The organism is Sphingobium agrisoli (assembly GCF_041877245.1).
Lineage (GTDB): Bacteria > Pseudomonadota > Alphaproteobacteria > Sphingomonadales > Sphingomonadaceae > Sphingobium.
Map to the genome: position 1 here is coordinate 225,953 of NZ_JBHDJI010000002.1, position 53,877 is coordinate 279,829.

59 protein-coding genes and 1 tRNA gene (2 of these 60 only partly in view) are annotated in these 53,877 nt (G+C 66.9%); 20 read left to right on the plus strand and 40 right to left on the minus strand.

Features of this window, described 5'->3' with window-relative positions:
• The 4 genes from ACETPF_RS05365 to ACETPF_RS05380 form a co-directional block, all read right to left on the minus strand.
• On the minus strand, window positions 1–1,590 hold the 5' portion of the coding sequence (locus tag ACETPF_RS05365; protein ID WP_373933282.1) for a putative bifunctional diguanylate cyclase/phosphodiesterase. It extends 96 nt beyond the left edge of the window; 1,590 of the gene's 1,686 nt are visible here — the first part of the coding sequence; its start codon is at window positions 1,588–1,590; its stop codon lies off the left edge, out of view.
• A 104-nt stretch (window positions 1,591–1,694) separates the two neighbouring features.
• Entirely contained in the window at window positions 1,695–2,246 is a 552-nt protein-coding gene (locus ACETPF_RS05370; RefSeq protein WP_373933283.1) for a Smr/MutS family protein, read from the minus strand.
• 3 nt (window positions 2,247–2,249) lie between these two features.
• Window positions 2,250–3,512, minus strand: a complete 1,263-nt coding sequence (mltA, locus tag ACETPF_RS05375; protein ID WP_373933284.1) for a murein transglycosylase A — start codon at window positions 3,510–3,512, stop codon at window positions 2,250–2,252.
• Window positions 3,513–3,516: 4 nt separating this feature from the next.
• Window positions 3,517–4,170 carry a Tim44/TimA family putative adaptor protein gene (locus ACETPF_RS05380; protein WP_373933285.1) on the minus strand — a complete coding sequence of 218 codons (654 nt, stop codon included), beginning with the start codon at window positions 4,168–4,170 and terminating at the stop codon, window positions 3,517–3,519.
• Between the two features lie 183 nt (window positions 4,171–4,353).
• On the opposite strand from ACETPF_RS05380, the gene secB reads away from it, so the two are divergent.
• The 4 genes from secB (at window position 4,354) to ACETPF_RS05400 (ending at window position 8,430) form a co-directional block, all read left to right on the plus strand.
• The gene (secB, locus tag ACETPF_RS05385) at window positions 4,354–4,854 is read left to right on the plus strand and encodes a protein-export chaperone SecB (protein WP_373933286.1); all 501 of its coding nucleotides are present in this window, start codon (window positions 4,354–4,356) and stop codon (window positions 4,852–4,854) included.
• 143 nt (window positions 4,855–4,997) lie between these two features.
• Complete coding sequence (murJ, locus tag ACETPF_RS05390; RefSeq protein WP_373933288.1) at window positions 4,998–6,575, plus strand: murein biosynthesis integral membrane protein MurJ; 1,578 nt, start codon at window positions 4,998–5,000, stop codon at window positions 6,573–6,575.
• A 15-nt stretch (window positions 6,576–6,590) separates the two neighbouring features.
• Window positions 6,591–7,595 carry a tryptophan--tRNA ligase gene (trpS, locus tag ACETPF_RS05395; protein WP_373933290.1) on the plus strand — a complete coding sequence of 335 codons (1,005 nt, stop codon included), beginning with the start codon at window positions 6,591–6,593 and terminating at the stop codon, window positions 7,593–7,595.
• A 160-nt stretch (window positions 7,596–7,755) separates the two neighbouring features.
• The gene (locus ACETPF_RS05400) at window positions 7,756–8,430 is read left to right on the plus strand and encodes a DUF4136 domain-containing protein (protein WP_373933291.1); all 675 of its coding nucleotides are present in this window, start codon (window positions 7,756–7,758) and stop codon (window positions 8,428–8,430) included.
• A 35-nt stretch (window positions 8,431–8,465) separates the two neighbouring features.
• Here ACETPF_RS05400 and ACETPF_RS05405 read toward each other — a convergent pair whose 3' ends face one another.
• From ACETPF_RS05405 to ACETPF_RS05430, 6 genes are all read right to left on the minus strand, one after another.
• On the minus strand, window positions 8,466–9,530 hold the full coding sequence (locus tag ACETPF_RS05405; RefSeq protein WP_373933292.1) for a class I SAM-dependent methyltransferase: 1,065 nt from the start codon (window positions 9,528–9,530) through the stop codon (window positions 8,466–8,468).
• Window positions 9,520–10,386 (minus strand): prolipoprotein diacylglyceryl transferase, encoded by an 867-nt coding sequence (gene lgt, locus ACETPF_RS05410; protein ID WP_373933293.1) that lies wholly within the window; start codon window positions 10,384–10,386, stop codon window positions 9,520–9,522. Before lgt ends, ACETPF_RS05405 begins: the two co-directional genes overlap by 11 nt.
• 79 nt (window positions 10,387–10,465) lie before the next feature.
• On the minus strand, window positions 10,466–10,993 hold the full coding sequence (locus tag ACETPF_RS05415; RefSeq protein WP_373933294.1) for a sterol desaturase family protein: 528 nt from the start codon (window positions 10,991–10,993) through the stop codon (window positions 10,466–10,468).
• 16 nt (window positions 10,994–11,009) lie between these two features.
• On the minus strand, window positions 11,010–12,245 hold the full coding sequence (metC, locus tag ACETPF_RS05420) for a cystathionine beta-lyase (protein WP_373933295.1): 1,236 nt from the start codon (window positions 12,243–12,245) through the stop codon (window positions 11,010–11,012).
• A complete protein-coding gene (locus ACETPF_RS05425; protein ID WP_373933296.1) occupies window positions 12,242–13,087 on the minus strand; it encodes a sulfurtransferase in 846 nt (281 codons plus the stop codon). Before ACETPF_RS05425 ends, metC begins: the two co-directional genes overlap by 4 nt.
• A gap of 71 nt (window positions 13,088–13,158) precedes the next feature.
• Window positions 13,159–14,430: a hypothetical protein gene (locus tag ACETPF_RS05430; protein ID WP_373933298.1), complete on the minus strand. Its 1,272-nt coding sequence runs from the start codon at window positions 14,428–14,430 to the stop codon at window positions 13,159–13,161.
• Between the two features lie 99 nt (window positions 14,431–14,529).
• Between ACETPF_RS05430 and queF the strand changes: the two genes are divergently transcribed.
• The gene (gene queF, locus ACETPF_RS05435; protein WP_373933300.1) at window positions 14,530–14,991 is read left to right on the plus strand and encodes a preQ(1) synthase; all 462 of its coding nucleotides are present in this window, start codon (window positions 14,530–14,532) and stop codon (window positions 14,989–14,991) included.
• A gap of 9 nt (window positions 14,992–15,000) precedes the next feature.
• Here the strand turns inward: queF and ACETPF_RS05440 are convergent, their stop codons facing one another.
• Window positions 15,001–15,741, minus strand: coding sequence for a hypothetical protein (locus ACETPF_RS05440; RefSeq protein WP_373933302.1), 741 nt, complete (start codon window positions 15,739–15,741; stop codon window positions 15,001–15,003).
• Window positions 15,742–15,898: 157 nt separating this feature from the next.
• On the opposite strand from ACETPF_RS05440, the gene ACETPF_RS05445 reads away from it, so the two are divergent.
• Both ACETPF_RS05445 and rarD read left to right on the plus strand, forming a co-directional pair.
• On the plus strand, window positions 15,899–16,120 hold the full coding sequence (locus ACETPF_RS05445) for a hypothetical protein (RefSeq protein ID WP_373933519.1): 222 nt from the start codon (window positions 15,899–15,901) through the stop codon (window positions 16,118–16,120).
• On the plus strand, window positions 16,117–17,019 hold the full coding sequence (gene rarD / locus ACETPF_RS05450) for an EamA family transporter RarD (protein ID WP_373933520.1): 903 nt from the start codon (window positions 16,117–16,119) through the stop codon (window positions 17,017–17,019). Before ACETPF_RS05445 ends, rarD begins: the two co-directional genes overlap by 4 nt.
• Here the strand turns inward: rarD and ACETPF_RS05455 are convergent.
• Window positions 17,016–18,347, minus strand: a complete 1,332-nt coding sequence (locus tag ACETPF_RS05455; protein WP_373933303.1) for a dihydroorotase — start codon at window positions 18,345–18,347, stop codon at window positions 17,016–17,018. The genes rarD and ACETPF_RS05455 overlap by 4 nt on opposite strands.
• 135 nt (window positions 18,348–18,482) lie before the next feature.
• On the opposite strand from ACETPF_RS05455, the gene ygfZ reads away from it, so the two are divergent.
• Both ygfZ and ACETPF_RS05465 read left to right on the plus strand, forming a co-directional pair.
• The gene (gene ygfZ / locus ACETPF_RS05460; RefSeq protein ID WP_373933305.1) at window positions 18,483–19,217 is read left to right on the plus strand and encodes a CAF17-like 4Fe-4S cluster assembly/insertion protein YgfZ; all 735 of its coding nucleotides are present in this window, start codon (window positions 18,483–18,485) and stop codon (window positions 19,215–19,217) included.
• Window positions 19,218–19,297: 80 nt separating this feature from the next.
• On the plus strand, window positions 19,298–20,038 hold the full coding sequence (locus ACETPF_RS05465) for a glutaminyl-peptide cyclotransferase (protein ID WP_373933306.1): 741 nt from the start codon (window positions 19,298–19,300) through the stop codon (window positions 20,036–20,038).
• Between the two features lie 156 nt (window positions 20,039–20,194).
• On the opposite strand, the gene ACETPF_RS05470 is transcribed toward ACETPF_RS05465, so the two are convergent.
• Both ACETPF_RS05470 and ACETPF_RS05475 read right to left on the minus strand, forming a co-directional pair.
• The gene (locus ACETPF_RS05470) at window positions 20,195–20,896 is read right to left on the minus strand and encodes a hypothetical protein (protein WP_373933308.1); all 702 of its coding nucleotides are present in this window, start codon (window positions 20,894–20,896) and stop codon (window positions 20,195–20,197) included.
• 151 nt (window positions 20,897–21,047) lie between these two features.
• A complete protein-coding gene (locus ACETPF_RS05475; protein WP_373933309.1) occupies window positions 21,048–21,434 on the minus strand; it encodes a PH domain-containing protein in 387 nt (128 codons plus the stop codon).
• A gap of 129 nt (window positions 21,435–21,563) precedes the next feature.
• On the opposite strand from ACETPF_RS05475, the gene ACETPF_RS05480 reads away from it, so the two are divergent.
• Together ACETPF_RS05480 and ACETPF_RS05485 are read left to right on the plus strand one after the other, a co-directional pair.
• The gene (locus ACETPF_RS05480) at window positions 21,564–22,106 is read left to right on the plus strand and encodes a nuclease (protein WP_373933310.1); all 543 of its coding nucleotides are present in this window, start codon (window positions 21,564–21,566) and stop codon (window positions 22,104–22,106) included.
• Between the two features lie 78 nt (window positions 22,107–22,184).
• Window positions 22,185–23,114 (plus strand): LysR family transcriptional regulator, encoded by a 930-nt coding sequence (locus tag ACETPF_RS05485; RefSeq protein ID WP_373933311.1) that lies wholly within the window; start codon window positions 22,185–22,187, stop codon window positions 23,112–23,114.
• Window positions 23,115–23,159: 45 nt separating this feature from the next.
• Here ACETPF_RS05485 and ACETPF_RS05490 read toward each other — a convergent pair whose 3' ends face one another.
• The 9 genes from ACETPF_RS05490 to ACETPF_RS05530 form a co-directional block, all read right to left on the minus strand.
• A complete protein-coding gene (locus tag ACETPF_RS05490; protein ID WP_373933312.1) occupies window positions 23,160–23,855 on the minus strand; it encodes a YoaK family protein in 696 nt (231 codons plus the stop codon).
• 105 nt (window positions 23,856–23,960) lie between these two features.
• On the minus strand, window positions 23,961–25,322 hold the full coding sequence (locus ACETPF_RS05495) for an alginate export family protein (protein WP_373933313.1): 1,362 nt from the start codon (window positions 25,320–25,322) through the stop codon (window positions 23,961–23,963).
• Window positions 25,315–25,743, minus strand: a complete 429-nt coding sequence (locus tag ACETPF_RS05500; protein WP_373933314.1) for a DoxX family protein — start codon at window positions 25,741–25,743, stop codon at window positions 25,315–25,317. Before ACETPF_RS05500 ends, ACETPF_RS05495 begins: the two co-directional genes overlap by 8 nt.
• Complete coding sequence (locus ACETPF_RS05505) at window positions 25,740–26,645, minus strand: glyoxalase (protein ID WP_373933315.1); 906 nt, start codon at window positions 26,643–26,645, stop codon at window positions 25,740–25,742. Before ACETPF_RS05505 ends, ACETPF_RS05500 begins: the two co-directional genes overlap by 4 nt.
• 160 nt (window positions 26,646–26,805) lie before the next feature.
• Window positions 26,806–28,734 carry an amidohydrolase gene (locus ACETPF_RS05510; RefSeq protein WP_373933316.1) on the minus strand — a complete coding sequence of 643 codons (1,929 nt, stop codon included), beginning with the start codon at window positions 28,732–28,734 and terminating at the stop codon, window positions 26,806–26,808.
• A complete protein-coding gene (locus tag ACETPF_RS05515) occupies window positions 28,731–28,979 on the minus strand; it encodes a XapX domain-containing protein (protein ID WP_373933317.1) in 249 nt (82 codons plus the stop codon). The genes ACETPF_RS05510 and ACETPF_RS05515 overlap by 4 nt, the downstream gene beginning before the upstream one ends.
• 22 nt (window positions 28,980–29,001) lie before the next feature.
• The gene (locus tag ACETPF_RS05520; RefSeq protein ID WP_373933319.1) at window positions 29,002–29,823 is read right to left on the minus strand and encodes an alpha/beta fold hydrolase; all 822 of its coding nucleotides are present in this window, start codon (window positions 29,821–29,823) and stop codon (window positions 29,002–29,004) included.
• A gap of 42 nt (window positions 29,824–29,865) precedes the next feature.
• Window positions 29,866–30,522, minus strand: coding sequence for an isochorismatase family protein (locus ACETPF_RS05525; RefSeq protein WP_373933320.1), 657 nt, complete (start codon window positions 30,520–30,522; stop codon window positions 29,866–29,868).
• 258 nt (window positions 30,523–30,780) lie between these two features.
• Window positions 30,781–30,854, minus strand: a tRNA-Gly gene (locus ACETPF_RS05530).
• 111 nt (window positions 30,855–30,965) lie between these two features.
• On the opposite strand from ACETPF_RS05530, the gene ACETPF_RS05535 reads away from it, so the two are divergent.
• On the plus strand, window positions 30,966–31,874 hold the full coding sequence (locus tag ACETPF_RS05535; protein WP_373933321.1) for a LysR substrate-binding domain-containing protein: 909 nt from the start codon (window positions 30,966–30,968) through the stop codon (window positions 31,872–31,874).
• 112 nt (window positions 31,875–31,986) lie between these two features.
• On the plus strand, window positions 31,987–34,098 hold the full coding sequence (locus ACETPF_RS05540) for a TonB-dependent receptor (RefSeq protein WP_373933322.1): 2,112 nt from the start codon (window positions 31,987–31,989) through the stop codon (window positions 34,096–34,098).
• Between the two features lie 41 nt (window positions 34,099–34,139).
• Here the strand turns inward: ACETPF_RS05540 and ACETPF_RS05545 are convergent, their stop codons facing one another.
• Window positions 34,140–34,313 (minus strand): hypothetical protein, encoded by a 174-nt coding sequence (locus tag ACETPF_RS05545; RefSeq protein ID WP_373933323.1) that lies wholly within the window; start codon window positions 34,311–34,313, stop codon window positions 34,140–34,142.
• Window positions 34,314–34,453: 140 nt separating this feature from the next.
• Between ACETPF_RS05545 and ACETPF_RS05550 the strand changes: the two genes are divergently transcribed.
• Window positions 34,454–35,860: a helix-turn-helix domain-containing protein gene (locus tag ACETPF_RS05550; protein ID WP_373933324.1), complete on the plus strand. Its 1,407-nt coding sequence runs from the start codon at window positions 34,454–34,456 to the stop codon at window positions 35,858–35,860.
• Here the strand turns inward: ACETPF_RS05550 and ACETPF_RS05555 are convergent, their stop codons facing one another.
• The 9 genes from ACETPF_RS05555 to ACETPF_RS05595 form a co-directional block, all read right to left on the minus strand.
• Window positions 35,861–36,289 carry a protein tyrosine phosphatase family protein gene (locus tag ACETPF_RS05555; RefSeq protein ID WP_373933325.1) on the minus strand — a complete coding sequence of 143 codons (429 nt, stop codon included), beginning with the start codon at window positions 36,287–36,289 and terminating at the stop codon, window positions 35,861–35,863.
• A 194-nt stretch (window positions 36,290–36,483) separates the two neighbouring features.
• Window positions 36,484–37,488, minus strand: a complete 1,005-nt coding sequence (epsC, locus tag ACETPF_RS05560; protein WP_373933326.1) for a serine O-acetyltransferase EpsC — start codon at window positions 37,486–37,488, stop codon at window positions 36,484–36,486.
• A gap of 94 nt (window positions 37,489–37,582) precedes the next feature.
• Window positions 37,583–38,911 (minus strand): ATP-binding protein, encoded by a 1,329-nt coding sequence (locus tag ACETPF_RS05565; protein WP_373933327.1) that lies wholly within the window; start codon window positions 38,909–38,911, stop codon window positions 37,583–37,585.
• Window positions 38,908–39,618 (minus strand): response regulator, encoded by a 711-nt coding sequence (locus ACETPF_RS05570; protein ID WP_373933328.1) that lies wholly within the window; start codon window positions 39,616–39,618, stop codon window positions 38,908–38,910. Before ACETPF_RS05570 ends, ACETPF_RS05565 begins: the two co-directional genes overlap by 4 nt.
• Window positions 39,619–39,753: 135 nt before the next feature.
• A complete protein-coding gene (locus tag ACETPF_RS05575) occupies window positions 39,754–40,587 on the minus strand; it encodes a TorF family putative porin (RefSeq protein ID WP_373933329.1) in 834 nt (277 codons plus the stop codon).
• Window positions 40,588–40,829: 242 nt separating this feature from the next.
• Complete coding sequence (locus tag ACETPF_RS05580; protein ID WP_373933330.1) at window positions 40,830–42,326, minus strand: SulP family inorganic anion transporter; 1,497 nt, start codon at window positions 42,324–42,326, stop codon at window positions 40,830–40,832.
• Between the two features lie 3 nt (window positions 42,327–42,329).
• On the minus strand, window positions 42,330–43,028 hold the full coding sequence (locus ACETPF_RS05585; RefSeq protein WP_373933331.1) for a carbonic anhydrase: 699 nt from the start codon (window positions 43,026–43,028) through the stop codon (window positions 42,330–42,332).
• A gap of 125 nt (window positions 43,029–43,153) precedes the next feature.
• Window positions 43,154–43,861 (minus strand): response regulator, encoded by a 708-nt coding sequence (locus tag ACETPF_RS05590; RefSeq protein ID WP_373933333.1) that lies wholly within the window; start codon window positions 43,859–43,861, stop codon window positions 43,154–43,156.
• A gap of 175 nt (window positions 43,862–44,036) precedes the next feature.
• The gene (locus ACETPF_RS05595; protein WP_373933521.1) at window positions 44,037–44,555 is read right to left on the minus strand and encodes a hypothetical protein; all 519 of its coding nucleotides are present in this window, start codon (window positions 44,553–44,555) and stop codon (window positions 44,037–44,039) included.
• A 202-nt stretch (window positions 44,556–44,757) separates the two neighbouring features.
• Between ACETPF_RS05595 and ACETPF_RS05600 the strand changes: the two genes are divergently transcribed.
• Genes ACETPF_RS05600 through ACETPF_RS05610 form a run of 3 tightly spaced genes read left to right on the plus strand, consistent with a single transcriptional unit; the run spans window position 44,758 to window position 46,179 of the window.
• Complete coding sequence (locus tag ACETPF_RS05600) at window positions 44,758–45,726, plus strand: magnesium and cobalt transport protein CorA (protein WP_373933334.1); 969 nt, start codon at window positions 44,758–44,760, stop codon at window positions 45,724–45,726.
• Window positions 45,727–45,770: 44 nt separating this feature from the next.
• The gene (locus ACETPF_RS05605; protein ID WP_373933335.1) at window positions 45,771–46,025 is read left to right on the plus strand and encodes a type II toxin-antitoxin system ParD family antitoxin; all 255 of its coding nucleotides are present in this window, start codon (window positions 45,771–45,773) and stop codon (window positions 46,023–46,025) included.
• Window positions 45,976–46,179, plus strand: coding sequence for a type II toxin-antitoxin system RelE/ParE family toxin (locus tag ACETPF_RS05610; protein ID WP_373933336.1), 204 nt, complete (start codon window positions 45,976–45,978; stop codon window positions 46,177–46,179). Before ACETPF_RS05605 ends, ACETPF_RS05610 begins: the two co-directional genes overlap by 50 nt.
• Here the strand turns inward: ACETPF_RS05610 and ACETPF_RS05615 are convergent.
• The 4 genes from ACETPF_RS05615 to sdhC all read right to left on the minus strand — a co-directional run bounded on the left by ACETPF_RS05615 (window position 46,113) and on the right by sdhC (window position 48,954).
• On the minus strand, window positions 46,113–46,277 hold the full coding sequence (locus tag ACETPF_RS05615) for a hypothetical protein (RefSeq protein WP_373933536.1): 165 nt from the start codon (window positions 46,275–46,277) through the stop codon (window positions 46,113–46,115). The genes ACETPF_RS05610 and ACETPF_RS05615 overlap by 67 nt on opposite strands.
• Before the next feature lie 90 nt (window positions 46,278–46,367).
• A complete protein-coding gene (gene sdhA, locus ACETPF_RS05620) occupies window positions 46,368–48,170 on the minus strand; it encodes a succinate dehydrogenase flavoprotein subunit (RefSeq protein WP_373933337.1) in 1,803 nt (600 codons plus the stop codon).
• Window positions 48,170–48,559, minus strand: a complete 390-nt coding sequence (sdhD, locus tag ACETPF_RS05625; protein ID WP_373933338.1) for a succinate dehydrogenase, hydrophobic membrane anchor protein — start codon at window positions 48,557–48,559, stop codon at window positions 48,170–48,172. The genes sdhA and sdhD overlap by 1 nt, the downstream gene beginning before the upstream one ends.
• Window positions 48,559–48,954, minus strand: a complete 396-nt coding sequence (sdhC, locus tag ACETPF_RS05630) for a succinate dehydrogenase, cytochrome b556 subunit (RefSeq protein WP_373933339.1) — start codon at window positions 48,952–48,954, stop codon at window positions 48,559–48,561. The genes sdhD and sdhC overlap by 1 nt, the downstream gene beginning before the upstream one ends.
• Before the next feature lie 194 nt (window positions 48,955–49,148).
• Between sdhC and ACETPF_RS05635 the strand changes: the two genes are divergently transcribed.
• From ACETPF_RS05635 to ACETPF_RS05645, 3 genes are all read left to right on the plus strand, one after another.
• Window positions 49,149–50,480, plus strand: a complete 1,332-nt coding sequence (locus ACETPF_RS05635) for a methyl-accepting chemotaxis protein (protein WP_373933341.1) — start codon at window positions 49,149–49,151, stop codon at window positions 50,478–50,480.
• Between the two features lie 164 nt (window positions 50,481–50,644).
• On the plus strand, window positions 50,645–51,640 hold the full coding sequence (locus ACETPF_RS05640) for a 50S ribosomal protein L11 methyltransferase (protein ID WP_373933342.1): 996 nt from the start codon (window positions 50,645–50,647) through the stop codon (window positions 51,638–51,640).
• Between the two features lie 17 nt (window positions 51,641–51,657).
• Window positions 51,658–52,374: a dienelactone hydrolase family protein gene (locus tag ACETPF_RS05645; protein ID WP_373933344.1), complete on the plus strand. Its 717-nt coding sequence runs from the start codon at window positions 51,658–51,660 to the stop codon at window positions 52,372–52,374.
• Window positions 52,375–52,513: 139 nt separating this feature from the next.
• On the opposite strand, the gene ruvC is transcribed toward ACETPF_RS05645, so the two are convergent.
• The 3 genes in view from ruvC to ACETPF_RS05660 are tightly spaced (at most 47 nt apart) and all read right to left on the minus strand, a layout consistent with a single transcriptional unit that may run on beyond the window.
• Window positions 52,514–53,005, minus strand: coding sequence for a crossover junction endodeoxyribonuclease RuvC (gene ruvC / locus ACETPF_RS05650; RefSeq protein ID WP_373933345.1), 492 nt, complete (start codon window positions 53,003–53,005; stop codon window positions 52,514–52,516).
• Window positions 53,002–53,403 carry an endonuclease domain-containing protein gene (locus ACETPF_RS05655; RefSeq protein WP_373933347.1) on the minus strand — a complete coding sequence of 134 codons (402 nt, stop codon included), beginning with the start codon at window positions 53,401–53,403 and terminating at the stop codon, window positions 53,002–53,004. The genes ruvC and ACETPF_RS05655 overlap by 4 nt, the downstream gene beginning before the upstream one ends.
• 47 nt (window positions 53,404–53,450) lie before the next feature.
• Window positions 53,451–53,877, minus strand: partial view of a YebC/PmpR family DNA-binding transcriptional regulator gene (locus ACETPF_RS05660; protein WP_373933348.1) — the 3' portion only. Its footprint extends 317 nt past the window's final position; only the last 427 of its 744 coding nucleotides appear in the window; its start codon lies off the right edge, out of view; the stop codon is at window positions 53,451–53,453.

The following is a 53,877-nucleotide window of genomic DNA, read 5'->3' on the forward strand; positions in this document are numbered from 1 at the left end:
CAGGGTGCAGCCGATCACGCGCAGCACGTCCATCTGCGCCTGGGTTTCGACCCCCTCGACCACCACTTCCATGCCGAGCCCCTGGATCAGGCCGACGACGGCAGAACAGATGGTCCGCGCTTCGGCGGAGGCAGCGATGTCGCGCACCAGGCTGCGGTCGATCTTCACCCGGTCGACCGGCAATTCCTTCAACCGCGACAGGTTGGAATAGCCAGTGCCGAAATCGTCGATGGCCACGCGCACCCCGTCCTGCCGCAGCGCCGCCAGTTGTTGGAGGACGCGCGGGTCTATTTCCATCGCCAGCGACTCGGTGATTTCCAGCTCCAGCATCGTCGCCGGCGCGCCATGACTGGCGATGGCGTGGCGCAGGCGCAGGAAGAAATCGGGCTGGCTCAGTTCGCGCGTGGAAATGTTGATCGCGATGCGCTGATCGACCCCCGCCGCCGCCCAACGCGCCGCCGTCTCGCACACCTGGCTCATTACCCAGTCGCCCAGCGCGACGATCGCCCCGCTTTCCTCCGCCAATGGCACGAACGCGCCGGGCATGACGAGGTCGCGCTCGGGATGCGCCCAGCGGACCAGCGCCTCGGCCGCGACGACGCGGCCCCGGCCGACATCGATCTGCGGCTGGAACTCCAGCAGGAACTCGTCGCGTTGCAGGCCGGTCAGCAGATCGCGCTCCAGCTCGGCCCGGTCCTGAGCCTCCAGCGCGAGGGCATCGGTGTAGATTTCCGCGCGCCCCCGCCCTTCATGCTTGGCATGATACATGGCGATGTCGGCGGCGCGCAGCAACCCGGTGAGCGTGTCCCCATGATCAGGGTAGCAGGCGATGCCGATGGAGGCGCCCAGCTCGACATGCTGGCTGCCAAGGTCGAACCGTTCCCCGAGCGCGAACTGGATCGCGCGCGCGATCCGCTGCGCCGCGGCCGGGCCGGTCAGATGGGGGAAGAAGAGGGTGAACTCGTCGCCCGCCAGCCGGCCGATGACGGCGTCGCCGCCGCCGGTGCTGACCTGCGCCATCACCACTTCGCGCAGCCGCCCCGCGACCCGGCCGAGCAGCTGGTCGCCCGCCGCATGGCCCAGCGTGTCGTTGACGCCCTTGAACCCGTCGAGATCGATGAAGAAGAGGGTCGGCTGGCCATTGTCGTCATGTTCGGCCAGCAGCCGTTCGACCTGACGACAGAAGCTCGTGCGGTTGGCAAGGCCAGTGATCTGGTCGAACAGGGCCAGCGCCTGCACATGGTCAAGATTGGTGCGGACCTGGCTGAACAGGCTTTCCAGAGCGACCGAAAGGTCAGGCAGCTCTTGCCCGATTTCGGGCGCGACGGGCGACTGTAGATCGCCGAGGGCGGCAGCGAGAAGCCGCTCGGTCGCCGCGTCGATGGCGCTCGCGGTGGTCGCCGTCGATCGCGCGGCCGAGGCCCAGCTCATCGTGCCGCACAGGATCGCGATGATGAGCGAGCGGCCAATCGCGACCGCGTCGTCCTGCTCCCCGGCGGTATAGGCAAGCACGAGCGACAGGGTGAACACCAGCGCCCCCGCGGCGCAGGCGAAGGCAGCAGCGCGGCTTTTCAACGTCACGCCCTGCATGTGCCTCCTTGCCCCGATGCTCCTGCCCCGCCCATGGAGCGCTCAATCCGGCCGGTATGAAGGAGACTGGTTAAGAAAGGATCAGCGAGAGCCGCCGGAATGCGTCATTTCTTGCGGCGCAAGATCAGGTAGAGGGCGCCGTCGCCCCCATGGCGCGGATGGGCGACGCGAACGCTGGCGATGCGGTCGGCATGGCGGCTGGTTTCGAGCCAGTGGCCGATTTCCCCCCGGATCGCGCCGCGTCGTGACGACCCTGCAACCATCGCGCTTTTGGGCGGCTTGCCGGTCACCACCAGCAGCACCCGCGCGTCGCGCGCGAGCGCGGCGGCGATCGCCTGGTCGAGCCGGGCATGGGCTGCCGCTAGCGTATGGCCGTGCAGGTCGATGCTCATGTCCGGGCTGATCGTGCCGCCCCGGATGCGGCGTTCCCAGCTGCTGTCCAGCACCGGCGCAGGGGTCCGCGCGGGCGGCGCAACAAAGGTCGGCTGTGGCGCAATAGTTAACCTATGTGGCAGATCGGCGATCGGCTCGCCCTGCGCGGCCGGTGACGCCTCCGCGATCTTCGACAGGCGCGCGCCGGGGCGGAGCGGCCGCACACTGCGCGTGAGCGCGGTCCAGAGCGCCTCCTCCTCCGCCGACAGCCGCCGCCGGGCCATGGATCAGGGCTGGGTCAGGCGCGCGAGCGAGCCGATCGGCAGCAGCAGCAGCGCGCTGCCCCGCGCCGACATGCCCCCGGCAATCCCCCGCGCCCGCGCGCCCGCGCCCCAGAAGCTGTCGAACCGGTTGGCGCCCTTGATCGCGCCGCCCGTATCCTGCGCGATCCAGACGCCGTTGGGTTCGGCGCGATCGAGGCTGAGCAGCACGGGCGCGCCCAGAGGCACGAATTTGGGATCGGCGGCCACGGTAGCCTCGGGCGTTACCGCGACGCCCAGCGCGCCGAGCGGCCCGGCGCCGGTCAGTTCGCGGAAGAAGACGAAGCTCTTATTCTCGTTCATGATCGCCGCGCCCTCCACCGGGTTGGCGCGCAGATAAGCCATGATGTCCTGCATGGAGCCGGCCTGGATCAGCCCGCGATCCTTCATCAGCTTGCCGATGCCGGTATAGTCGCGGCCGTTCTGCCCGTCATAGCCGATCCGCATGACGCCGCCGTCGGGCAGCAGCAGCCGGCCCGATCCCTGCACCTGGAGGAAGAAGAACTCCACAGGGTCGGCCGCCCAGGCCAGTTCCAGCCCACGCCCGGCAAGCGACCCGCCGACGATCTGGCTGCGCTCGTCATAGGGGACGAACTTGGTGCCATTCACCTTGCCCCGGATGATGCGGCCTTTCAGGCTGTCGCTGAACTGGCCGAGATCGACGTCGATCAAGTCCGTCGGGCGGCGGTAGATCGGCACCGCATATCCGGGCTGGCGAGTGCGCGATCCGGCAATCTCCGGCTCGTAATAGCCAGTGACGAAGGCCGCGCCGTCGCCCACCTGAACCGCCTCGAAATAGCGGGCGAAAAATTCGCTGGCGGATGTTTCGGGCCAGCTAGAGGCGGCGGCGCAGGCATTGTTCCAGTCGGCCCCGCGGGTCAGGCCGCTCTGGTCGGCGCGGCGCATCAGCGTGGGGCAGGACAGGCGGAAGGCGGCGAGCGCGAGCCGCGAGCGTTCGCCCGAGGGAATGAGAGTGGCGATGTCAGGTCCGCGCGTGACGCCAAGGCCGGCGGCGCTGCTCTTGTCGAGCGCGGGCTCGGCGGGCAGATCGACCGGCAGGGTGGGGCGCGGCGTGGCGGGAATGGGGCGGGTCGCCTGCCCCCCGGTCGAGGGCGGTGAAGGAGCGGGGCGCGTCGGCGCACCGCCCGCCGATGGCGGGATCATACCGCCCGCGCAGGCGGACAGAGCCAGTGCCACGAGCAGCGCGCCCGCCGACTTGAAGCCGATCATGCGATCAGCCTTCGTCGGTTTCGCTGAGCTTCCAGTTGGGGTCCGCGCTGCGAATGTCGCGGGTGAAGGTCCACACGTCGCGGGTGCCGACGGCGTCGGTCATCGAGCCGGCCACGACATGGCCGTCCTTGTCCCGGGTGACGGCGGCGATATCCGCCTCGAACCGCAGGGCGACTTCGGCGACGCGATCCTTGACCGACGCCTCGATGATCTGCGCCTTTTCGATGCGGACCAACCGATTGTCGAGCACATGCCCTTCCGCCTCGCGCGCGGCGATGGCGGCTTCGAACGAGGCGAGCACGTCCGCATCGCACAGCCAGGCGAGTTCGTCGCGATCGCCGCGCCAGAAAGCTTCGAGCACCATCTTGTAGGCGCTCTTCGCCCCGTCCACGAATTGCGGCACGTCGAAGCCACGGTCGGCGGCAATCAAGGCGCGCACGCCGTTTTCCGCGCCAGGCGCGATCAGCCCTTCGGCCAGCCGCACCGAATCGCCCATATTCTGCGGCACCGGGCCCGGTTGAAGCACCGTCACCTTCGCGCGGTCCTCGGCCGGGCGAAGCGCGGGCTCCTGCTCATGGCCCGTGCGCTTGCCGAGCACGGAATAGAGCCGCAGCGCCAGAAAGCCGGCGATCATGGCGAGGATGACGATCACATACACGGGGGCTAATACCCTTTGCTCGAAATCAGGTTCCAACGCGCAACATAGGCATGTTTGCACGAGACTTCAAATAGCGCTTGGCCGCGCGCCATTGCTCCTGTCTGCGCCCCCTGCTAAGCGCGCGGGTCATCGTCATCGGGGGCCGCCGCGCCGCCAGTATAACAGGGAAAGCCAGGACCACTTATGGCCGACGAAACGGACCACATCACCAGCAGCATCGGCAACGGCATCGACACCGCGCCGCAGATCGCGCTCATCAGCCAGTATGTGAAGGATCTGTCGTTCGAGAACCCGAACGCGCCCGCCGTCTATCAGTGGCAGGACCAGCCGCAGATCGACGTGCAGTTCAACATCGGCGCGGACAAGGTCGGCGAGGAAGTGGTCGAAGTGTCGCTGAAGGTCGAGGTAAAGGCCACCGCGCCGCAGGGCACGGCCTTCGCGGTCGAGCTGCTCTATGCCGGGCTGTTCGGGATGCGGAATGTGCCCGAGGATCAGGCCCAGCCCTTCCTGCTCGCGGAAGCCCCGCGCCTGCTCTTCCCCTTCGCCCGCCGCGTGCTGGCCGACGCGATCCGCGACGGGGGCTTCCCGCCGCTGCTCCTGGAGCCGATCGATTTCGGCGGCCTGTATCTCCAGCAGGCGCAGCAGATGGAAGCGACCGCGGGCGAACCGGCCGGCCACGCCTAATTTCGAATGATGGCCTTGCGCGTCTTTAAGCCTCTCCCCTTCAGGCGAGGGGTTGGGGGTGGGGTCCATCCTTTAGGCGGAGCGCGTGGGGCGATACCCCACCCCAACCCCTCCCCTGAAGGGGAGGGGCTTTTGAGCGCAGCATGAAACTGGCGCGCGCCCTCGGTTCGGTCGGCGGGCTGACGCTCGCCAGCCGTATCCTGGCGCTGGTGCGCGATTCGCTCGCCGCGCGCTATGTCGGCGCGGGGTTCGCGTCGGACGCGTTCAATGGCGTCGCCTTCCGCCTGCCCAACATGTTTCGCGCGCTGTTCGCGGAAGGCGCCTTTTCCGCCGCCTTCATCCCGCTGTTCAACCGGAAGGCGGCGGGCGACGGCGGATTGCCCGCCGGCTATGATTTCGCGCAGCGGGCGCTTGCCGTGCTGCTGCCGGTGCTGATCGCCTTCACGGGCGTCCTGATCGCCGCTGCCTGGCCGATTACCTGGGCGCTGTCGGGCGGGTTTTCGCGCCAGAATCCGACGCCTGAGCAGTTCGCCTTCGCGGTCATGCTCTCGCGCATCACGCTGCCTTATCTGGCGCTCATCAGCCTTGCCTCCTTGTTGGGCGGCATCCTCAATTCGCTGGACAAATTCTGGGTCAATGCCGCAGCCCCCATCCTGCTGAACCTCAGCATGATCGCCGGGCTGTGGCTGTTCCACGGGGCCGACGAATATGAGACGGCGCGGGTGCAGGCGATTTCGGTCACGGTGGGCGGCGCGCTCCAACTGCTGTGGCTGATGTGGGCGTGCCGCCGCGCGGGCGTGTCGCTGAAGCTGCGGCGGCCGAGGTTCGACGCGGACGTGAAGGAACTGCTGCGCCTGATCGTCCCCGCCGCCGCAGGCGCTGGCGCGTCGCAGATCAACCTGCTCGTCTCCACCGCCCTGTCCGGCTGGCTGCTCGCATCGGGGTCGATCACCTATATCTATTATGCCGACCGGCTGAACCAGTTGCCGCTGGGCCTCATCGGCATCGGCCTTGGCACCATCCTCCTCCCCACCGTCTCGCGGATGCTGTCCAAAGGGCAGGAAGCGGAGGCGATGGAGACCCAGAACCGGGGGATCGAACTCGCCCTGTTCCTGACGCTGCCCGCGACCGTCGCGTTCCTGACCGTTGCTGAACCGATCGTGCGCGGGCTGTTCCAATATGGCCGCTTCACCGCCGAGGATGCGATGCGGTGCGGATGGGCGCTGTCGGCCTTCTCGATCGGCCTGCCCTCCTATGTGCTGGTGAAGGTGCTGACGCCCGGTTATTATGCGCGCGGCGACACGAAAACCCCGGTGCGCTACGCCATGCTCTCGATCCTCATCAACATCGCGGGCAATATGGCGATGATCCCGACGCTTGGGCATATCGGCCCGCCGCTCGCTACCGCGTTGTCCTCGACCGTCAATGTCGCGATGCTGTATCACACGCTGGTCAAGCGCGGCCATTTTCATGCCGACGCTGGGCTGCGGCGACGGCTGCCACGGCTGGCGCTCGCGGCGATCCTCATGGGCGCGGCCTTGCTGGCGGGGGAGCATCTGCTCGATCCCTGGCTGACCGGGGCGATGCTCCAGCGCTATGTCGCCCTGTCCCTGCTTGTCGGCGCGGGCGTTGCGCTATACGGGGCTGCGAGCGTGGCGGTGGGCGCCTACCGCCTGTCCGACATCCGGGCGCTGCTGCGCCGCAAGTCCGCAACCCAATAAGCAACGGATCACATCATGCGCGTCCTTTCCGGCATCCAGCCGACCGGCAATCTGCACCTGGGCAATTATCTCGGCGCGATCCGCAACTGGGTGCGGATGCAGGACGAGATGGATGCGCAGTCGCAGTGCTTCTTCTTCCTGGCCGACATGCATTCGATCACCGTGCATGAGGGGCGCGAGGCGCGCATCCGCAACGTGCGCGACATGGCCGCCGCGCTGGTCGCCGCCGGGATCGACCCGGACCGGTCCGTGCTGTTCAACCAGGCGCGGGTGCCGGCCCATGCCGAGCTGTGCTGGCTGCTCAACGGCACCGCGCGGATCGGCTGGCTCAATCGCATGACCCAGTTCAAGGACAAGGCGGGCAAGGACCGCGAGGGCGCGTCGGTGGGGCTGTTCGTCTATCCGGTGCTCCAGGCCGCCGACATCCTCGCCTACCAGGCGACCCATGTGCCGGTGGGCGAGGACCAGAAGCAGCATCTGGAACTGGCGCGCGACATCGCCGCCAAGTTCAACACCGATTTCGGCGTGGACCTCTTCACCCTGCCCGACCCGATCATTCCGAAGGAGTCGGCGCGGATCATGTCCTTCCGCGACGGCACCGCCAAGATGTCGAAGTCCGACCCCAGCGACATGAGCCGGATCAACCTGACCGACGACGATGACGCGATCATGACGAAGGTCCGCAAGGCCAAGACCGATCCCGAGCCGCTGCCCGAAACCGCCGAGGGGCTGGCGGGGCGGCCGGAGGCGGGCAATCTGGTCGGCATCTTCGCCACTTTGTCGGGTGCGACGACCGACGCCGTGTGCGCGGATTTCGCCGGCAAGGGCTTCGGCGCGTTCAAGCCGGCGCTGGGCGAATTGCTGGTCGAAACGCTGCGCCCGATCCGCGAACGCTTCCTGGAGTTGCGGACCGACGACGCGGCGCTCGACGCGATCCTCGACAAGGGCGCGGCCAAGGCGGCGGCGGCGGCGGAGCCGACCTTGCGGGCTGCGTATGACGCGATGGGGCTGATGCGCTGACAGGATACGGCTTTGCCCGTCGCATGCCGTCTCTTGCCTGACGGAACATGGTTTGCGCCCATTCGGTCGGTTCGCGCGTTCAATCGATGTTCAGTTGCGTTTTGCTATGGCCAAGCGCAGAAGATCAGCAGGCATCTGGCCTGATACAGGACATGAGAAAATGAGCCGTTTCAAGAAAATCGGTCTGGTCGCGGCGCCCGCTCTGGCGCTGATGGCGCTGTCGGGCTGCGCCACCGGATTCAAGGCCGACGTTGCCCGTTTCCAGCAGCTTCCCGCCCCCGCCGGGCAGACCTACATTGTCGTGGCAGACGATCCGCGCCTTGCCGGCGGACTGGAGTTCGCCCATTACGCCGACCTGGTGGGGCAGCGCCTCAGCCAGACCGGCTATGTCGCGGCGAGCGACCCGGCCCGCGCGGACCTCATCGTGCGCGTCGCCTATGATGTCGACAATGGCCGCGAGAAGGTGCGTTCGACCGGCTTTGGTGGTCCTTATGGCGGTTTTGGCGGTGGCTTCGGTCCCGGCTGGGGCGGTCGGTTCGGTTATGGCGGCTATTGGGGCCGGCCATGGGGCTATGGCTTCTACGATCCGTGGCTGTTCGGCGGCCCCGGTTATAACGACGTGTCGAGCTACACCGTCTATACCAGCGACCTGAGCCTCAAGATCGACCGCGCGGCCGACAATCGCCGCCTGTTCGAGGGCAAGGCGCAGGCCCAGTCGCTCTCGAACAAGCTGACCTATCTGGTGCCGAACCTGATCGACGCGATGTTCGTGAACTTCCCCGGCCAGAATGGCGAAAGCGTGAAGATCACCCTGCCGCCCGAAAAGCGCGGCTGAGCCGGCCGCCCGTCCCGCGAGGGGCGGGCGAGGCCTTACCCGTCGAACCGCGCCGGGTCGGCCCAGTCTGGGTGGGTCCAGGCCATCACCTTGAACAGGGTGCCCATCGCCGCGTCATCGGTCAGCCGGGCGCGGGCGGCGTCGACCTCGGCTGCGCGGGCGGGCGCGGTCTGGACGAGTTGCGCGGCGCGCGCGTCAATGCCCAGATGGCGGAGATAGTCGCCCTGCCCCACAGGGCCATGGACGCGCAAGCCGGCCTGCCGCGCCATGTTGCCCAGCACCGCGAAATCGACATGGGTGGTCAGGTCCACTTCGCCCGGATCGGCGAAGGGGTCGGCGAATGTGTGCGCCTTCACCGCCTGAAGCGTGTCGCCGAAGGCCGGCCCTTCATAGCCATAGTCGATCAGGATCGCCGCCCCGCCCTGCCGCGCGATCCGCTGCGCGAGCGCATAGGCGATGCCGGCGCCGACGATCGGCACTTCCAGGATCGCGCCGTCCTCGCCCTGGGCAGCGATCGGCGGCAGGCCCGATTCGATGCGGCGATAGCCGGGAACGGCGAGGAAGCGCCCCTCGGCCTCGCGCCGGATCACCACCCGCTCGCGCCATTCTTCGCCGACGCGGATGCACTGGCGCACCGGCAGGGCGTCGAAAAATTCGTTGGCGACGACCAGCAATGGTCCCTTGTCGGGAAGCCCGTCGACGCTGTCATGATGGATGACATGGGGCAGCAGCGCCTTCTGCCGGTCGCGCAGCGTGGGGCTGGTTTCCACAAGATGCAGCTTGGGGGCGAGCGCGGCGCGTTCCATCGCGCGCAGGGCGTCGGCGGCGAGCGTGCCGCGCCCCGGCCCGAGTTCGACATAGGCGGGATCGGGGCGACGGCCCGATCGCAGCCAGACGTCAGCCAGAGCGAGACCGATCAGTTCGCCGAACATCTGGCTGATTTCGGGTGCGGTGGTGAAGTCCCCGTTGGCCCCCAAGGGATCGCGGGTGGCGTAATAATGCTGGTTCGCCTCGCCGATATAATGGGCGACCGAGATCGGCCCGCCCGAGGCGATCTGCCGCGCCAGCCTTTCGGCCAACGGCAGCGTCTCAGGCGACACTCTGGCCCCCGGCAACCGGCTCGACGCGCAGGCGGCGGCGCTTGGCGGTGGCGATCAGGTAGAGACCGCCGACGATCATGGGCACGCAGAGCCATTGGCCCATGTGGAGGCCGGTGCGCGCGGCGAATTCCATGAGCTGGGCGTCGGCCTCGCGAAAATACTCCACGCCGAAGCGGAAGACGCCGTAGCCGAGCAGGAAGAGACCGACCAGCTTGCCCGGTTCGTAGCGCGCTTTCGTCCGCCAGAAGGCGTAAGCGAGGATCAGGAACAGCAGGACACCCTCCAGCACGGCTTCGTAGAGCTGGCTCGGGTGGCGCGGAAACGGCCCGCCGGTGGGGAAGATGATGGCCCAGGGGACGTCGGTCTCCTTGCCCCAAAGCTCCCCGTTCACGAAGTTGGCGAGCCGGCCGAAGAACAGGCCGAAGGGCACGACACAGGCGACATAGTCGTGGATGCGCAGCCAGCTGAGCTTTTCCTTCCACGCCATGTAGAGGATGCCGAGCGATACGCCGATCGCCCCGCCATGGAAGGACATGCCGCCTTCCCACAGCTTGAAGATGTCGAGCGGGTGAAGGAGGATGTCGGGCTTGTAGAAGATCACATAGGCGAGCCGGCCACCCAGGATGATGCCCAGCGTCGCGTAGAAGATCATGTCGTCGGCATGGCGGCGCGCCATCGGCGATCCGGGCTGCGCCACCAGTTTCAGCAGATACCAGTAGCCGATGAGGATGCCGGCAAGATAGGCGAGGCTGTACCATTTGAGCGTGAAGAAGCCGAGGTTCAGGGCAACGGGATCGAGCCCCAGGTCTTCAAAGCGGATGGCGCCCGAAGCGGCGGCGGCAATGTCCAGGATCAAATCGGCGTCCCTCCGGCGAATGGGATTGCCCCATAGATCATGCGCGGCCCGATATGAAGGGCGTTTCGGGCGGCGGCGTTCAGTGCGCTTCCGCGCTGTTCTGCGCGGTCGGCGCGCGCACGCCCTGGCGACCGCGATTGGCGAGTTCCTGCTTGAGCGACGCGGGGCTGGGGGCGACGAGGAAGCCGAAGCTGACCGTGCCGTCCTTCGTTTCGACCGCATGGTGGAGGCGATGGGCCTGGACGATGCGCTTCATGTAGCGCGAGCGGGCGACATAGCGGTTCTTCACCCGCTGGTGCACGATGATGTCGTGGAACCCCAGATAGATGGCGCCATAGGCGGCGATGCCCGCCCCCATCGCGGTCGCCCAGCCGCCCCAGCCCCATTGCACCCCGCCGAGCAGGAGCAGGATGGAGGGCAGCGCGAAGATGACGAAATAAAGGTCGTTCGCTTCCCAGTTGCCGGTGCGCGGACGGTGATGGCTGGCGTGCAGGAACCAGCCCGGCCCGTGCATCACCCAGCGGTGCATGACATAGGCGAAAGCCTCCATCGCGGCGACGGTGGCGACGAAGATCAGCAGGAGCGAGACCGGTGGCATGGCATCCATATAGTCGCCTCCGCGCTCAGGCGCGACCCCCATCGCGCACGGCGCGGAAGCGGGCGAGGCCGGCGGCGAGATCGGCGATCAGGTCGGCGGGGTCTTCGAGGCCAATATGGAGGCGGACGGCCGGACCTTCGGCTTGCCAGACCGTCGCGCTGCGGTAGCGGGCGGGATCGACCGGCAAGGCGAGGCTTTCGAAACCGCCCCAGCTGTAGCCGATGCCGAAATGGGCGAGCCCGTCGATCAGCGCGGCGCGGGCGGCTTCGTCGCCGCCATCAAGCACGAAGGAGAAGAGGCCGGTCGAGCCGCTGAAATCGCGCGCCCAATATTCGTGGCCGGGGCAATCGGGGAGCGCCGGGTGGAGGACGCGGGCGACCTCCGGCTGGTCCTTAAGCCAGCGGGCGACGGCCAGCGCCCCATGCTGATGCTGGGCAAGGCGGATGCCGAGGGTGCGGAGACCGCGCGAGGCGAGCCAGGCGTCGTCCGGGCTGACCATCTGGCCGAAGAGATAGGCGGTCTGGCGGATTTTCGCGAACCAGTCGGCATTGGCGGTGACGCTGCCCATCATCACGTCGCTGTGGCCGACGATATATTTGGTGCAGGCAAGGATCGAGATGTCGACGCCGTGGGACAGGGCCGGGAAATAGAGCGGGGTCGCCCAGGTATTGTCCATGAGGGTGACGATGTTGTTCGCCCGCGCCCAGGCGGTGAGCGCCGGCACATCCTGCACCTCGAAGGTCAGGCTGCCGGGGCTTTCGAGGAACAGGGCGCGGATCGGGCGGTCGGCAAGTTGTACAGCGAGTTGTACACCCGTGGGCGCATAGAATATCGTTTCGATACCGAAACTATCCAGGATTTGCTGGCAGAAGGCGCGGGTCGGATCATAGGCGCTGTCCGGCATCAAAAGCGTGTCGCCAGGCTTCAAAACCGCCATCAGCGCGCAGGCGATCGCCGCCACGCCCGAGGGGAAGAGCATCGTCCCTTCCGCCCCCGGCTCCATTTCCGTGAGGGCGTCGGCGAGGGACCAGGCGGTCGGCGTGCCCTTTCGCCCGTAGAAGAGCCGTTCATGGGTGCTGCTGGCGGCGGCCTTCCGCAGATGCGCGACATCGTCGTAGAGGATGGTGGAGGCGCGCCAGACCGGGGGGCTGACGATCGCGCCGGGCTGGCCGGGCATTCCGGTCCATTCGGGCTTGCGCCCCGCCTGGGCGAGGCGGGTCAGCGGCTTGCGACCGTCCTTGTCCGGAGCCTTGTCGCTCATGCGTCGCCCGTCGCCTTGGGCGTGGCGGGGTCGATGCCCCATTCCGACCAGCTGCCGTCATAGAGGGCGACGTCAGTCTTGCCGAGCGATTGAAGGCCGGCGAGCAGGATGGCGGCGGTAACGCCGCTGCCGCAGGTGGTGACGACCGGACGGTCGAGGTCGATGCCGGCCGACTCGTAGAGCGCGCGCAGCTCCGCGCCCTGCTTCACGCTGTTGTCGGGGGCGAAGAGCGCGGCATAGGGCAGGTTGCGCGATCCGGGGATGTGGCCCGAGGCCATGCCGGGGCGCGGCTCGGCCTCCGCGCCGGTAAAACGCCCTGCCCCGCGCGCGTCGAGCAGTTGCGCCGCGCCGCTGCCCAGATTGGCGAGGATGTCGGCCTTGGACCGGACCTGCGCGCGGTCGAGCCGCGCGATGGCGGTGCCGGGGGCGGGCCGCGCCGCGCCGCCCTTCGTCGGGCGGCCCTCCGCCAGCCATTTGGGCATGCCGCCGTCGAGGATCGCGGCCGATGCGCCCAGGCCATAGGCGCGCATCATCCACCAGGCGCGCGCGGCGCTGCGGATCGGGCTGTTGTCGTAGAGGATGATGCGGCTGTCGGGATCGATGCCCACCGCCTGCGCGCGCTCCGTCATCATGGCGTCGGGCGGCAGCATGTGGGGGGCGGGATCGTCCGGGTCGGCGAGCGTGTCGAGATCGAGAAAGGCCGCGCCGGGAATGTGGGCGGCTTCAAATTCGGCGCGGGCGTCGCGCGGGGTGCCGGGCAGGAACAGGGTCGCGTCGAGGATGACGAGGCCAGGGCTGCCCAGTTGCCCCGCCAGTTCGTCCGTGGAAATGAAGATGGTCATGCCTGTCCCGATCTGCTGACGATGGCCTGTCTTAGGCGCAAGGCGCAGGGCGGGACAAGCCGCAGCGGATTTCAGGCCGGCGTCAGCTCGACGGCGGCGCGGGCGGCGGGGCGGCGATATTGGCGCGGCCCCTGGTCGAGGCGGAGCGGCGCGAGCCGGTCGGTCGGCGGTTCCTGTTCCTGCCCGACGATGAAGGCGCGGGCGGTGCGGCCCTGCCCTGCTGGATAATGGCCTGCGGGATCATCCCCCTCCCCGCCCCAGCGATAGGCGACGTCGAAGGCGGCGATGGGGATGAGCAGGCTGCGCTGGCCCATCTGGACGGGCTGGATCGCGTCGGCGGCAAGGCGCAGTTCGCCGGTGAGCGTGCGCGTCTCGCCGGGTTCGATGGCGACGCTGTGATGCAGCGGCATGCCATCGTCGCCCCCGAAAAAGCCCTGGAGCAGCGCCTGCTGCTGCGCGCCGGCATTGCCGATAAGGCCGCGCACGAGGACGTCCTGCGCCGGGCGCTCGCCGCGATTGTGGAGGATGAGGCTGTAGGCGATGGTGACGCCGAGCAGCGAGAAGCGCGCCTGGGTGACGGCCATGTCCATGTCGAGCCTGGGGCGTTCAGCGCCGGGTGCGGGCGACGGCGGGGCGGCGGCGGGCGCGAGCGGAGGCTGCACCGGCGATGGAGGTGCGGGCGGTGCCGGCGGCGGTGACGCGGGAACGTCCGGCGCGGTGGCGGGGAGCGGTTCGGGCCGGCTTTCCTCGACCGGGCGGCGGCGGCGCAGCAGCAGGACCGCCGCGAGCGCCAGCAGCGCCAGCGCGCCGCCGATGATCCAGGGGAGGACGCTGGCTTCCGGCTTGTCGTCGGGCGCGGTCGGGGATGTCGCGGGCGCGGGTTCGGCCGCGTTGGCGACAGGCGGGGGCTCGGGCACCGGGGCGACCGGCGCGGATGCGGCTTCGTTCTGGCGGGCGGGCGCTTCCGGCGCGGGCGTCGTGGCCGGTCGCTCTGCCGGACGAGTGGCGCGGGGCTGCTCCGGCCCGGGTTGAGTCGGAGCTGGCCGAGTCGGGGTTGGCCGGGTCGGGATTGGCTGGGCCGGCTGCGCGGCCACCGGCGGCGGGGCGATGGTCGGCGTCACCGCCGGCGGCGGCGCGCTGGTCGTCGCTCTGGGAGTCGGCGAGTCGCGATAGACGTCGAGTTCCGGCCCCTGCCGGTTGGGGTTGGGCGCGGGGGCGGAGCCAGCGGGGGGCAGAGAAAAGGTCGGCGCGGGCTGATCCGCCTGCTGCGCCTGTGCGGCGGCAGATAGCGCGACCGGCAACAGCGGCGCGGCGGCAAGCATCAGACAGCGACGAAACCCCATTCGCCATGCCAAGGCACAAGCGCCGCTGAACCGCAAGTGAACAATCGCTTTGCCGGCGGACCCGATGACATCGGCCGTGCGATCCATTAGATGGCGCGCATGACAGAGCTTCCCACCACCCCGCTGCATCTGGGCCGGACCAGCGCCCTCCCCGCCTCGCCGGAAGAGGCGGTGCTCGACTATGTGCCCAATCCGCGCCCCGGCAAACCCTATCTGGTGCGTTTCACCGCGCCGGAGTTCACATCGCTCTGCCCGGTGACGGGGCAGCCCGACTTCGCGCATCTGGTGATCGACTATGCGCCGGGCGAGACGATCGTCGAATCCAAGTCCTTAAAGCTGTTCCTGGGCGCGTTCCGCAACCATGCCGCCTTCCACGAGGATTGCACGGTGGGGATCGGCGAGCGGCTGGTGGCGGAGATGGACCCGCTTTGGTTGCGGATCGGCGGCTATTGGTATCCGCGCGGGGGCATCCCGATCGACGTGTTCTGGCAGTCGGGCGAGCCGCCGGTAGGCCTGTGGCTGCCACCGCAGGATGTGCCGGGCTATCGCGGGCGCGGCTGAGGCTGCGCTCTAGCCGCCATTGTCGGCGATGATGTCGACGCTGGTCTTGCCGCCGGGCGCGTCGGTCAGCAGGATGAAATAGGCGCTGCCGTCCGCACGGCGCGTGCCGCCCAGCACATGATCGCCGCCCATCAGCTTATGTTCGCCATCATAGCCGGCGCGGCGGACGAGGGTGTAGTAATAATCGAGCACGCCCTGCCTGGGCGCGGCGGTGACGAAGCTGGCGGCGCGCAGGGTGCAGCCGTCGGCGTCCGCGCCCGCCGCTTCGGTCAGTTGTGCGCCAGGATAGAGGGTGAAGGGGTCGGGCAGGCGCTGCGCCCAGTCCATGCCATAGACGAGCTTCTTTGCGCAGCCGGCGTTGCCGCTGCCGCGCGCGACCGCGCCGAGCGTAACGGTCGAATCGAGCGGCGTGCCTTCCGTTGCGGCGGGGGCGGAAAGCAGCTTGCCGCCCGCCTGCTTCACCGCCGCCGCCTGCGCCGCCGCCGCGTCGCCGGGCAGCACCGGCACCGCGCCGTTGGCGGGGCGATCGGCGGGGCGCACCGCGTTGCGGTTGGACTGGCCGACGAGCTGCGGATCGACCAGGATCGGATCGGCAAGCGCGCCCTTTTGCGCCGGATCGGCGGCATTGTTGGTGAGCTGCGCGTCGAGCGCGGCGAGGCTGGCGTCCTTGTCGCCCTTCCCGCAGGCGGCGAGCGCCAGCGTCAGCGAAACCATGCCCGACATGAGGGCCACAGACCGGGAAAGCGCCATCCTTCACTCCTTCGTAAACGAGCGATGAAGAACGGAGGTTAATTTTCCGTTAGGAATATTGGTAAATTGCGGGATTTTCCGACGCGATGCCAGTTTGGGCCGAGTGGCACGCGCATCATGTCTTGCGATGGCACGGATGCGGGGCCATGTGAAGCCCATGCTGAACATCCTGTCCATCGCCATCGGCCTCGTCACGCTGATCCTGATGATCCCGGCGGTCTTTCCGCTGCTGGGCGCGCTGAACTGGCTGCTGGTGCCAGTGGCGCTGGTGGGCGCTCTGGTGGGGCTCATCTCACGCCACAAGAGCGGGCAGAATTTCTGCCTGCTGGTCGCCGGTTTCGGCGCGCTCAGGCTGTTCCTGGGCGGAGGCATCGTCTGACCGACGCCGCTGCCGAGACACGACGCGGCCTGATCGCGGGCGTCGCCGCCTATGGCCTGTGGGGGCTGCTGCCGATCTATTTCAGGCTGCTGCACCATGTCGATCCGACCGAGATCGTGGCGCAGCGCATCATCTGGTCGCTGCTGCTGATCCTGCTGCTGCTGGCGGCGCGGACGAGCATGGCGGCATTTGGCGCAGCGCTGCGCGAGCCGAAGCTGGTCGCGCCGCTCGCGCTGTCGGCGCTGTTGATCGCGGGCAACTGGCTGACCTATGTGTGGGCGGTGAACCAGGGCCATGTGCTGGCCGCCAGCCTGGGCTATTTCCTCAACCCGCTGGTCAATGTGGCGCTGGGCGTGCTGGTCCTGAAAGAAAAGCTGCGCCGTCCCCAGATGATCGCGATCGGGATCGCCGCGGCGGGCGTCACGATCCTGGCGGCGTCGGCCATAACGACGCTGTGGATCAGCCTGTCGCTGGCCTTCACCTTCGCCTTTTACGGGCTGGTGCGCAAACTGACGCCCGTCGCGCCGCTGCCCGGCCTTGGCGTCGAGACCGCTTTGCTCGCCCCGCTCGCCCTTATCTATCTGCTGTGGGAAACGCAGCATGGCGGCATGGATTTCGGCCAGGACGCAGGCACCAGCGCGCTGCTGATGCTGGCGGGCGCGGTGACGACCGTGCCGCTGGTGCTGTTCGCGACCGCCGCGCAGCGGCTGCCGATGGCGACGCTGGGTCTGCTGCAATATATGGCGCCGACATTACAGTTCTTGTGCGGCATCCTGCTGTTCGGCGAGACGCTGAGCACCGGACAGATGCTGAGCTTTGGCCTGATCTGGACCGGCCTGATCCTCTTCGCCGGCGACGGGATCGCCAGCGCGCGGCGGGGCCGGCTGGCGACCGCCTAGCCGAACTGGGTCGCGTCGAAGCGGACGGGTTCGCCGATCGCCGCGTCCGCCAGCGCACCCTCCCACATCACCCGATGGCCGCGAATGATCGTGCCGATCGCCTTGCCGGTCAGCTCCATGCCCTCGAACGGCGACCAGTCGCAGCGCGAAGCGAGCCAGTCCTTGCCCACGGTCCAGCGCTTCTTGAGATCGACGACGGTGAAGTCGGCGTCATAGCCGACCGCGATCCGGCCCTTGCCCGTCAGGCCGAATACGCGCTGCGGGCCGGACGAGGTGAGTTCGATGAAGCGGCGCAGCGTCAGGCGCCCTTCCGCGACATGGTTGAGCAGCAGCGGCACGAGCGTCTGGACGCCGGGCATGCCGCTGGGGCTGGCGGGATAGGGTTTCGCCTTCTCCTCGATCGTGTGGGGCGCATGATCGCTGCCCAGCACGTCGGGCACGCCCTGGTTGAGCCAGTGCCAGAGGCCATCGCGATGCGCGGCGCTGCGGATCGGCGGGTTCATCTGGGCATAGGTGCCGAGGCGCGGATAGGCGTCCTCCCCGGCCAGCGTCAGATTCTGCGGCGTCACCTCGCAGGTGGCGATGTCCTTGTTCCGGCCGATATATTCGAGTTCGGCGGGCGTCGTGATGTGGAGGACGTGGATGCGGCGACGCGCCTTGCGGGCCAACGCGATGATGCGTTTCGTCGCGATCATCGCGCTTTCGTCGTCGCGCCAGACGGGGTGGGAGGATGGGTCGCCCTCGACCCGCAAATCCTTGCGCGCGTTCATCCGCGCCTCGTCCTCGGCATGGATGGCGACGCGGCGGGTGCCGGACGCCAGCACGCGGGATAGCGCGTCGTCATCGTCGACCAGCAGGCTGCCGGTGGACGCGCCCATGAAGATCTTGACCCCCGACGTGCCGGGGATGCGCTCCAGTTCCTTGAGCTGTTCAGCATTGTCCGCCGTCGCGCCGACATAGAAGGCATGGTCGCACCACATGCGATGATGCGCGCGGGCGAGCTTGTCGTGGACGCGCTCCGCCGTGTCGGTGTTGGGGTTGGTGTTGGGCATCTCGAACACGGCGGTGATGCCGCCCAGCACGGCGGCGCGGCTGCCCGATTCAAGGTCTTCCTTATGTTCGAGGCCCGGTTCGCGGAAATGGACTTGGCTGTCGATGCAGCCGGGCAGAACATCGAGGCCGGTGCAGTCGATGACTTCGCCCGCGTCGCCCAGCCCCGCGCCGATGGCGGCGATCTTGCCACCGATGACGCCGATATCGGCCTGCTCCGACCCGCCGGGGGTGTGGATGGTGCCATTCTTCAGGATTAGGTCGAAACTTTGGGTCATAAACGCAGCCTCGTCTTCCGTTCGCCCTGAGCGAAGTCGAAGGGCCGCACTTTCTCCGGGAGGAGATGCAGGGGCTTCGACTTCGCTCAGCCCGAACGGCTTGGATAGGGTCGCTTTCTGTCCTACCTAAAGCCGATGACCGGCACCACCCTCCCCGACCGCGCGATTTTGAGAATTTCAGGGCAGGAGGCGCGGCCTTTCCTTCAAGGGTTGCTGACCCGTGACGTGCTGACGCTGACGGACGCGCCGCGCTGGGCGGGGTTGCTGACGCCGCAGGGGAAGGCGTTGTTCGATTTCGTCCTGTGGGCGGATGGCGACGACGTGCTGATCGATTGCGAAGCCGCCCAAGCCGACGCGCTGGGCAAGCGGCTGACGCTCTATCGCTTACGGCGCAAGGTCACGATCGCGCGGGAGGAGGCGCTGGCGGTGCATTGGGCGATGGACGCGGCGGACAGGCCGTTCGATCCTCGCCTACCTGCGCTGGGGCATCGATGGCTTGCGCCAGCCGACGGGGGCGATGCGTCGGCGGCGTTCCGGGCGCATCGGCTGTCGCTCAGCATATTCGAGGGCGCGGGCGAACTGGGGCAGGACGCGGTGCTGTGGCTGGAGGCCAATGCGGAGGAGCTGAACGGCGTCGATTATGACAAGGGCTGCTATGTCGGCCAGGAGAATACCGCGCGGATGCATTATCGCAACAAGGTGAGCCGGCGGTTGGTCGCGGTGCCGATGGCCGAAGCCGACGAGAAACGGCAGCGGGCGGTGCTGGCGGATATGGGGCTGTCGATCGAACTGCGGCGGGTGGAGACGCTGGACCCGGTGACGCTCCCCGCTTGGCTGGCGGCGGCGGTTGCGGGTCAGGCGGCGGAATGATTTTGACCTTTTCCCGCCCCCGTTCGGTTCGAGCCTGTCGAGAAGGCGCGCGTAGTTCTCGACAAGCTCGAACCGAACGGATGGTGGGAATGGTGGCTTTGGCAATGTTCGCCATTGCCGCGCCGGCCCGCGCCGACACGCCCTGGACGCTCATCAAGACCCACCCCCATGATCCCGCCGCCTTTACCGAGGGGCTCTTCTATCTCGACGGCGCGCTCTATGAGAGCACCGGCCTGGAAGGCCAGTCGGACATTCGCAAGGTGGCGCTCAAGACCGGCAAGGTCGAGCAACGGCGCGTGCTCGACCGTCGCTATTTCGGCGAGGGGATCGTCAACTGGAAGGACCGGATCGTCAGCCTGACCTGGCGGCACCGGCAGGGGTTCGTCTGGTCGCTGCGCGATTTCAAGCCGCTGTCGGACTTTCGATATGCGGGCGAAGGCTGGGCGCTGACGCAGGACGGGCGGCAGATCATCATGAGCGACGGGACCGCGCAGCTCCGCTTCCTGGACCCCGAGACGCTGGCCGAAGCCCGGCGCATCACCGTGACGTGGAACGGCCGGCCGGTCGATCGCCTGAACGAGCTGGAATATGTGAAGGGCGAGGTTTGGGCGAACATCTGGTACGACACCAAGATCGCCCGGATCGACCCGGCGACCGGCGCGGTGATCGACTGGATCGACATCGCGCCGCTGCGGAAGGCGGCGGGCGTGACGGATAGCGAGGCGGTGGCGAACGGCATCGCCTATGACGCGGCGAAGGATCGCGTGTTCGTAACCGGGAAATATTGGCCGAAACTGTTCGAGATCAGGGTGGGGCGGTAAGAACGGCCTCCTGACAAATAGGGTGTCCCCCGGCGCAGGCCGGGGCCCAGAGTCCCACGCGCAGCGCCTCAAACCCTGGACCCCGGCCTGCGCCGGGAAACATGATGCTTTGGGCTTCGGGCTGTGCACGTGGCGGCCCCCGCGAAACCTCTGGCCCTACAGCTCCAGCCCTATGAGCGTGCCGCTGCCGATGCGATCGATGTGGCGCTTGCCGTCGATTTCGAGCCAGTCGGGGGTGATTTCCAGGCGGCGGCCGCGGATCATGGTGCGGAGATGTTCGACCGCGATGCGATTGCGGGCGACGATCCGCAGGACGCACAGGCCATCGCCGCGCGCCGCCATCATCGAATAGCGGTCGCCGCGCAGCAGGAAGTGCCAGCTGCCGTCGGTGGGTTTCCATTCATTGCCGTCGATCAGCTGGATGGGAGCGCCATTGGCGTCGCCCATCCGCACGCTGATGCGGGTCGCGCCATTGGTGCGGCGCGGCGGGGCGAAGATCAGGATCGGCTCGCCCTCCAGCGTGACGGGGATCGGCGTGTCGCGCAGCATCCGCGCGCCGCCGATGACGAGATGCGGCAGCTCCGCCGAAAAGGGCAGCCGGTCGCGGGCGAAATGGCGCTGGCGCACCACGGGATTGGCGTGAAAGCTGTGCACCTGGGTCGACGTCAGCCGCCCTTCCTCGACCAGCCCATGGCAGGTCGGGCACAGGAGCGTTGCGCCTGCGCTGTCGGGGAGCCGGAGATAGCGATAGATGGTGACGCCGCAGCGCACGCAGGCGAAGCCGCACGCCTGGCGGATGGCGGCGCGGTCCTCCGCGCTCAGATCCGGCAGGGACGGCATCACTCGCAAGCCAACCATGGGACACCCCTAAGCAGCGCCGCCCGCCCCTTGCGGATCGACGGTCCTGACATGGCGTCCTCTTCGGCGGGGCCGGCGGCTCTCTTCGGCCGCCTTCCCCCGCCCATCGTTGAAATATATGCGCCCGCGTCAAGGGGCTGCATGAAACTCTCTATCTTTGCGGCAGCAGATCCACATTGCGCGACGCGGCGATCGCACGGATGCGGTCTGGTCGCGGCATATTCTTGATCGCGATCTCGGCAATGTCGCCGGCGCTGAACAGTTCGACATGGCCGACCCCGAACATGCGCTGGCCCAGCGACTGGGTGATGCGGACCGAGCGGATCGAACTCAGCGCCACCTCGGTGCGTTGCTTGGACAGAAGGCCGCGTTCCAGCAGCACGTCGCGGTCTGACAAAGCCAGCCGTTCGCCCTTGTGCATCACCCACCAGACCCCGATGGCGAGGATGCCGACGACCGACACCAGCAGCAGCGTGAACAGCAGCGGATGGGCGCGGAACATCGCGGGATGCTCGTCATACAGCCAGGTGTCGCTCACGCCGCCTCCGCCCTTTTGTGCGGCTGCGAATTGACCATGCCCCTGCCGGTCCGTCAAGCGCAGGTTGCCACAGCGCGGTTAACCAAATTTTTGCCTGACCTATGTTAACTACGTGGCGGACAGAGGCTTATGGCACGTAATCTCTATGATCTTGGCGACCAGTGCCCCGACAGAAGCGGGGCCTGGCTGAACGAAAAGGAAGAAGGGCGATCGCGCATCGTCCCGATCGGGATACTGATGGTCGCGATCGCCGGAGCCGGGCTGGCGGCCGTGCTGCTCAAGGACAGCCTGCCCGATCCCAATGGCAAAGCCGCCGAACCCACGAGCATCTCCGACCGCTTCGCCCTGTGCGATGATCCGCAAGGCGACGCCTGCGTATTGAGCGGCGACGCCTATGCCTGGCACGGCAAGCGATACCATGTCGCCGACATCAAGGCCCCCGACGCCGGCAATCCCGGCTGCCCGCAGGAGGCCGAGCGCGCCGTCGCCGCGCGGGTAGCGCTCGCGTCGATGATGAACGGCGGCGCGTTCGAGGCGCGGCGCGACCCCGCCGACACCAGCCCCGCCGCCCGCCTGCTGTTGCGTGATGGCGTGTCGATCGGCCAACTGATGATCCTCAAAGGCCATGCCAAGCCTTGGGCCGATACCGCAACCGACTGGTGCGCCGCCTGAGCGGGAGCCGTCTTGCGGCTTGCAAAAACTGCGTTTCGGAGGAATAAATCGCATCGGTTCATTCGAGAAAGTGGAACGATGAATTCCCCTGGAACGCCGACCTTCGATCAGCTCCGCATCTTCCTTGCCATCGTCGATACGGGCAGCTTCGCCGCCGCCGGGCGCTCGCTCAATCGCGCCGTTTCAGTGATCAGCTACGGCATCGCCAATCTGGAGGCGCAGCTTGGCATCTCCCTGTTCGACCGGGAAGGCACGCGCAAACCGCAGCTGACCGTTGCGGGACGGGCGCTGCTGGCCGAAGCGCGCAGCATCTCGCACGGCTTTGACGGATTGCGGGCGAAGGTGAAGGGGCTGCTCGACGGGCTGGAGGCGGAGGTCGACCTGGCGGTCGATGTCATGGTGCCGTCCGAGCGGCTGGGCAGGATATTGCGGGGCTTTGCCACGGAATTTCCGACCGTCCAGCTGAGATTGCATGTCGAAGCGCTGGGCGCGATCACGGCGATGGTGCTCGACCGGACGGCGGCGATCGGGATTTCCGGTCCGCTCGCGGCGGGCGTCGAAGGCGTCGAATGCATTGCCGCCGGTTCGGTTCCGATGGTCCCGGTGGCGGCGCCCGATCATCCACTCGGCCGCATGGCGCGCATTCCGCCGGGTGCCGGGCGCGAGCATACGCAGTTGGTGCTGACGGACCGGTCCCGCTTTACCGAGGGGCAGGATTATTCGGTGATGAGCCCCAAGACCTGGCGCCTGGCGGATCTGGGCGCCAAGCATGCCTTGCTGCGCGAGGGGATCGGATGGGGCAACATGCCGTTGCCGATGATCGAACCCGACCTGGTCGACGGCACGCTGGTCCGGCTGGTCATGCCCGATCATCTGGGCGGAACCTATCGGTTCGCGGGGGTGTGGCGCCGCGATTCGCCGCCGGGGCCCGCCGCCTCCTGGCTACTCGACCAGTTCGTCGCGCTCGGTGCGGACGACAAGGAACTGGAGGGCATGGGCGATGTCTGATCATGCCGAACGCGGACAACCCAGGATGGAAAACGCGCCGCAGACTTAGAGCGGCCTCGATGCGGCGGGATGGAGGGTGCAGACCAGGGTGCCCGCAAGGATCAATCCGCCCGCCAGGATGAGCGGGGCGACCAGCCCGCCATGGGTCACGAGCCAGGCGCCGATCGCCGCGCCAAGGAAAATGGCGGCCACGCTGCCGATGCGGCGAGGCCAGTTGGGGTTGGCGCCGCCAGCGAGGCTGGAGTCCGCCGCAAGTCCGGTGATGGTCAGCGTCAGGACCGTCGTGGTGAGATCCGGGATCTTCAACTGGCGGATGGTCGCGTTGCGAAAGCCCATCGCCAGCGCGGTCAGGGCGATGATGACATGGACCTTCCAGCCCGGGTCCTGCGTCGCACCGTCGAACCCGACGGCCACCGCCGCGCCGACCCACAGAAGGATGGCCTCGACAGAAGCAGCGATGATCAGCCAGCGGCGAAGAGGCGAGCCGGCATGCCATTTGCCGATCCGTCCGGCGATCAGCGCGCCGATCATGAATGACGCGATGGCCACGACATAAGGCGCAAACTCGAAGCCCGGCGTGCCGGCGGCGGCGAAACCCAGGAAGACGACATTGCCCGTCATGTTCGCGGTGAACACTTTGCCGAGACCCAGGACCGAAATCGCGTCGACCAGACCGGTCGTCACGGAAAGGAGCAGGAGGAGCCAGGGAAGCGGCGAAGCGGCGGGTTTCTCGATCGTCATAAGGGCCTCCGGTGACGTCTGGTGTCGCCTGTGTAGCGGGCGCCTCTCGATTGATGCAGTCGAATAAGATCGCACCAAATCTTCGATAAAATCGAAATCTTATCGTCAGAAGCGAAAGTTGCTTTCCAGCCCCAGCATGGTGATCGTCTTTGCCGGACCGGTCTCGCGGATGAAGTCGCCCGGCGCGAAGGCGGACAGCGAGGCTGACAATTCCCATTCGGGCGTGGCTTGCCAGGCGACGGTCGCCTCGGCCTCGCCGCCGATGAAGCGCGCCTTGCTGGTGCCGGCGTCGCGGACCAGATTGCCGGGAATGTCATAGACGCCGTCGGCAATGCTGGCGCGCCAATAGGCGTTCGCGCCGATGCTCGCCGACACTCCGCCGCCGAGCGTGCCGCTGATGCGCGGATTGAAGTTGATGATATTGGTCGGGCCGACCGGCGAGAGCTCGCCGAAATATTTGCCCTTGGGGAATAGGGCGTTGAAGGTGCCGATCCTTCCGTCACCCGCCTTGCCATCGCCACTGACGATGTTGAACCGCAGCGTCGCGTCGGGGGCGAAAGCAAGCGCGGGAAAGCTGCGGCCAATCTCCGTGCCGATCGTCCAGGCGGCGATCCTTTGCCCCGCGAAATGGCCGAATTGTGCCACGCCCTCGACGTTCCAGTGCCAGTCGCCGCGCACGCCGTGGGACCGCAGGCCGATGCTGTGCCGAACCTCCCGCGCGGTCAGGCCGCCGAAACGGGCAAAGCGATCGCGATAGCCCAGATAATAGATGTCGAGCCCCGGCAGCATCGCATAGGCACCCCAGAGCGCCTTGGCTTTGGAACTTGCATCATCGAAGCTGCCGGAGCCCGGCTGAACCGGCCGCACAGCCAACAGGGCGAGTGTCGCGCGCCCGATCGGCACGTCGGCCCTTACCCCGTCAAAGGCCAGCGGGACATTGGGGCCATAGCGTGTGCCGACGAGCCGCTCCGTACCGAGCGACAGCATCTGGCGGCCGGCCCGCAGCGTGACTCCGCCAAGATCGACTTCGCCAAAAGCCTGGAGCAGATCCACGCGCGTCTGGTCGACGGGGCTAACGGTCGGCGCGACGCCGACCGCATAGGCCAGGACCGGTTGAACAAAAGCGCGCACTCCGCCGACATGAAGATCGGCGTAGGGGAGCGCGCGAAGCCAGAGATAGCTGTCATCCGACGCATCCGACCCGCCCCACAGGTTATTTTGGTAGGATTCGCGCCGGGCGCGCAACTCGATGCCGGTCGTCAGCCAGCTATCGTCACCGAGCGGGAGATATTTGAGCGGCCCGGTCCAGTGACGGGCCCGTTTGTTCGCGTCGGCAAGGTCCGACCAGTCTTCGTCGTAGCGCGTGATGGTGAGCGTGGGCGCGTCCCATGCTTCCCGCTGCTGGGCGGCGGCGGGCGCCGCAACGGCCCCTGCCAGCAACCCGGCAACGAGGAGGCTCCTACGCATCGCGCCGTTCCCGCTCCGCGACGAGCGCCACCAGCACGAAACCGCCGACGAGGCCGATATGTTCGAAAAAGGCATTGGTCGCCATGAAGCGATCCTGCCCCGCCGGCATCGTCCAGAAGGCGTTGGCGGTGAAGGCGGCGAGCAAGGTGAAAACGCCCAGCATCCCGGCACCCAGCCACAGGAAGCATCCGGTCAGGATCAGGATCGGCCCGACAAGCTCGATCCCGATGGTGAGCGCCGCCCAGACGGCGGGCGGGCTCATCCCGAAATGCGCCTGTTCAGCGACGGCGGCCGGCCAGTCGGTGAGCTTGACGATGCCGCCCAGCAGATAGGCGCCCACCAGCGCGAGCCGCGCCAGGAACCAGATCGGCCGCCAGTCGAGGATCGCATCGACGAAGCGGGGAGCGTCCCGGCCGGTCATGGCTTCACCGGCGCGTGCATTTCGGCGATGTAGCCGCCGGGGAAGCGGACGATCGCGGACTGGCGATCACCCTCCACATGGGCGGGGACGAGGGTCTCGACGCCGGCCGCTGTCGCCTTCGCAAGCGTCGCGGGCAGGTCGCTGACCTCGTATCCCGTCATGTCGCGGCCATAGGGCCAGGGAAGCTGGCCGTCCGAGACAATCACGCTCATCTTGCCATAGCCCGAGGTCATGCGGATGCGGCGATAGCTTTTGCCCGGCTGGCCGATGTCCGCGCCCGGCGCGGCCTTGTCATCGGCGGTGACGGTCGCATGGGCAAAGCCGCGCCATTGCTTCACGAATGTGTCGGCAGCGTCTGCGGTCAGGTAGATGCGGTTCTCCGGCACGGTGGCGAGCGCGGGATAGGCGGGCTTGGTGGTGTGCCAATAAAGTTGCATGTTTACGCCGCCTGCCCACTGCACGATCACGTCGCGGCCGATGGGATCGGGAAAGCTGGTGACAAGGCGCGTCGCGCCATGCCGGACGGCGGACGCCACAGCGGCATCAAGGTCGGTGACGAGATAGCCGGTGCGTTCCGCGCCGAAGGGGGCCGGGATCGGGGTCAGAAATCCGAAGACCGAGACGGTGCCGGCGGGGGTCAGCGCCAGCTGCGACTTGGTCTTGCTGTCGGTCGGCGTGACCTGAAACACACCCTGCTTGCTGGTCGTGCCGCCAAAGGTCGCGGTGAAGCTGGCGACGAAGCGGTCGAAATCTTCTGGCGCCACATAGACATGCGTGGTGTCATATTGCGGGCCGACCGAATAGTCGGCGCTGGCTTTGGTGGATGCTGGCGCTTGCGCAGGCGCGGCGGCGGGGCTGATGGCGACCAGGGCGGTTGCCATCAGGAGGGTAAGACGGTTCATATATCTGTCTCCGATTGGGTCGCTTTCGGGCGTCGCTTGAGGTCGCGAGTCATTTCTACCCGGCCAAAGCTGTCCGAGCGATCCGGATAAGTTCAGAGAAATTGTTCGATATTGTCGAACGATGGGAAGCGCCCCCTGCCTGGGAGAGGCGCCGATCCCGTCACACGGCCCAGCAGCCGCAGCCCATGACGCCCCAGAAGCTCTGAACGTCCGCAGCGGGCACGGTCGCGCCGAGCGCGGCCGCATGGTCATGGCCGTGGACATTGCAGGCGGAGGCGCAGCCGCAGGCCGATGCCAGCTTCTTCGCCGACTCGTCCCGACGCCAGTGACCGCCGAAGGTCGCGACCGGCGACCAGTCGGGCATCGCCTTGGGCGCTTGCGGAGCGAGCGGGCCGAAGCTGCCTTCGCCATAGACGATCCTGCCGCCCAGCACGGTCAGGACAGAGCGGAGATGCGCGATGTCGCCCTCTGGCACGGTGAAATAATCGTCGGACAGCAGCGCCAGGTCGGCCAGCTGCCCGGCCTTAATCTGGCCCTTCTTGCCGACCTCGTTCGAGAACCATGTGTTCCGCTCGGTCCACAGGCGAAGCGCGGTTTCGCGGTCGAGCCGGTTGCGGACAGGATAGAGGGTCAGCCCGCCCACGGTCTTGGACGTGACAAGCCAGCTCAGCGAGACCCAGGGGTTGTAGCTGGCGACGCGGGTCGCGTCGGTGCCTGCGCCCACCGGCACGCCGGCATCCATCATCCGCTTGATCGGCGGGGTCGCCTCGGCCGCCCTCGCGCCGTAGCGCTCGACGAAATATTCGCCCTGGAACGCCATGCGATGCTGCACCGCGATCCCGCCGCCCAGTGCTGCGATCCGGTCGATATTGCGCGCGCTGATCGTCTCGGCATGGTCGAAGAACCAGTTGAGACCCTTGAGCGGAATGTCGCGGTTCACTTTCTCGAACACGTCCAACGCGCGAGAAATGGTCTGGTCGTAGGTTGCGTGCAGCCGCCATGGCCAGCGGCGCTCCGCGAGCAGGCGGATGACGGGTTCGAGATCGCCTTCCATCTCCGGCGGCATGTCAGGGCGCGCGACGCGAAAATCCTCGAAGTCGGCCGCCGAATAGACCAGCATCTCGCCCGCGCCATTGTGGCGGTAGCTATCGTCGCCATCGCCCGGCTTGATCTGCGTCGACCAGTTGGCGAAGTCCTTCAGCTCTTCCTTGGGCTTCTGCGTGAAGAGATTGTAGGCGATGCGCAGCGTCAGCTCGCCATCCTTGTGCAGCTTGTCGATGACTTCATAGTCGTCGGGATAGTTTTGCGATCCGCCGCCCGCATCGATCACGCTGGTGACGCCCAGCGAATTCAGCTCGCGCATGAAATGCTTCGTGGAGTTGAGCTGATAGTCCTGCGGCAGCTTCGGCCCCTTCGCCAGCGTGGCATAGAGGATCGTCGCATTGGGCTGGGCCAGCAGCAGGCCGGTGGGGTTGCCAGCCGCATCGCGGACGATCTCGCCGCCCGGCGGGTTGGGCGTGTCCCTGGTATAGCCCACGGCGCGGAGCGCGGCGGCGTTGAGCAGCGCGCGATCGTAGAGGTGGAGGATGAACACAGGCGTTTCCGGCGCTACGGCGTTGATCTCGTCCAGCGTCGGCAGGCGCTTTTCGGCGAATTGATGTTCGGTAAAGCCGCCAACCACGCGCACCCATTGCGGCGGCGGCGTGTTTTCCGCCTGCTTCTTGAGCATCGCCATCGCGTCGGCCAGCGTCGGCACGCCTTCCCAGCGCAGCTCCATATTATAGTTCAGCCCGCCCCGGATCACATGGATGTGGCTGTCGATCAGGCCGGGGATCAGGCGGCGGCCGCCTGCGTCGATGACGCGGGCATCCGGCGCGGCGGCGGCGCGAACCGCCTGTTCGGAGCCGACGGCCAGGAATTTGCCGTTCCGGATCGCGACGGCCTGCGCCACCGGATTTTCGCGGTCGAGCGTCGTGACCTTGGCATTGACGAGGAGAAGGTCGGTCTGGGTCATGGCGAAGCTTTCCTGAGTGGCGGCAAGGGCGGTGGTGGCGGCGGCGCTGCCGAGCAGCTGGCGGCGGGTCATCATGCGTCGCGCCTCGCGTTCGTGGGCAGATCGCCCGGCACATGGTTGGCGCAGTCATCCGTCACGACGCGCGCCAGTTCGGTGTGGGCGGCAAGGCGCTTGGCCACCGGGATCAGCTGTTCCCCCAGCAATATCCCGGCGAGACCGACCAGCGCGATGACTGGCGGGGCGGGAGAACGAACACCCAGCAGGCTGTAGACGATGCCCACGAGCAACCCCGCACCGAGCGAAATGATATAGGCTTTCATGTCCGTTCTCCCTTGTGCGGCATCAGGCCCTGGCGAAGGCGAGCAGGTCGGCGTTCAGCCTGTCCTGGAAGATGGTCGGCACGGCATGCGGCGCACCTTCATAGACCGTCAGCGTCGCATTCGGAATGATCTCGACCGCCCTGCGCGCCGTGATGTCGATCGGCACGACATGGTCGGCGTCGCCATGGACGATCAGCACCGGGACATCGATGCCCTTGAGGTCGGCGGTGAAGTCCGTTTCAGAAAACTGCGCGACGCATTCATACTGGGCGTAGGCGCTGCCCGACATGCCCTGCTGCCAGAAGGCCAGGCGCAGGCTCTCATCCTTCGCGAAGCCGATGTCCCAGCCGAAGAAGATGTCCGGGAAGGACAGGTAGAAGCCAGAGCGATTGTCCAGCACCGCCTTGCGGATGCCGTCGAACACCTCCTGCGGCAGGCCGTCGGGATTGCTCTCGCTGCGCTTCATGACGGGAGTGACTGCGCTCACCAGCACCATCTTGGCGACCCGCGCCGTGCCGTGCCGGCTGACATAGCGGGTAATCTCGCCGCCGCCGGTCGAATGGCCGACCAGGATCGCGTCCTGAAGGTCGAGCGCTTCGATCACCGCTGCCAGATCGTCGGCATAGGTGTCCATGTCGTTGCCTGTCGCGGGCTGGCCCGACCGGCCATGGCCCCGCCGATCATGGGCGATGACGCGATAGCCGTTCTGCGCCAGGAACAGCATCTGGCCGTCCCAGGCATCCGCATTGAGCGGCCAGCCATGGGCGAAGACGACGGGCTGGCCCAGACCGAAATCGCGATAGAAAATCTCGGTCCCATCGGCGGCGGTGACGAAGTTGCTCATATGACATTCCTTTGCGTCTGGAATAAGAAGGAAGGGTGCGGATCAATGGGCCTCGGACGCGCCGAACATGGTCTTGGCGTAGGTGATCCCGAGCCCGTAAGCGCCGCCCCACTTCTTCGCGATGCCGGTGGTCATGTCGTAGGTTTCGCTGCGGGCCCAGTCGCGCTGCAGTTCCAGCAGATACTGGAGCGAGGTCATGGGCTTCGCGCCCAGCTGGATCATCCGCTCGACGGCACGCTCATGCGCCTCGGCCGAGATGTCGCCGCACGCATCGGCGATGAAATACACGTCGAAACCCTGGTCGATCGCCGACGCGACGGGGCCGACGATGCAGACCGACGTCCAGAGGCCCGCGAAGATGATCCGTTGCTTGCCGATACGGTTCACTTCGTCGATGACGGCGGCATCTTCCCATGTGTTCATCGACGTGCGGTCGAGCAGCGGCTGGTTCGGGAAGGCGTCGGTGATCTCGCTGAACATGGGGCCGGAAAAGCTGTCGACGGCGACCGTGGTCAGGATGGTGGAAACGTTGAAACCGGCGGCGGCATTGGCGACCAGCGCGGCGTTGTTGCGAAGTAGCTCGGTCGGGATCGACTTGGTCGCAAAGGCCATCTGCGACTGGAAGTCGATCATGACGAGGGTGTGATCGTCGGCGGTGATAAGGGATTTGCCAGGGGTCGGGGTCGCTTGGATGGTCATGTCGGTCTCCAATCTGAAGTTCGGACACTCGGTCGGTTCCGGTGTGATTGGAGCTTTACCCGGCGCGATCATTCCTGCGCAGTCAGATAAAATTTGCAGTTCTGTTCTAAGAAATGGAACGTTTGGCGGCCTTCATGCCCGTTGCGCGACGAGATCGAGGCACTTTCTCCCGGCGCTCACCACAGCGTCACCGCACAAGCTTCACCGCTCAAACTGGTGAGAGGCGGTAAAAAGCGGCTGATGTTTTGGGGAAATGCGTGGAGCGGGTAGCGGGGATCGAACCCGCATCACAAGCTTGGAAGGCTAGTGCTCTACCATTGAGCTATACCCGCCCGGTAGAGCAGCGCCCTGCCATTTCCGGGCGGGGTTCGTCAACCCGGCTTTGCGCGCACGGCGCACAATCGCGCTTACGCCGTCCGGCCATTTCCTCTATCACCCTTGCCATGGACAGCCCATCCCTGCGCCAGTTGGACCTTTTCGCGCAGATGATGGCGGCGGGCAGCGCGGCGCGGTGCGCGGATGATCTGGGGGTCGGGGTCGAGCAAGTGCTGGCCGAGATCGCAGCGCTGGAGATGCGGCTGGGCTATCGGCTGTTCGACGATCCGGCGGGCGCGGCGCGGCTGACGGCGGCGGGGCGCAAGACGGCGCAGGCGATGACGCTGCTGGGGCAGGACGCGCCCGCGCCGGATGAATCCGACGACGCGTTCGCCGCCCCTGTCCTTCCCCCCGAACGGGCCCGACAGACGCTGGTGCTCGCCGCTCCCGCGCCGGTGTTCGGCCATTTGCAGGATGCGCTCGCCGCGTTCGAGGCGGCGAACGAGGATATCGCGATCACGCTCGACCTGCATGTGCACAGCGCCCACGACGCGGCGGCGGCGCTGGCGGCGGGGCGAGCCGATATCGTCTATTTCTATGCGCTGGAGGAGCCGGCTGACCTGCCCTCCCGCTATGGCTGGTCGGAACCGCTGAGCCTCTATGTGGGCAGCGGACATCCGCTCGCCCGTGCCGAGACGGTAGGTCGGGACGCGCTGGCGATCACCCCGGCGCTGGCGCTGGGACCGGGCGGCGGGCTGCGGCAGGTGACCGACGCGGCGCTGGCGCGCGGGCGGGCGGCGCTGGGGCCGGTGCTGCTGGAGAGCGACGACATGGCCGCGATCGTCGCCGCGCTGCGCGAGGGCGCGGGCTGCTTCCCCGCCTTCGGCCCGCTGGCGCGCGACCTGGGGCGGATGCCGGGCATAACCCGCCTGCCGCTCGACATGCCCCTGCCGGGAATCGAGGTGCGGCAGGCGATCGGACCACGCGCGAAGGAGAAAGCGGCGGTCGAGGCGCTCGCCGACTTCCTGTTCCTCTGACAGCCGACCCATGATGCGCCGCAGCGAAAATGCGGCAAACCGATGTTGATATGATGTAACATGCGGGATACAGGGTCTCATTCAGACCAGAACCACAAAGGGTTGATCCTCCATGTCCCGCCTGACGATTCTGCGCGCCAGCTGCGCCCTGCCGCTTTGCCTTGCCCTCCCCGCCTTCGCTCAAGCGCCCGATGCCGCCGCCGGCCGGGGCGCCTATCATGACCAGCGTGCTGACATCGTCGTCACCGCGCTCATCCCCCGGCGGCAGGGCGATATCCTGTCGGGCACCACGGTCGTTTCCGGCGAGCAATTGACCCGCGAACTGCGCCCCAGCATCGGCGAAACGCTGGCGCGGCAGCCGGGTGTGTCGGCGACCTCCTTCGGCCCCAATGCCTCCCGCCCGATCCTGCGTGGCTTTCAGGGCGAACGCGTCCGCATCCTGACCGACGGGATCGGCAGCTTCGACGTGTCCAACACCTCGGTCGACCATGCCGTCGCGATCAACCCGCTGACCGCCGACCGCATCGAAATCCTGCGCGGCCCGTCGGCCCTGCTCTACGGATCGTCGGCGATCGGCGGCGTGGTCAATGTGATCGACAGCCGCATCCCCCGCCGCGTGCCCGACGAGCCGGTGCATATCGACGCGCTCGCCAACTATGGCAGCGCCGCCAACGAGCGCAGCGGATCGGGCGAGATCGAGGTGCCGCTGACCGACAAGTTCGTCGTCCATTTCGACGGCAGCTACAGCAAGACCGGCAATCTCGACACCGGCAGCTATATCCTGACCCCCACGCTGCGGGCCCAGGCGGCAGCGAGCGACGAGGCGGAGATACGCGACCTTGCCAGCCTGCGCGGCAAGCTGCCCAACAGCGCGGGGCGGATCTGGGAAGTCGCGGGCGGCGCGGCCTATATCGACGCGGGCGGCAATATCGGGGTGTCCTTCGCCCATACCGACAATTTCTACGGCGTTCCGGTCCGCTATTCGCTGGACCCCGACAGCGAGGCGGAGCAAGTGCGGCTGCGGATGAAGCAGGACCGGGTGGACCTTCGCAGCGAGGTCGCGGTCAATGGCGGCTTCCTTGATTCAGTCCGCTTCCGCGCCGGCTATGCCGACTATCAGCATCAGGAGATCGAGGATACGGGCGCCGTCGGCACGACGTTCAACAATCAGTCGATGGAAAGCCGGCTGGAATTCGTCCAGGCAAAGCGGGGCGGATGGGACGGGGCGTCCGGCGTCCAATATTTCACCCGCCGGTTCGAGGTGGTCGGCGAGGAGAAATTCCTGCCCCGCAACCAGACCGAGCAATTCGGGCTCTTCACCCTGCAATCGCTGGACCTGGGCGCGACCCGGATCGAGGGCGGTGCGCGCTACGAGCATAGCAAGTTGAGCGCCGACGCCGACGACAGCCTCTTCTTCGACGGGCGCAGCCGGAGTTTCGACGCCGTCTCCGGCTCGCTGGGGATCAGCCAGGCGATCCTGCCCGACTGGCGCATCGGCCTCAACCTCTCGCGCAGCGAGCGCGCGCCGTCGGCCGAAGAATTGTTCGCGCGCGGCAATCACGCGGGCACCCAGGCGTTCGAGCTGGGCAACGCCGATTTCGGTAAGGAAAAGAGCTGGGGCGTGGAGGGCACATTGCGCGGATCGGGCGCAGGATACAGCTTCAGCCTGGCGGCCTATCACAACTGGTTCAGCGGCTATATCTATGAAAGCGTCGCGCCCGACAGCGTGTGCCAGACGGTGAATGGCGGCGAGGATCTGGAATTCCCCTGCTACGCCTACGCGCAGGCGGACGCGCGCTATTATGGCTTCGAGGTGGAGGGATCGGTCACGCTGGCGACGGTGGGCTCGACCAAGATCGCCATCGACGGCCTGGCCGACTATGTTCGCGCGACGATCAAAGGGAGCGGCCCCGCGCCGCGCATCCCGCCGCTCCGCCTGCTGGGCGGGGTCGAGGCGCAGGGCGACCGTTTCTCGGCCCGGGCCGAGGTGGAGCATGTGTTCGATCAGGACCGGGTGACCGATTTCGAAACGCCGACCGATGGCTATACCATGGTCAACGCCTCGCTGTCGTTCAAGCCGCTGGCGGGCAACGATCGCACGACGCTGATGCTGTCGGCGAACAATCTGTTCGATGTGGAAGCGCGGCGGCACGCCAGCTTCCTCAAGGATTATGCGCCGCTGGCCGGGCGCGACATAAGGCTGACGGCGCGCTTCTCGCTGTGATGCAGTGGCCGGGGCTGGCGCGCCCCGGCCGCTTCACTCGCTCACGCGACCCGGCCGAGCCGGTGGTAGAGATTGGCATATTTGACGGACTCCGGCTGGTCCTGCACCTCGCGCAGATAATGGGCGATGGCGGTGCGGATCAGGCCGAAATCCTCCTGGCTGAACACCGCCCGCGACCGGGCGGGTTCGGGCTTGGTCATCGTATCGCTGGTCATGCTGGCGTCCTTTCCGTCTGCGGCCGGGCGGCCCTTCTGAACAGCGATTTAGACAGCCATACCCACTTGAACAGGCCGATGAGTGGCCCGAAGTCACGATATTATTTGGTCATAATGTCATAGTATGACATTATGACCAAATGGCAGAGATCAGCGACCGCAAACTCTATCTCGGGCCAAAGCTGCGCGTATTGCGCCGCGAGCTCGGCCTCAATCAGACCCGCATGGCCGAGGAACTGGGCGTATCGCCCAGCTATCTCAACCATCTGGAGCGCAACCAGCGACCGCTGACCGCGCAGATGCTGCTGCGGCTGGCCAACACCTATGACATCGACATTCGCGATTTCACCGCCACGCCGGCGGAAGGCGGCCCCGGCGAGTTGGGTGAAATCCTGTCCGACGCGCTGGTGCGCGACATCGGGATCGCGCGCGACGAGGTGCTGGAGGTCGCGGAAAATTATCCCGGCGTCGGCGAGGCGATCGCCCGGTTCTACCGCGCGCTGACCGACCTGCGTCGCCTGCCGGGCGACGCCGCGGCCGCCGATCGCGGCCCTGCACCGCTGGTCGCGCCGCTCGACTGGCTGCGCGAGACGATCGCGCGCGCCGGCAATCACTTCGCCGAGATCGACGCGGGCGCGGAGAGCCTGGCCGGGGAACTGCCCGACGACCCGGCGCTGCTTCAGGCGGCGCTGCGCGCGCGGCTGAAGGACCGGCATGGCATGGCGGTGCAGATGGTGCGCGCCGAGGTGCTGGCCGGAACGCTGCGCCATTATGACATGCACCGCCGAAGACTGATGCTGAGCGAGCGGCTGCCGGCGTCGGGGCGGCTGTTCGCCATCGCCTATCATCTGTGCGCGCAGGAATTGGCGGACGGCATCACGGCGCAGGTCGCCCGCGCCGCCCCGCCCGACGAGGACAGCCGCCGGCTCGCTCAGATCGCGCTCACCAACTATGCCGCCGCCGCGCTGGTCATGCCCTATGACCGCTTCCGTCAGGCGGCGGAGCAGAGCCGGTACGACATCCCGCTGCTCTGCGACCGTTTTGGCGTATCGACCGAGCAACTCGCCCATCGGCTGACCAGCCTCAACCGCACCGGTGCGCGCGGCATCCCCTTCTTCATGGCGAAGATCGACCGGGCGGGCATCATCGCCAAGCGCTTCGACGGCGAGGCCTGGCCCTTCGCCCGCTATGGCGGCACTTGCCCGCGCTGGGACGCGACCGACGCGCCGGCGGACGGCAGGGTCGCGGCGCAACTGATCGAGACGCTGGAGGGTCGCCGGTTCCTGACGCTGGCGGTCGCTCTGCCGCGGGGACGTGCGCGGGGGCGATCGGTTGTGGCGTTGGGTTGCGAGGCGAAACATGCGGGACGGATCGTCCATGCCGACGGCATCGATGTCGCAAGCGACGAGGCGACCGGCATCGGCCCCACCTGTCCATTGTGCGAGCGGCGCGACTGCCCGGATCGCGCCCTGCCCCCCGTCACCCGAGCGCTGGACCTTCACAGCTACGAACGCACGGTTGCGCCGTTTCCGTTCAGGCGGGTGTGATTATTGCGGCTTGAGCGTATCCATGACTTGCCGCACCGGCGCGATGTCATAGCCCGCCGCCGCCGCCTGCGCGGCCAGCACGTCGCCATTGTCGCCGGCGCGCGCGCGGGTCAGCGCCCACAGCAAGGTGCTGCGGGTGCCCGAACGGCAATAGGCCAGCATCTTGCCCCCCTCCGCCTGTTCCAGCGCCTGCGCCATGCCGTCGAGCTGCCAGGGCGCGAAGCCGCCATGCGACACCGGCACGGCGACATAGGCGATGCCCGCCGCCTTCGCCGCTGCCTCGATCTCGGCGCCGTTGGTCTGGCCCGGTTCTTCGTCGTCGGGGCGGTTGTTGACGATGATCGTCACCCCCTGTGCCTTGGCCTCGGCCACTTGCTCCACGCTGATCTGCGGCGATACGAGGATGCGGTCAGTGAGCTTGCGGAACATGGAGCGTCTCCTTCTTACCGGAGAGCCATGCGACGGCGGCGCGCGGGTTTCAAGATATTGTTCGCGCAAAGGCGCGGAGGCTCTACAGGTGCCCCCGCCTCTTGCCGCGCATGCGCCAGCTGCGCCGTTATGCCTGCTCCAGGGTCTGCCCATGACGACAGCCGCTCTTGCGGCCGCGCCGCTCGCCCCGGCATTCAAATATTCTCCCCCACCCCGTCCGTGCTCTCCAGCAGCGCGTGGACGCGGTGCGGCGCGGAGACTTCGACGCGGCTGGTCACTTCATATTGCGCCTTGGCCTGGCGCACATTGCTGTCGGCGGGAACGCTGTCGGTGAGCCAGACATTACCGCCGATGACCGATCGGCTGCCCACGATGATGCGGCCCAGGATCGTCGCGCCGGCATAGACGACGACGTCATCCTCAATGATCGGATGGCGCGGGATCGCCTTCTCCAGAGCGCCCTTCTCGTCGGCCGGGAAGCTGCGCGCACCCAGCGTCACGCCCTGGTAGAGGCGCACCCGGTTGCCGACGATCGCGGTCTCGCCGATCACGACGCCGGTGCCATGGTCGATGAAGAAGCTGTGGCCGATCCGCGCGCCGGGGTGAATGTCGATGCCCGTGGCGCTGTGCGCGATTTCGGACATGATGCGCGCGACCAGCGGCGCGCCCAGCTCGTGCAGCTGATGCGCCAGGCGATGGTGGATGATCGCCAGCATCGACGGGTAGCAGATCAGCACCTCGTCCACGCTGCGCGCGGCGGGATCGCCGAGGAAAGCGGCGTCGACATCGGTGTCGAGCAGTGCGCGCAAGGCCGGCAGGCTCTGCGCGAAGCCGCCGATGATGCGCGCGGCCTCCCGGTCCAGCACCGCGGCGGGCTCATCCTTCAGCGCATAGATCAGTTCCAGCCTGATCTGGCCGTAGAGGCGGCTGAGCACGGTCTGGAGCGTTTCGGCGACGAAGGCATCCTCATTGTGGAGGCGCACGAAACTGGGGCCGAGGCGCAGCGGGAAGAGCGCGCCGCATAGCGCCTGCATGATCTTGGTAAGGTTCGCGCGCGACGGAAAGCCTTCCGCCCCATATTCGGCATGATGGCGCTGCGCCTGCCGCCAGCGGTTGCGCGCTGCGCCGAGATCGACGACCAGCTGGTCCAGATTCCAATAGCCCTCGACGATGCGATCCTCGTCCGGTCCGTCCGCCATCATATCCGCCTCATGCACTTCGACACATGCCGGCATAGCTTGGCCGCGCACAGGGCGATAAACGAGTTTTGCTTGGGGACTGACAGTTTCTCTTTTAGCCGCGGGGGGATGGGCGCGGGGCGGCAAGGCAGATTTCAGCGCGCAACCCGCCTTCGGGGCGGTTGGCGAGCAGGAAGGTGCCGCCCTCCGCCGCGACCGCCTTCTGCACGATGGCGAGGCCAAGGCCCAAGCCGCGCGTGTTGCGCTGGCGCGCTTCGTCCAGCCGGGCGAAGGGGCGCAGCACTTCCTCCATCCGCTCGCGCGGGATGCCGGGGCCGTCATCGTCGATGCGGATCAGTATCTCCCCATCCTTGCGATCCAGCGCGACGCGCGCGCGATGGCCATAGTGCAGCGCATTTTCGATCAGGTTCCGCACCGCGCGACGCAGCGACAAAACCCGGACGGTCATTTCGAGATGATCGGGTCCGTCATAGGTCACGTCATGACCGTGATCCTGAAAGGCATCGACGATGGTCGCGATGCTGACCGCGACATCGCTGCGGACAGGCGGCTCGGGCTCGCGGTCGCCGCCGAAGAAGGCCATCAGCGATTCGAGCATTTCGCCCATTTCATCGAGATCGCCGCTCAATTCCTCGCGCAGGGCTGGGTCGGCGACGCCTTCGACCCGCAATTGCAGACGGGACAGCGGGGTCCGCAGGTCGTGGCCCACCGCCGCGAGCGTTTCGGTCCGCTCATCGATCAACCGGTGGATACGCTGCTGCATCGCGTTGAAGGCGGTGATGAGGTTCCGCACGTCACTGGTGCCGGCCTCGGGCACCATCACTTCCACGCCGCGCCCGATGCGGTGGGTGGCGTGGGTGAGGTCGCGCAGCGGCGCGAGCGTGCGGCGGATCAGCAGCCAACCGGCGATCAGCAACGCCAGCATGGGGATCAGCGCAAGACCCATGCGACCGATGGTGAAGGCCCACTTGCCGCCCGAATGGTGCATCCCGAAATAGAGCCAGCTGCCGTCGGGCAGGCGCAGTCCGCCATTGATCTCCGAGTGGCGGCCGGGGCTCAGCCGCAGCCAGAGGCGCGATTGCTCCAGGCTGGGCTCCCAGTCGATGATCTGCCGACGCATCCGCTCCAGTTCGGGCGAGAGCGGCGGCGGGGGCGGCGCGGCGGGGGACCAGTGGACGTCGTAGCGATCGGTCGTGAGCTGGAAGCTGAGCGCCGGACGTTCGCGGCTGGGGTTTTCGGCGAGCAGCTTGCGGGCGATGATGAGATGTTCAGCGAGGCGGCGCGCCTCGTCATCCTGAAGCGAGAGCTGGCTCGCGCGTTCGTAGATCAGCGTGCCGACCGCGAACTCCAGCGTCACCGTGACCAGCAGGATCGCGAACAGCCGGCCGAGCAGGCCGAGCGATCCATGGAAGCGCCGCCTCAAGCGCGGCTGACCTCTGCGTTGAACATATAGCCCACGCCCCGGACCGTGGTGATCGGGGCCGGCCGGTTCTCACTCGACAGTTTGCGGCGCAGCCGGCTGACCAGCACGTCGATGCTGCGGTCGCTGCTGTCGCCCATGCGGGTGCGCGATAGTTCGATCAGCCGTTCGCGGGCGATGACGCGCTGAGGGTGGCTGAGGAAGGAGCCGAGCAGGTCGAACTCCGCGCCGGTCAGGTCGACGATCGCGCCGGTGGGGGATCGCAGTTCGCGGCGCGGGAAATTGACCGACCAGCCGTCGAAATGCGCTTCGCTTTCGCGATGATCGTCGGGGCCGCGCTCGACCCCGACGCGGCGGAGGATCGCGCGGATGCGGGCGATCAGCTCGCGCGTGCCGAAGGGCTTGGGCAGATAATCGTCCGCGCCCAGCTCCAGCCCGACGATGCGGTCGGTTTCGCTGCCCTTGGCGCTGATGAAGATGATGGGGACGTCGCTCTTGCGGCGGATCTGGCGGCACAGGTCGATGCCGTTGGTGCCGGGCAGCATGACGTCGAGCACGACGAGATCGACCGGGCCGGCGTCGAACGCCACCCACATTTCCGGGCCGGACGAGGCCGGGCGGACGAGATAGCCATGTTCCTGAAGCGCGCGGGCGGTGAGCGTGCGGAGCGGCGGATCGTCTTCGACGAGGATGATCGACGGCGCGGTCATGTCATCGGGATAGGGACCGCCCTGATCCGGGTCAACTGTCCGGGAGGGCGTAAGGCGGCCGATCGTTCCGGCAGCAACATATTGTAACAGGCGGTCGCCCGCCGGCCAAGATCATGGGGCCGGCGGGCGTCCGGATCAGAAGGCGGCGGTAATCGAGAACACGACCTTGCCCCGGGCGATCGAGGAACCGTCGGCATCCTGGAAGTTGGGACGCAGATAGGTTTCCTCGACCCGCGCGATGTCGGTATCGACATAGGCGATGCCGGCGGTGAGCGGCGTGCCCGGAATGGCGACATCGGCGCCCACCAGCCAGTCGAGATATTTCCCGGTCGGGGCGACGGAGGTGCCGTTGGGGCCAAGGCCGCTGTTGCCCTTCGACCAGCCGACATGCGCCTTCAGCGTCACGGGCGTGTCGGGGATGGCGCTGCTCACATCGCCCCAGACGTAAAAATTGTCGTTCTTCTTGCCCGGACGGAACACGGTGCAGGCCGCGTCGCTGCACACTTTGCCCAGCGCCTGCTGCTTGGGGGCATAGGCCACGCCGACCAAGCCCTTGACGGGACCAAACTGGTGGGAGAGCTTGACATAGGGCTCTGCAAAATCGGTGTCGTTAGCGCCGGAGGGGTACATGTACCAAGTCAGGCCGACGTCGATCGTCGTGCCTTCGCCCAGCGAGGCGGAATAGCCCGCGATCAGGTCAAGTTCCATGTTCGCGCCGCCAAACGTACCCCAGCCCGAAAGGTTCGAGCCCCAGGTGCCGACATAGGCGCCGCTTTCATGAGCGATGGTGAAGCCACCCTGCACGGCCATGCTCTTGTCGGTCTGCGACACGCCGCGGAAGCGGTAATCGGAAACGAGACCGACGCTGCCGGTCACGGTGACAGGGCTGGCGGGTTCTTCCTGCGCGAAGGCCGGGACACTCGACATCAGCGCGAGCGCGGCACAGGCGATTTTGTAATTCATGAACATTCCCCTTTACGAAAGAATGTTCCGTCCTGCTTCCCCCGGCCCGAAAGTCTGTTGCGCTTCCAGTTGCGGCGGATGGCGATTGAATATGCTCAAAGGATCGAAACGCAAATCGAAAAATGCCGCATCTGCGAAATCAATCGCGCTGCTGTTGCGAAGTTGCAACAACGGCTGCCGTAGCGAAAAAAGTGCCGCCGCGCCGGGGGCTGGCGCGGCGGCACGAACGACGCCTGGGAGGTGGGGTGTCAGGCGACGATCTGGCGCATCCTTCCGGTTGCACCGAACAGTTCGACGGGCGCGCCCGCTCCACGCCGGCGATCGACCCACTCGCGCAGCATCTCCGCGCAGGTATGATCGATATGACGCAGCCGCTCGACATTGAGGATGACGAGGCCGGCGGCCGGCAGCGATTCGAGCTTCGCCGACAGGTTGGGCAGGTTGAAGAAGGTCGCCGTGCCGCGCAGCGCGACTTCGTGCGCCCCGCCCCGGCTTTCCTCCTCGACCTTGAGGCCCAGCGTGCGGGCATGGGGCAGCAGTTCCAGCAGCGACAGGCCGATGCCCACCAGCACGCCGGTCAGCAGGTCGGTCGCCACCACGCATATCAGGGTCGCCGCCCACACGAGCGCCGGCAGCGGACCGTAGAGGTGGAACAGATGCTTCACATGGGCGAGGCTGACCAGGCGGACGCCGGTGATGACCAGCACGCCGGCCAGCGCCGCCATCGGGATTTCCCGCAGCAGCCAGGGCAGCAGCGCGACGAAGCCCAAAATCCAGAAGCCGTGGAAGATGGTGGACAGGCGGGTCTTCGCGCCCGCCTGCACGTTGGCCGAGGAGCGGACGATCACGCCCGTCATCGGCAGCGCGCCGGCGAAGCCGCAGAGCAGGTTGCCCACGCCCTGCGCGCTCAGTTCCTTGTTGTAATTGGTGCGGACGCCGTCGTGCATCCGGTCGACGGCAGCGGCCGACAGCAGGGTTTCGGCGCTGGCGATGAAGGCGATGGCGATCGCGGTGGTGAAGATGGCGGGGTTCATGAGCTGCGCCAGCAGCCCGGCTTCGGGCGGGGTGATCGCGGCGACGATCGATTCGGGCACGACCACGCGCGCGACCGACAGGTCGAGCAGGAAGGCGGTGAGCGTCGCCAGCACCACGCCGACCAGAGCGCCCGGCATCAGCCTCATCGACGCGGGGCGGAATTTTTCCCACCCCAGCATGCCGCCGATGGTGACGAGACCCACCGCGAAGGCGGTGGCGGCGTCCTGGTTGGTCAGGCCGAAAATCTGGCCCGGCATGGCGATCAGGTTGTGGAGGCCGCTCGACAGCGGCTTGTCATCGAACAGCACATGGAATTGGCCGACGACGATCAGCACACCGATGCCCGCCAACATGCCATGGACGACGGCCGGAGAGATGGCGCGGAACCAGCCCCCGACCCGCGCCAGACCCGCGATCACCTGGATCGCGCCGGCCAGGATCAGGATCGGGCCCAGCGCGGACATGCCCTGTTCGCGCACGATTTCGAAGACGATGACGGCAAGGCCGGCGGCCGGGCCGCTGACCTGAAGCGGGGAGCCCGCCAGCAGGCCGACGACGATGCCGCCGATGATGCCGGTGATGAGGCCCTTTTCCGGCGGCACGCCGGAGGCCACGGCGATGCCCATGCACAGCGGCATCGCCACCAAAAACACGACGATGGATGCAGTCAGGTCGCGGCCGATCGTGCCGCCGGAAAGGGACTTTAGCATGGCTTACTCCGCAGCCTGGGCGTAGGCCGGGGCGGCCGCCAACCGACGCGCATGAGGCTGCGCGACGGGCAGAGGCTGGCCTTCGCGCAACGGGACAAACTGGCCCGTTTCGCCGTCCATGCCGAGCACCTGCCCGGCGTGGATATCGACATACCAGCCATGCAGCGCGATCTCGCCGCGCGCGATGCCCGACGCGACCGAGGGGTGGGTCCGCAGATGGGCGAGCTGCACCACGACATTTTCCAGCGCCATGTTGCGGAGCTTTTCGGCGTCGCTCAGGTCGGCGGGATAGCTTTCGCGGCACACCTTCTGCGCGGCGTGGCTGTGACGGAGCCAGGCGGATACGTTGGGCATCGCCGTCAGGTCGGCGTCGGTCGCGAGCGCCTTCATCGCGCCGCAGTCGCTATGGCCGCACACGATGATGTCGCGCACGCCCAGCACCATGACCGCATATTCGACGGTCGCGGTGACGCCGCCCAGCTGGCTGGCGTGCGGCGGCACGATGTTGCCGGCGTTGCGGCACACGAACAGGTCGCCGGGCTGCGCCTGCATGATGTGTTCAGGCACGATGCGCGAGTCGGCGCAGGAGATCATCAACGCCTTGGGGCTCTGACCATGGCTCGCCAGTTGATTGTAAAGCGCGCTTTCGTTCGGGAAGACCTTGGTCTCGAAGCTGAAGACGCGACCGATTAGCTCGTTCATGGAGTCTATCCTTCTCATATCGCTAAGCCGGCAGGGGGCGGACCGGCGGAGTTTGAAGAATAGGAACCTGGCTTTGCTGCGTCGCAGCGGCTTTGTAAAATTATGTGTCTGACTAATGCGCCGGCTTATCGGCGCTCCGGGGCGGCACTGAACATATAGCCCGCGCCGCGAACGGTGACGATCGGCGCCGGCTGCCCTTCGCTCAGCTTGCGGCGCAGGCGGCTGACCAGCACGTCGATGCTCCGGTCGGACGAGGGTGTTTCGCGCACCCCGGCCAGCTCCATCAGCCGCGTGCGGGCGATGATGGTCTGCGGATGGTCGAGGAAGACGCCGAGCAGCGCGAACTCCGCGCCGGTCAGGTCGACCCGCACGCCCGACGGCGCGGTCACCTCGCGACGGGCGAAATCCACCAGCCAGCCGTCGAACAGCGCCTGATTGTGCCGGCGCGTGCCGGCGGCGCGCTCGCCCCGCGCCCGGCGCAGCACCGCGCGCAGCCGGGCGGCGAGTTCCCGCCCCGAATAGGGCTTGGCCATATAATCGTCCGCGCCCAGCTCCAATCCGACGACGCGGTCGACCTCGGAACTGTCCGCGCCGACGAGGATGATGGGGACGTCGCTCTTTTCCCGCACGTCGCGGCAGAGATCGAGCCCGTCCGGTCCACGCAGCGCCGAATCGAGCACCAGCGCGCCGACCGGCGTGCTTGCCAGCGTGTGGAACATATCTTGCGCCGATGCGGCGGCCACGGCCCGAAAGCCGCTCTTTTCCAGATAGTCCCCCACGTCGCGGCGCAGATGCTGCTGCGTTTCCGCGACCAGGATCAGCGGCGGCGTCATCGCGCGCGCCCGGCGGAGCGGACGAGGGACGCGGTGGTGGCGCTCTGCGGCATGGGCCTCCTATCCTCCAGCGGTCGCGCCGGCACGGCGCGCGCAACCAGTGTCGGCATTAGGCGGCGTCCTTGTCTCCCGCATGGGCAGGCCGTGACAAAATATTGCTGTGCATTTCCATCGGCTATTCAGCGGCGACGAGTTCGCGCGCGGCGGGCTCGCTGAGCCCGTCGATCACCGCGCCCAGCCAGAGCGCATCGGAGGCGGCGCGGTGGCGGACGAGGCCGAGCGAGTTGGCGCGCGCGACCGCGGCCGCGATCCGCGCCGAATTGACACCGCGCTCGTCGAACAGGGTTGCGACATGATCGATGCGGAAGGGCGACGGCCTGCCCGCCGCCCGCGCCAGGCAGTCGAGCCAATATTGGTCGATCGGGCTATCGGACACGATTTGCGCGTCGCCCGCTGCGGCAGTCAATTCGGCCAGCACCGTCTCCACCGGCAAACCCTCGGCCATGACCCGCACGCGCGACAGACCGTGCAGCGCCTCTGCCTCGGCGGTCCAGTCCCAGTCCGCCCAGCTTTCATGCGGCCGGATGAGCCAGCGTCGCGCGGAGCCTTCGGCAGCGATGGCGACCTCGATCGGGAAGGACTTGCCGTGGCGCGGCAGGCAAGACGCCTCGAAATCGATGGTGCGGATGGTCAAGGGCACGGCTCCGGTCCTGCATACGGAAAGCCCCTCCGCTCTTCCGCCTGCTTCAGCGCCCCCTTTGCCCCGCAACTATGTCAGCGCAAAGTCAGGCGCCAGTCCTATAAGGATAAATCATGCGAGCCGACGCTCCGCCGCGCCGGGACGCTGACGGAGGCTTTCGCTTCTGCTAGGCGGCAGCAACAGCAGGGAAACATGCATGACCGTCATCGCCGCCTATCTGTACCGCAACGGCCAGCGCGTGCGGTCCGTCGCCATCGACGAACGGATCGATTGCCCGCAAGACAAATCGGAATTCATCTGGATCGGTGTCGCCGACCCCAGTGTCGAGGAAATGCAGACGCTCCAGCGCACCTACGGCCTGCATCCGCTGGCGGTCGAAGACGCGCTCAATGCCAACCAGTTGCCCAAGGTCGATATCTATGGCGACCAGCTGTTCGTCGTCGCCCGCACCGCCCATGTCGAGGCTGGCGCGATCTGCTACGGCGAAACCGCGCTCTTCATCGGCCACAGTCATATCATCACCGTCCGCCACGGATCGGCACGGGCGCATGTCATGCTGCGCGCGGATCTGGAGGCGGTGCCGCAGCGCCTCGCGCAAGGGGTGGATTATGTCGCCCACGCGATCCTCGACTTCATCGTCGATGGCTATCTGCCGGTCATCGAGGGTATCGAGGAAGAAGTGCTGGCGATGGAGCAGACGATGCTCGACCAGTTCCTCGGCCGGGCGGAGATCAACCGCATCTTCAACCTGCGTCGCCAGCTCATCCGGTTCCAGCGCATCCTGGTGCCGATGCATGAGGTCGCGACCAAGTTCGTCAAGATCGACCTGCCCTGCATCGACGTGGAGGCGCGGCCCTATTTCGCCGACGTGCGCGATCATGTCCGCCGGGTGCAGACGATGGTCGACGACCTGCGCGAGATTTTGAACAGCGTGTTCGAATCGTCCAATCTGCTGGAACAGCAGCGCACCGGCGACATCACCCGCCAGCTCGCCGCCTGGGCCGCGATCCTGGCGGTGCCGACCGCCATTGCGGGCATTTACGGCATGAATTTCGAGCATATGCCCGAACTCAAGAGCCGTTTCGGCTATCCCGTGGTGATCGGAGTGATCTTGGTGATCTGCGGCATGCTCTACAGCCGCTTCAGGAAGCTCAAATGGCTGTGAGGCGCGGCCTTGGAGCGGCTACCAATATTTGGTAAGATCGCGGCATGAGCAAGACCACCTCCGTCGCCCTGGGCGATCATTTCCGCGAATATGCCGAACGCAAGGTGCGCGAGGGCCGTTACGGCTCCACCAGCGAAGTCATCCGCGCGGGCCTGCGCCTGCTGGAGGATGAGGAAAAGCGGCTGGAAGCGCTGCGGGCGGCGCTGATCGAGGGTGAGGAGAGCGGCCTCGCGACAGAATTCGACCTGAATGCTTTTCTGGCCGAAATGCATACGCGCCATCTCCGCAAATCTGCGTGACGGTCTCGCTCAAACGGCGGCGCGGCGCGACCTGGCCGACATCTGGTTCTATACGTTCGATCATTGGAACGCCGGACAAGCCGATGCCTATGTCAATGCCGTCCACTCGGCGCTCGCGATGGCGGCCGAAAATCCGTCTATGGCCGCCCGATAGACGAGGCGCGCGCCGGCTATTGGCGGATCAAGGCCGGTCGCCACATCTGCTACTTCAAGCGCGATTTGGAGGGGATCATCGTCATGCGTGTCCTGCATGAACGGATGGACGCGCTCAGTTATCTCTGAAAACGCAAAAGGGCGGACCAACCGGCCCGCCCCTTCCTGCATCCGCCTATCGACGCGCGATCAATAGACGCGCGCCTTGGGCTTGATATATTCCGCTTCGTCGGTGAGCGTATAATCATGCACCGGACGGTAATCCAGCTTTACGCCGCCGCCCGTGCCACCCCAGCCATCGAACCAGCTGACGGTGTGCTTCATCCAGTTTTCGTCGTCGCGGTTCGGGAAATCCTCATGCGCGTGGGCGCCGCGGCTTTCCTTGCGGTTTTCCGCGCTGACCATGGTGCAGACCGCCTGGGACATGAGGTTGTCCAGCTCCAGCGTCTCGATGAGGTCGGTGTTCCAGATCAGCGAACGGTCGGTGACGGCGACGTCCTCCAGGCGCTTGTTAACCTGTTCCATCTTGGCGACGCCCTCGGCCAGCAGCGCGCTATCGCGGAACACGGCGGCGTGCTTCTGCATCGTGTGCTGCATTTCGAGGCGGATCACGGCCGTGGGCGAGCAGCCCTTCGCGTTGCGATACTTGTCGAGCCGGCCGAGCGCCAGGTCGGCTGCATCCTTGGGCAGCGGCCTGTGGCTGGCGTTGGGCTTCAAGGTTTCCTTGAGGTGCAGGCCGGTGGCGCGGCCGAACACGACGAGGTCGATCAGGCTGTTGGAGCCCAGGCGGTTCGCACCATGCACCGACACGCAGGCCGCTTCGCCCACGGCGTAGAGGCCGGGCACCACGACTTCGGGATCGTCGCCGACCTTCGTCACCACCTGACCATGATAGTTACAGGGGATGCCGCCCATATTGTAATGGACGGTGGGCGTTACGGGCAGCGGCTGGCGGGTGAGGTCCACGCCGGCAAAAATCTTGCCGCTTTCGGTGATGCCGGGCAGCCGTTCGGCCAGCACCTTGGGATCGATATGATCGAGGTGCAGGAAGATATGGTCCTTGTTGGGACCAACGCCGCGCCCTTCGCGCATTTCCATCGCCATCGAGCGCGAGACGACGTCGCGCGACGCCAGATCCTTCGCCGACGGGGCGTAGCGCTCCATGAAGCGCTCGCCTTCGGAGTTGGTGAGGTAGCCGCCCTCGCCGCGCGCGCCCTCGGTGATCAGCACGCCCGCGCCGTAGATGCCGGTCGGGTGGAACTGAACGAACTCCAGATCCTGGAGCGGGAGGCCTGCGCGCAGCACCATGCCGCCGCCGTCGCCGGTGCAGCTATGCGCCGATGTGGCGGAGAAATAGGCGCGGCCATAGCCGCCCGTCGCCAGCACGACCGCATGGGCGCGGAAGCGATGGATCGAGCCATCCTCCATGCAGATGGCGATGACGCCCCGGCACTCCCCATTTTCCATGATGAGGTCGATGGCGAAATATTCGATGTAGAAGTCCGCGTCATACTTCAGGCTCTGCTGATAGAGCGCGTGGAGCATCGCGTGGCCGGTGCGGTCGGCGGCGGCGCAGGTGCGCTGCACCGGCGGGCCGGCGCCCATATTCTGCATGTGACCGCCGAAGGGCCGCTGGTAGATGGTGCCATTGTCGTTGCGGCTGAACGGCACGCCGGCATGTTCCAGCTCGATCACGGCGGCGGGCGCTTCGCGCACCATATATTCGATCGCGTCCTGGTCGCCCAGCCAGTCCGACCCCTTGACGGTGTCGTACATGTGCCAGGTCCAGTGGTCGGGCGAATTGTTGCCGAGCGACGCGGCGATGCCGCCCTGCGCCGCGACGGTGTGCGACCGGGTCGGGAACAGTTTGGTGATGCAGGCGGTCTTGAGGCCCGCTTCGGCGCTGCCCATGGTGGCGCGCAGGCCCGAGCCGCCCGCGCCGACGACGACGGTGTCGTACGTATGGTCGATGATCTTGTAGGCGTCGCTCATTACTTGACGATCCCCGTGAAGGCGATCTTGGCGATCGCGAAGATGCCGGCGGCCGCGCCGCCAATGGCGTAGAAGTTCAGCAGCAGGATGCAGAGGAAATTGAGGCCCTTGTCGTGGACATAATCCTCCAGCATCACCTGCATGCCAAGGCGCAGGTGCCAGAAGATGCTGACCAGCATCAGCATCAGCGGCACCGCGACCAGCGGGTTGGCGATCCAGCCGACGACGCTGTCATAGTCGAGGCCAGGCAGGCTGATCAGGCTGAACAGCAGCCAGAGCACCAGCAGCAGATTGCCGACGGCGGTGTAGCGTTGCGCCAGCCAGTGATGCGCGCCGTGCCGCGCGGAGCCAAGACCGCGAACGCGGCCGATGCCAGTTCCGGTGCCCATCAGAACGCCTTTCCGAAGATGTAGAGCCAGAAGAGGATGGTGATGAGCGCGGATATGACGAAGGTCGCCAGCGACCAGCTCTTGTTGGTTTTCAGTTCGTACCCCGCGCCCATGTCCAGCACGAAGTGGCGCAGACCCGACACCATATGCTGGAAGAAGAACCAGCTCAGCCCGATCATCACCAGATAGCCGATCGGGGATGTCGCGCATGTGACGAACGTCGCATACGCCTCCGGCCCCATCGCCGCCGCCATCAGCCACCAGACGAGGCCCAGCGCGCCGACCGTCGCCAGGCCATTGCCGGTCACGCGATGCATGATGGAAACGGCCATGTGCGGCCCCCATTTCCAGATCGTCAAATGCGGCGAGAGCGGCCGGCTGGTGGTGCGCGCCATATCTACCCAGATCCCTGATGCTATGTCCTCGAGTCTGGTCCCCTTAAGAGCGAAGAGCCAAGAGGGCAAGCGATGCAACGCTGGACGATGGGGCAGGGTAGGACTGGAATTGAGCGGTCAGCCATAAGGAGTGATTAACCAACGCGCGCTATCAGGGCCGGAGCAAAATGCATCATCAGCAGGGGCTTTCCTTCATGTCGTCCATTCCTCCTTCCTCCCATGGGGCGTCGGACTATCTGGCAGGGATCGATCCCAATGGCGCAATCGCCAGCGCCGCGGCAGAGATCGGCCAGATGATCGGCGATGATCTGGAGAGCGTCGGCGCCACCTTCTATTCGACCTATATCCGCGAAACCGGCCTGGATCAGCAGTTAAGCCCCCAGGTTATCGCCCGCATCCAGAGCGAATCGACCAGCTATGCGCACGAAAAGCTGCTGCATTTCGGTGCAGGCCGCTGGGCGCAGTCGGCCGCAGACTGCGTGCGCCATGCCCGCAAGCATGACGTGCCGGTGCGCGCGGTGCTGAGCGCGGTGGCCGCCGCGAATGAACGCATCGCCGACCTCCTGTGGGACCGCTGCGCCGATGAAGCGACGAAGCGCCGGCTGCTGCGGACGATGCAGACGGTCGCGATGATCGATTCGGCCTTCATGACCAATGTCCTGTCGAGCGACCAGGCGGAGGCCCAGCGGGTGGAACGGCAACGATACGGCACGTTGTTCGAGCAACGCATCGTCGGCGAGATCGATGGCGCGTCGAAACTGGGCGAATCACTGCGCGAGCAGGCCAAGGATGCGTCCGCCGCGACGCGCGGGATGCTGGGCAAGGCGTCCGAAGTCGCCGCCGCCGCCGAACAGTCGGCGCTCGCCATGCGCGAGGCCGCCCGCACGTCCGCCGGCCTGATCCGCGCGATCGAGGACGCCCGCACCGAAGTCGAAAGCGCCGCCGAAGTCGCGCAGCGCGCTTCCGCCCAGTCGGGCGACGCGGTCGCCATGTCCTCCACCCTGTCGGACCATGCCAAGTCGATCGAATCGATCCTTGGCCTGATCCGCGACATCGCCGGGCAGACCAACCTGTTGGCGCTCAACGCCACGATCGAGGCGGCGCGCGCCGGCGACGCCGGTCGCGGCTTCGCGGTCGTCGCGCAGGAAGTGAAGAGCCTCGCCAACCAGACCGCGCGGGCCACCGACGAGATCGCCGGCAAGATCGCCGACATCCAGGCATCGACCCGCCTGTCGGTCGAAACCAACGAACGCATCCGCGACACGGTGGGCGAAGTGAAGGCGAGCGCCGAACGCATCCGCCACGCGATGGACGCCCAGGCGCAGACCGTCACCATGATCACCGCCGCCGTGGACGAAACCGCGCTCGCCGCCGATTCCATGTCCACCACCATTTCGGCGATCCGCCAGGACACCGAAGTGGTCGCGTCGGAAATCGACCAGCTGGAGCGCGGCTTCATGAGCGTCGAGGGCAAGCTCGCCAGCCTGCGCAACGCCTCCTCCGATTTCGGGCGTCAGGTCGCCTGAAATTCTTGGTTCTCTCAACCTGACGTCACCCCGGACTTGTTCCGGGGTCCCGCTTCTTCCGCTCAAGGCAGCGAGACCCCGGCTCTTCGGCCGGGGTGACGAGCAAGGATGGTCCACTTAGCCTGACGCTTCCCCTCCTCACCCCCCTGCTCTAAGGCGGCGGGATGACCGATGCCGCCACGCCAGCCGCCCAGAGCTGGAAAGTCACCCTGCCCTGCACCCGCGCCGAGGCCGAGGCGGTCGATGGCGACATCGCCGCCTTCGCGCTGATGGAGCATCCGCCGGTGCTGATGACCAGCGAGGTGGACGAGGACGCGGGGCTCTGGCGACTGGATGCCTATTTCGAGGGAAAGCCCGGCGCGGCCGCGATCAGGCTGCTCAGGACGCTGGTGCCGAGCGCGGCAGGCGCGAAGCCGGTCGTCGAGGCGCTGCCCGACGAGGATTGGGTGACGATGAGCCAGCAAGGGCTGGAGCCCGTCACCGCCGGCCGTTTCCATATCCGTAACATCGCCGCCGATCCCGAACTGCCCGGCCATGTGAACCTGCTGATCGAGGCGGGACGCGCCTTCGGCACCGGGCAGCATGAAACGACGGCTGGCTGCCTCGCCATGCTCGACCGGATGCGGCGGGTGGGGATGCGCTTGCGCAACGTCGCGGATATCGGGACCGGCACCGGGCTGCTTGCCTTCGCCGCGCTCAACCTGTGGCCGCGCGCCTATGCCATCGCGTCGGACATCGACCCCGTCGCGGTGGAGATCAGCGCCGACAATGCGCGCGCCAATGGCGTGCTGCTGGGCGATGGACCGGGGCGGCTGGCGCTGGTGACGGCGGCGGGGAGCAATCACCCGGCGCTGATCGGGCGCGCGCCCTATGATCTGCTGATCGCCAACATCCTCGCCGGCCCGCTGATCGAACTGGCGCCCTCGCTCTGCGCGCTGGTGGAGGACGGCGGAACGATCCTGCTCGCCGGACTGCTGAACGAGCAGGCGGACGCCGTCCTCGCCGCCTATCGCGCGCAAGGGATGCGCCTTGCCGAGCGCAGCGACCGGGGCGACTGGCCGACCTTGCGGCTGCGCAAGCGCCCCCGTATCGGCTGGAAGCGACCCAGGCGGCTCAATCCGGCGGCGCGCGGCGAAGCGCCCGGCTTCGGCAGCATCTGACGAGAGGGAAACGGATCATGGCGACGACACGGCGGACAATCCTCCACGATATCTATGGCGCGCCCTATGAAAGCGTTGCGGTGGTGACCGAGGACGCGGGCCGGAAGCCCGGTATCCTGCTCCTCCCCAACGTGCTCGGCATCAAGGACGCCGATGTCGCCTATGCGGAGAAGGTCGCCGCGCTGGGCTACAACGTCCTGGTCGCCGACGTCTTCGGCCAGGGCAACCGCGCCACCCGCGCCGATCCCGACCCGGCGCGCTTCATGAACGTGCTGAACGCCGACCGGGCGCTGTTGCGCGCGCGTGTCGCCGCCGCACTCGACCTGCTCAAGGCACTGCCGGAAGTGGATGCCACGCGCACCGCCGCGATCGGTTTCTGCTTCGGCGGCAAATGCGTGCTCGACCTCGCCCGCTCGGGCGCAGACATGGCGGGCGGGGTCAGCTTCCATGGCGTCTATGACGCGCCGCCCTTCCCCAATGCGACGATCACCGCCAAGCTGCTGATCTGCCACGGCTGGGACGACCCGATTGCGCCGCCCGAGGCGACGGTTGCGCTGGCAAAGGAACTGACCGAAGCGGGCTGCGACTGGCAGATACACGCCTATGGGCATACCGGCCACGCCTTCACCGATCATGCGGTGAACATGCCGGACAAGGGGCTGGCCTATAATGCCGACGCGGACCGGCGCAGCTTCCGGGCGATGGCCGATTTCCTCAGCGAACTGTTCGGGTAGGGTATCAGATCATCCTCCCCTGCAAGGGGAGGTGGCAGGCGAAGCCTGACGGAGGGGTGTCACGTTCTCGATAGCGGGACACCCCTCCACCACTTCGTGGTCCCCCTCCCCTTGCAGGGGAGGATATTGGAGGCGCCACTCACGCTCTCGGTATCCGCCGCGCGCTCGCGAGATGGTGGGCGTGGGTGATGGCGACGGCGAGCGCGTCGGCGGCGTCCGGCCCGGCGATCTTCGCGCCGGGCAGCAGCCGCTGCACCATGGCATGCACCTGATCCTTCGACGCATTGCCGACGCCGACGACCGATTTCTTGACCAGCCGCGCGGCATATTCGCCGACCTCCATGCCCGATCGCGACGCCGCGAGCAGCACGACGCCCCGCGCCTGCCCCAGCTTCAGCGTCGATTGCGGATTGACGTTGACGAACACCTCCTCGACCGCCGCGCCGTCCGGCTTATGCTCCAGAATAAGGTCGGTCAGCGCCAGGTCGATCGCGAGCAGCCGCGTCGCCAGCGCCATCTCCGCGTCGGTCTTGATCTGGCCGTTTGCGATGTGGGTCAGGCGGTTGCCATCGACGGCGATGATGCCCCAGCCCGTCGTGCCGAGGCCAGGGTCGAGACCGAGGAGGATCATGATTTTCCAGCAATAAGCCCCTCCCCTTCAGGGGAGGGGTTGGGGTGGGGCCAGCGGTCCGGCAGAATTTCGAGCTGGGTCATGATTTGCTTCAGGACGCCCTCCAAATTACGAGCAACATCCTCATTACTAAACCGTAGCATGTGGACGTCCAACTCAGCCAACGCAGCGTCGCGCGCCTCATCGACATCATCATGATGCGTGTCCCCATCAACCTCGACAGCAAAGCTCTTCGCGGGGCAAAAGAAGTCAACGATATACTTGCCAATTACGTGCTGCCGGCGAAACTTATAGCCTAATTGAGATCGGGAAAGGCAGCGCCACAGGATGACCTCAAACGGTGTCGCCTCGTGGCGCATCTGCGCTGCCCTCTCAAGCAATCGCGGGTCTTGCGCCATTTCCCCACCCCAACCCCTCCCTTGAAGGGGAGGGGCTTTTCAGTAGCTCAACCCAATTTCTCCATCACCGCGTCGGACACTTCGTAATTGCCCCAGACGGTCTGGACGTCGTCGTCATCCTCCAGCGTGTCGACCAGCTTCATCAGCGTGCCGGCGTTGCTTTCGTCGACCTCGACGGTGGTGGTCGGCTTCCAGGCGAGCTTGGCGCTGTCCGCCGCGCCGAGCTTCGCCTCAAGCGCCTTGGCGACTTCGTGCAGCGCGTCCATCGCAGTCCAGATTTCATGCTCCTCCTCGTTGGAGGAGACGTCGTCCGCGCCCGCCTCCAGCGCCGCCTCGAACACCGCGTCGGCGTCGCCCGCGCTCGCCGGATAGGTGATGAGGCCCAGCCGTTCGAAGCCATGGCTCACCGCGCCCGACGCGCCCAGGTTGCCGCCATTCTTGGAAAAGGCGGTGCGGACATTGGTCGCGGTGCGG

Coding starts and splice junctions, on each gene's coding strand:
- trpS (WP_373933290.1), top strand. CDS start 6,591: ATGCGCGTCCTTTCCGGCATCCAGCCGACCGGCAATCTGCACCTGGGC.
- ACETPF_RS05605 (WP_373933335.1), top strand. CDS start 45,771: ATGAGCAAGACCACCTCCGTCGCCCTGGGCGATCATTTCCGCGAATAT.
- ACETPF_RS05440 (WP_373933302.1), bottom strand. CDS start 15,741: ATGGCGCTTTCCCGGTCTGTGGCCCTCATGTCGGGCATGGTTTCGCTG.
- ACETPF_RS05370 (WP_373933283.1), bottom strand. CDS start 2,246: ATGGCCCGGCGGCGGCTGTCGGCGGAGGAGGAGGCGCTCTGGACCGCG.
- ACETPF_RS05545 (WP_373933323.1), bottom strand. CDS start 34,313: ATGACCAGCGATACGATGACCAAGCCCGAACCCGCCCGGTCGCGGGCG.
- ACETPF_RS05495 (WP_373933313.1), bottom strand. CDS start 25,322: ATGCGTAGGAGCCTCCTCGTTGCCGGGTTGCTGGCAGGGGCCGTTGCG.
- ACETPF_RS05515 (WP_373933317.1), bottom strand. CDS start 28,979: ATGAAAGCCTATATCATTTCGCTCGGTGCGGGGTTGCTCGTGGGCATC.
- ACETPF_RS05415 (WP_373933294.1), bottom strand. CDS start 10,993: ATGGATGCCATGCCACCGGTCTCGCTCCTGCTGATCTTCGTCGCCACC.
- ACETPF_RS05520 (WP_373933319.1), bottom strand. CDS start 29,823: ATGAGCAACTTCGTCACCGCCGCCGATGGGACCGAGATTTTCTATCGC.
- ACETPF_RS05485 (WP_373933311.1), top strand. CDS start 22,185: ATGAATTCCCCTGGAACGCCGACCTTCGATCAGCTCCGCATCTTCCTT.
- ACETPF_RS05400 (WP_373933291.1), top strand. CDS start 7,756: ATGAGCCGTTTCAAGAAAATCGGTCTGGTCGCGGCGCCCGCTCTGGCG.
- secB (WP_373933286.1), top strand. CDS start 4,354: ATGGCCGACGAAACGGACCACATCACCAGCAGCATCGGCAACGGCATC.
- ACETPF_RS05455 (WP_373933303.1), bottom strand. CDS start 18,347: ATGACCCAAAGTTTCGACCTAATCCTGAAGAATGGCACCATCCACACC.
- ACETPF_RS05535 (WP_373933321.1), top strand. CDS start 30,966: ATGGACAGCCCATCCCTGCGCCAGTTGGACCTTTTCGCGCAGATGATG.
- ACETPF_RS05615 (WP_373933536.1), bottom strand. CDS start 46,277: ATGCAGGACACGCATGACGATGATCCCCTCCAAATCGCGCTTGAAGTA.
- sdhA (WP_373933337.1), bottom strand. CDS start 48,170: ATGAGCGACGCCTACAAGATCATCGACCATACGTACGACACCGTCGTC.
- ACETPF_RS05490 (WP_373933312.1), bottom strand. CDS start 23,855: ATGACGATCGAGAAACCCGCCGCTTCGCCGCTTCCCTGGCTCCTCCTG.
- ACETPF_RS05510 (WP_373933316.1), bottom strand. CDS start 28,734: ATGATGACCCGCCGCCAGCTGCTCGGCAGCGCCGCCGCCACCACCGCC.
- ACETPF_RS05505 (WP_373933315.1), bottom strand. CDS start 26,645: ATGAACCGTCTTACCCTCCTGATGGCAACCGCCCTGGTCGCCATCAGC.
- ACETPF_RS05655 (WP_373933347.1), bottom strand. CDS start 53,403: ATGGCGCAAGACCCGCGATTGCTTGAGAGGGCAGCGCAGATGCGCCAC.
- ACETPF_RS05480 (WP_373933310.1), top strand. CDS start 21,564: ATGGCACGTAATCTCTATGATCTTGGCGACCAGTGCCCCGACAGAAGC.
- epsC (WP_373933326.1), bottom strand. CDS start 37,488: ATGGCGGACGGACCGGACGAGGATCGCATCGTCGAGGGCTATTGGAAT.
- ygfZ (WP_373933305.1), top strand. CDS start 18,483: ATGACCGGCACCACCCTCCCCGACCGCGCGATTTTGAGAATTTCAGGG.
- ACETPF_RS05540 (WP_373933322.1), top strand. CDS start 31,987: ATGTCCCGCCTGACGATTCTGCGCGCCAGCTGCGCCCTGCCGCTTTGC.
- ACETPF_RS05470 (WP_373933308.1), bottom strand. CDS start 20,896: ATGGTTGGCTTGCGAGTGATGCCGTCCCTGCCGGATCTGAGCGCGGAG.
- ACETPF_RS05575 (WP_373933329.1), bottom strand. CDS start 40,587: ATGTTCATGAATTACAAAATCGCCTGTGCCGCGCTCGCGCTGATGTCG.
- ACETPF_RS05550 (WP_373933324.1), top strand. CDS start 34,454: ATGGCAGAGATCAGCGACCGCAAACTCTATCTCGGGCCAAAGCTGCGC.
- ruvC (WP_373933345.1), bottom strand. CDS start 53,005: ATGATCCTCCTCGGTCTCGACCCTGGCCTCGGCACGACGGGCTGGGGC.
- ACETPF_RS05610 (WP_373933336.1), top strand. CDS start 45,976: ATGCTTTTCTGGCCGAAATGCATACGCGCCATCTCCGCAAATCTGCGT.
- ACETPF_RS05500 (WP_373933314.1), bottom strand. CDS start 25,743: ATGACCGGCCGGGACGCTCCCCGCTTCGTCGATGCGATCCTCGACTGG.
- queF (WP_373933300.1), top strand. CDS start 14,530: ATGACAGAGCTTCCCACCACCCCGCTGCATCTGGGCCGGACCAGCGCC.
- mltA (WP_373933284.1), bottom strand. CDS start 3,512: ATGATCGGCTTCAAGTCGGCGGGCGCGCTGCTCGTGGCACTGGCTCTG.
- ACETPF_RS05555 (WP_373933325.1), bottom strand. CDS start 36,289: ATGTTCCGCAAGCTCACTGACCGCATCCTCGTATCGCCGCAGATCAGC.
- metC (WP_373933295.1), bottom strand. CDS start 12,245: ATGAGCGACAAGGCTCCGGACAAGGACGGTCGCAAGCCGCTGACCCGC.
- ACETPF_RS05590 (WP_373933333.1), bottom strand. CDS start 43,861: ATGACGCCGCCGCTGATCCTGGTCGCGGAAACGCAGCAGCATCTGCGC.
- ACETPF_RS05430 (WP_373933298.1), bottom strand. CDS start 14,430: ATGGGGTTTCGTCGCTGTCTGATGCTTGCCGCCGCGCCGCTGTTGCCG.
- ACETPF_RS05600 (WP_373933334.1), top strand. CDS start 44,758: ATGACCGTCATCGCCGCCTATCTGTACCGCAACGGCCAGCGCGTGCGG.
- ACETPF_RS05640 (WP_373933342.1), top strand. CDS start 50,645: ATGACCGATGCCGCCACGCCAGCCGCCCAGAGCTGGAAAGTCACCCTG.
- ACETPF_RS05525 (WP_373933320.1), bottom strand. CDS start 30,522: ATGACCATCCAAGCGACCCCGACCCCTGGCAAATCCCTTATCACCGCC.
- ACETPF_RS05445 (WP_373933519.1), top strand. CDS start 15,899: ATGCTGAACATCCTGTCCATCGCCATCGGCCTCGTCACGCTGATCCTG.
- ACETPF_RS05645 (WP_373933344.1), top strand. CDS start 51,658: ATGGCGACGACACGGCGGACAATCCTCCACGATATCTATGGCGCGCCC.
- ACETPF_RS05570 (WP_373933328.1), bottom strand. CDS start 39,618: ATGACCGCGCCGTCGATCATCCTCGTCGAAGACGATCCGCCGCTCCGC.
- ACETPF_RS05465 (WP_373933306.1), top strand. CDS start 19,298: ATGGTGGGAATGGTGGCTTTGGCAATGTTCGCCATTGCCGCGCCGGCC.
- sdhD (WP_373933338.1), bottom strand. CDS start 48,559: ATGGGCACCGGAACTGGCATCGGCCGCGTTCGCGGTCTTGGCTCCGCG.
- murJ (WP_373933288.1), top strand. CDS start 4,998: ATGAAACTGGCGCGCGCCCTCGGTTCGGTCGGCGGGCTGACGCTCGCC.
- ACETPF_RS05580 (WP_373933330.1), bottom strand. CDS start 42,326: ATGCTAAAGTCCCTTTCCGGCGGCACGATCGGCCGCGACCTGACTGCA.
- sdhC (WP_373933339.1), bottom strand. CDS start 48,954: ATGGCGCGCACCACCAGCCGGCCGCTCTCGCCGCATTTGACGATCTGG.
- ACETPF_RS05635 (WP_373933341.1), top strand. CDS start 49,149: ATGTCGTCCATTCCTCCTTCCTCCCATGGGGCGTCGGACTATCTGGCA.
- ACETPF_RS05425 (WP_373933296.1), bottom strand. CDS start 13,087: ATGACCATCTTCATTTCCACGGACGAACTGGCGGGGCAACTGGGCAGC.
- ACETPF_RS05585 (WP_373933331.1), bottom strand. CDS start 43,028: ATGAACGAGCTAATCGGTCGCGTCTTCAGCTTCGAGACCAAGGTCTTC.